The 57,671-nt window shown below is 40.7% G+C and carries 44 protein-coding genes and 1 pseudogene (1 of these 45 running past the window's edge); 26 read left to right on the top strand and 19 right to left on the bottom strand.

Features of this window, described 5'->3' with window-relative positions:
- On the top strand, window positions 1-54 hold the final stretch of the coding sequence (locus AAEY99_RS16215; RefSeq protein ID WP_351011222.1) for a NifB/NifX family molybdenum-iron cluster-binding protein. Its footprint begins 516 nt before the window's first position; 54 of the gene's 570 nt are visible here — the last part of the coding sequence; its start codon lies off the left edge, out of view; its stop codon occupies window positions 52-54.
- Between the two features lie 37 nt (window positions 55-91).
- Here the strand turns inward: AAEY99_RS16215 and AAEY99_RS16210 are convergent, their stop codons facing one another.
- Window positions 92-1,408: a sigma-54 interaction domain-containing protein gene (locus AAEY99_RS16210; protein WP_182744446.1), complete on the bottom strand. Its 1,317-nt coding sequence runs from the start codon at window positions 1,406-1,408 to the stop codon at window positions 92-94.
- 311 nt (window positions 1,409-1,719) lie between these two features.
- Here AAEY99_RS16210 and AAEY99_RS16205 point away from each other — a divergent pair, with 311 nt between their 5' ends.
- Window positions 1,720-2,364, top strand: coding sequence for a Tll0287-like domain-containing protein (locus AAEY99_RS16205; protein WP_351011219.1), 645 nt, complete (start codon window positions 1,720-1,722; stop codon window positions 2,362-2,364).
- 289 nt (window positions 2,365-2,653) lie between these two features.
- The gene (locus AAEY99_RS16200) at window positions 2,654-3,520 is read left to right on the top strand and encodes an MBL fold metallo-hydrolase (RefSeq protein ID WP_351011217.1); all 867 of its coding nucleotides are present in this window, start codon (window positions 2,654-2,656) and stop codon (window positions 3,518-3,520) included.
- Window positions 3,521-3,638: 118 nt separating this feature from the next.
- Here the strand turns inward: AAEY99_RS16200 and AAEY99_RS16195 are convergent, their stop codons facing one another.
- The 4 genes from AAEY99_RS16195 to AAEY99_RS16180 are packed head-to-tail and all read right to left on the bottom strand — an operon-like array spanning window position 3,639 to window position 6,393.
- A complete protein-coding gene (locus tag AAEY99_RS16195; protein ID WP_101088325.1) occupies window positions 3,639-4,043 on the bottom strand; it encodes a rhodanese-like domain-containing protein in 405 nt (134 codons plus the stop codon).
- A gap of 15 nt (window positions 4,044-4,058) precedes the next feature.
- Window positions 4,059-4,811, bottom strand: coding sequence for a sulfite exporter TauE/SafE family protein (locus AAEY99_RS16190; protein WP_101088324.1), 753 nt, complete (start codon window positions 4,809-4,811; stop codon window positions 4,059-4,061).
- A gap of 14 nt (window positions 4,812-4,825) precedes the next feature.
- Window positions 4,826-5,695, bottom strand: a complete 870-nt coding sequence (locus AAEY99_RS16185) for an MBL fold metallo-hydrolase (protein ID WP_351011215.1) — start codon at window positions 5,693-5,695, stop codon at window positions 4,826-4,828.
- Window positions 5,696-5,751: 56 nt separating this feature from the next.
- Window positions 5,752-6,393: a peroxiredoxin gene (locus tag AAEY99_RS16180; RefSeq protein ID WP_351011214.1), complete on the bottom strand. Its 642-nt coding sequence runs from the start codon at window positions 6,391-6,393 to the stop codon at window positions 5,752-5,754.
- A 508-nt stretch (window positions 6,394-6,901) separates the two neighbouring features.
- Here AAEY99_RS16180 and AAEY99_RS16175 point away from each other — a divergent pair.
- Window positions 6,902-7,822 carry a LysR family transcriptional regulator gene (locus tag AAEY99_RS16175; RefSeq protein WP_162023082.1) on the top strand — a complete coding sequence of 307 codons (921 nt, stop codon included), beginning with the start codon at window positions 6,902-6,904 and terminating at the stop codon, window positions 7,820-7,822.
- A 171-nt stretch (window positions 7,823-7,993) separates the two neighbouring features.
- Here the strand turns inward: AAEY99_RS16175 and AAEY99_RS16170 are convergent, their stop codons facing one another.
- The 4 genes from AAEY99_RS16170 to AAEY99_RS16155 all read right to left on the bottom strand — a co-directional run bounded on the left by AAEY99_RS16170 (window position 7,994) and on the right by AAEY99_RS16155 (window position 12,553).
- Complete coding sequence (locus AAEY99_RS16170; RefSeq protein WP_351011212.1) at window positions 7,994-8,968, bottom strand: YjjW family glycine radical enzyme activase; 975 nt, start codon at window positions 8,966-8,968, stop codon at window positions 7,994-7,996.
- Window positions 8,961-10,529, bottom strand: a complete 1,569-nt coding sequence (locus AAEY99_RS16165) for a YjjI family glycine radical enzyme (protein WP_351011210.1) — start codon at window positions 10,527-10,529, stop codon at window positions 8,961-8,963. Before AAEY99_RS16165 ends, AAEY99_RS16170 begins: the two co-directional genes overlap by 8 nt.
- 297 nt (window positions 10,530-10,826) lie before the next feature.
- Entirely contained in the window at window positions 10,827-11,750 is a 924-nt protein-coding gene (locus AAEY99_RS16160; RefSeq protein ID WP_351011209.1) for a sensor domain-containing diguanylate cyclase, read from the bottom strand.
- Entirely contained in the window at window positions 11,747-12,553 is an 807-nt protein-coding gene (locus AAEY99_RS16155; RefSeq protein WP_351011207.1) for an alpha/beta fold hydrolase, read from the bottom strand. Before AAEY99_RS16155 ends, AAEY99_RS16160 begins: the two co-directional genes overlap by 4 nt.
- Before the next feature lie 492 nt (window positions 12,554-13,045).
- Between AAEY99_RS16155 and AAEY99_RS16150 the strand changes: the two genes are divergently transcribed.
- The 3 genes from AAEY99_RS16150 (at window position 13,046) to torR (ending at window position 16,442) form a co-directional block, all read left to right on the top strand.
- Window positions 13,046-14,470, top strand: coding sequence for a LysM peptidoglycan-binding domain-containing protein (locus AAEY99_RS16150; protein WP_351011205.1), 1,425 nt, complete (start codon window positions 13,046-13,048; stop codon window positions 14,468-14,470).
- A gap of 315 nt (window positions 14,471-14,785) precedes the next feature.
- Window positions 14,786-15,535 (top strand): TorF family putative porin, encoded by a 750-nt coding sequence (locus AAEY99_RS16145; RefSeq protein WP_162023087.1) that lies wholly within the window; start codon window positions 14,786-14,788, stop codon window positions 15,533-15,535.
- A 181-nt stretch (window positions 15,536-15,716) separates the two neighbouring features.
- Window positions 15,717-16,442, top strand: coding sequence for a two-component system response regulator TorR (gene torR, locus AAEY99_RS16140; RefSeq protein ID WP_162024337.1), 726 nt, complete (start codon window positions 15,717-15,719; stop codon window positions 16,440-16,442).
- Here torR and torT read toward each other — a convergent pair.
- A complete protein-coding gene (gene torT, locus AAEY99_RS16135) occupies window positions 16,432-17,505 on the bottom strand; it encodes a TMAO reductase system periplasmic protein TorT (RefSeq protein ID WP_335692356.1) in 1,074 nt (357 codons plus the stop codon). The genes torR and torT overlap by 11 nt on opposite strands.
- A gap of 68 nt (window positions 17,506-17,573) precedes the next feature.
- Between torT and torS the strand changes: the two genes are divergently transcribed.
- The gene (torS, locus tag AAEY99_RS16130) at window positions 17,574-20,624 is read left to right on the top strand and encodes a TMAO reductase system sensor histidine kinase/response regulator TorS (protein ID WP_502959505.1); all 3,051 of its coding nucleotides are present in this window, start codon (window positions 17,574-17,576) and stop codon (window positions 20,622-20,624) included.
- Window positions 20,625-20,764: 140 nt separating this feature from the next.
- On the opposite strand, the gene torD is transcribed toward torS, so the two are convergent.
- From torD to AAEY99_RS16110, 4 genes are all read right to left on the bottom strand, one after another.
- Window positions 20,765-21,406: a molecular chaperone TorD gene (gene torD / locus AAEY99_RS16125; protein WP_502959402.1), complete on the bottom strand. Its 642-nt coding sequence runs from the start codon at window positions 21,404-21,406 to the stop codon at window positions 20,765-20,767.
- Between the two features lie 100 nt (window positions 21,407-21,506).
- Window positions 21,507-23,999, bottom strand: coding sequence for a trimethylamine-N-oxide reductase TorA (gene torA, locus AAEY99_RS16120; RefSeq protein WP_351011202.1), 2,493 nt, complete (start codon window positions 23,997-23,999; stop codon window positions 21,507-21,509).
- A 12-nt stretch (window positions 24,000-24,011) separates the two neighbouring features.
- On the bottom strand, window positions 24,012-25,190 hold the full coding sequence (torC, locus tag AAEY99_RS16115) for a pentaheme c-type cytochrome TorC (protein ID WP_335692359.1): 1,179 nt from the start codon (window positions 25,188-25,190) through the stop codon (window positions 24,012-24,014).
- Window positions 25,191-25,232: 42 nt separating this feature from the next.
- Window positions 25,233-25,403 carry a nitrate reductase gene (locus AAEY99_RS16110; RefSeq protein ID WP_101088486.1) on the bottom strand — a complete coding sequence of 57 codons (171 nt, stop codon included), beginning with the start codon at window positions 25,401-25,403 and terminating at the stop codon, window positions 25,233-25,235.
- A 506-nt stretch (window positions 25,404-25,909) separates the two neighbouring features.
- On the opposite strand from AAEY99_RS16110, the gene AAEY99_RS16105 reads away from it, so the two are divergent.
- Entirely contained in the window at window positions 25,910-26,953 is a 1,044-nt protein-coding gene (locus tag AAEY99_RS16105) for a polyamine ABC transporter substrate-binding protein (protein WP_182744436.1), read from the top strand.
- Between the two features lie 3 nt (window positions 26,954-26,956).
- On the top strand, window positions 26,957-29,362 hold the full coding sequence (locus AAEY99_RS16100; RefSeq protein WP_351011200.1) for an EAL domain-containing protein: 2,406 nt from the start codon (window positions 26,957-26,959) through the stop codon (window positions 29,360-29,362).
- 20 nt (window positions 29,363-29,382) lie between these two features.
- Here AAEY99_RS16100 and AAEY99_RS16095 read toward each other — a convergent pair whose 3' ends face one another.
- Window positions 29,383-29,970, bottom strand: coding sequence for a response regulator transcription factor (locus tag AAEY99_RS16095; protein ID WP_101088306.1), 588 nt, complete (start codon window positions 29,968-29,970; stop codon window positions 29,383-29,385).
- Window positions 29,971-30,172: 202 nt separating this feature from the next.
- Between AAEY99_RS16095 and AAEY99_RS16090 the strand changes: the two genes are divergently transcribed.
- The 6 genes from AAEY99_RS16090 to rnk all read left to right on the top strand — a co-directional run bounded on the left by AAEY99_RS16090 (window position 30,173) and on the right by rnk (window position 38,257).
- Entirely contained in the window at window positions 30,173-32,032 is a 1,860-nt protein-coding gene (locus AAEY99_RS16090) for a sensor histidine kinase (protein ID WP_351011198.1), read from the top strand.
- 253 nt (window positions 32,033-32,285) lie between these two features.
- Window positions 32,286-34,568 (top strand): thiosulfate reductase PhsA, encoded by a 2,283-nt coding sequence (phsA, locus tag AAEY99_RS16085; protein ID WP_101088304.1) that lies wholly within the window; start codon window positions 32,286-32,288, stop codon window positions 34,566-34,568.
- Between the two features lie 28 nt (window positions 34,569-34,596).
- Window positions 34,597-35,169, top strand: a complete 573-nt coding sequence (locus AAEY99_RS16080; RefSeq protein WP_102036995.1) for a 4Fe-4S dicluster domain-containing protein — start codon at window positions 34,597-34,599, stop codon at window positions 35,167-35,169.
- Window positions 35,166-36,107, top strand: a complete 942-nt coding sequence (gene nrfD / locus AAEY99_RS16075) for an NrfD/PsrC family molybdoenzyme membrane anchor subunit (protein WP_351011196.1) — start codon at window positions 35,166-35,168, stop codon at window positions 36,105-36,107. Before AAEY99_RS16080 ends, nrfD begins: the two co-directional genes overlap by 4 nt.
- Before the next feature lie 1,055 nt (window positions 36,108-37,162).
- A complete protein-coding gene (locus AAEY99_RS16070; protein ID WP_351011194.1) occupies window positions 37,163-37,423 on the top strand; it encodes a hypothetical protein in 261 nt (86 codons plus the stop codon).
- A gap of 420 nt (window positions 37,424-37,843) precedes the next feature.
- On the top strand, window positions 37,844-38,257 hold the full coding sequence (rnk, locus tag AAEY99_RS16065; RefSeq protein ID WP_192114900.1) for a nucleoside diphosphate kinase regulator: 414 nt from the start codon (window positions 37,844-37,846) through the stop codon (window positions 38,255-38,257).
- A gap of 299 nt (window positions 38,258-38,556) precedes the next feature.
- Here the strand turns inward: rnk and AAEY99_RS16060 are convergent.
- Together AAEY99_RS16060 and AAEY99_RS16055 are read right to left on the bottom strand one after the other, a co-directional pair.
- Window positions 38,557-38,973, bottom strand: a pseudogene (locus AAEY99_RS16060) (IS3 family transposase); the annotation flags it as partial.
- A complete protein-coding gene (locus tag AAEY99_RS16055) occupies window positions 38,953-39,096 on the bottom strand; it encodes a hypothetical protein (RefSeq protein WP_197708475.1) in 144 nt (47 codons plus the stop codon). The pseudogene AAEY99_RS16060 and the gene AAEY99_RS16055, both read right to left, overlap by 21 nt.
- A gap of 352 nt (window positions 39,097-39,448) precedes the next feature.
- Between AAEY99_RS16055 and AAEY99_RS16050 the strand changes: the two genes are divergently transcribed.
- From AAEY99_RS16050 to nhaA, 7 genes are all read left to right on the top strand, one after another.
- Entirely contained in the window at window positions 39,449-39,862 is a 414-nt protein-coding gene (locus AAEY99_RS16050; RefSeq protein ID WP_242445204.1) for a hypothetical protein, read from the top strand.
- A 514-nt stretch (window positions 39,863-40,376) separates the two neighbouring features.
- Complete coding sequence (putA, locus tag AAEY99_RS16045; RefSeq protein WP_351011192.1) at window positions 40,377-44,210, top strand: bifunctional proline dehydrogenase/L-glutamate gamma-semialdehyde dehydrogenase PutA; 3,834 nt, start codon at window positions 40,377-40,379, stop codon at window positions 44,208-44,210.
- 675 nt (window positions 44,211-44,885) lie between these two features.
- Window positions 44,886-45,356 (top strand): Dps family protein, encoded by a 471-nt coding sequence (locus AAEY99_RS16040; RefSeq protein WP_351011191.1) that lies wholly within the window; start codon window positions 44,886-44,888, stop codon window positions 45,354-45,356.
- Window positions 45,357-45,392: 36 nt separating this feature from the next.
- Window positions 45,393-46,559: an efflux RND transporter periplasmic adaptor subunit gene (locus tag AAEY99_RS16035; RefSeq protein ID WP_351011189.1), complete on the top strand. Its 1,167-nt coding sequence runs from the start codon at window positions 45,393-45,395 to the stop codon at window positions 46,557-46,559.
- A 2-nt stretch (window positions 46,560-46,561) separates the two neighbouring features.
- Window positions 46,562-49,633 (top strand): efflux RND transporter permease subunit, encoded by a 3,072-nt coding sequence (locus tag AAEY99_RS16030; RefSeq protein ID WP_351011187.1) that lies wholly within the window; start codon window positions 46,562-46,564, stop codon window positions 49,631-49,633.
- Between the two features lie 310 nt (window positions 49,634-49,943).
- Window positions 49,944-50,192: a DUF2171 domain-containing protein gene (locus AAEY99_RS16025; protein WP_101088294.1), complete on the top strand. Its 249-nt coding sequence runs from the start codon at window positions 49,944-49,946 to the stop codon at window positions 50,190-50,192.
- A 575-nt stretch (window positions 50,193-50,767) separates the two neighbouring features.
- Window positions 50,768-52,114 (top strand): Na+/H+ antiporter NhaA, encoded by a 1,347-nt coding sequence (gene nhaA / locus AAEY99_RS16020; protein ID WP_351011185.1) that lies wholly within the window; start codon window positions 50,768-50,770, stop codon window positions 52,112-52,114.
- Between the two features lie 237 nt (window positions 52,115-52,351).
- Here nhaA and AAEY99_RS16015 read toward each other — a convergent pair whose 3' ends face one another.
- Together AAEY99_RS16015 and AAEY99_RS16010 are read right to left on the bottom strand one after the other, a co-directional pair.
- Window positions 52,352-53,323 carry a patatin-like phospholipase family protein gene (locus tag AAEY99_RS16015; protein WP_351011184.1) on the bottom strand — a complete coding sequence of 324 codons (972 nt, stop codon included), beginning with the start codon at window positions 53,321-53,323 and terminating at the stop codon, window positions 52,352-52,354.
- 230 nt (window positions 53,324-53,553) lie between these two features.
- Window positions 53,554-53,748: a YgaP family membrane protein gene (locus tag AAEY99_RS16010; RefSeq protein ID WP_351011182.1), complete on the bottom strand. Its 195-nt coding sequence runs from the start codon at window positions 53,746-53,748 to the stop codon at window positions 53,554-53,556.
- Between the two features lie 456 nt (window positions 53,749-54,204).
- On the opposite strand from AAEY99_RS16010, the gene AAEY99_RS16005 reads away from it, so the two are divergent.
- The 3 genes from AAEY99_RS16005 to AAEY99_RS15995 all read left to right on the top strand — a co-directional run bounded on the left by AAEY99_RS16005 (window position 54,205) and on the right by AAEY99_RS15995 (window position 57,579).
- On the top strand, window positions 54,205-55,899 hold the full coding sequence (locus AAEY99_RS16005) for a thiamine pyrophosphate-dependent enzyme (protein WP_182745392.1): 1,695 nt from the start codon (window positions 54,205-54,207) through the stop codon (window positions 55,897-55,899).
- Between the two features lie 472 nt (window positions 55,900-56,371).
- On the top strand, window positions 56,372-56,641 hold the full coding sequence (locus tag AAEY99_RS16000) for a hypothetical protein (RefSeq protein WP_351011181.1): 270 nt from the start codon (window positions 56,372-56,374) through the stop codon (window positions 56,639-56,641).
- 398 nt (window positions 56,642-57,039) lie between these two features.
- Window positions 57,040-57,579: a GNAT family N-acetyltransferase gene (locus tag AAEY99_RS15995; protein ID WP_351011179.1), complete on the top strand. Its 540-nt coding sequence runs from the start codon at window positions 57,040-57,042 to the stop codon at window positions 57,577-57,579.
- Window positions 57,580-57,671: the final 92 nt, after the last annotated feature.

Below are 57,671 nucleotides of genomic sequence, written 5' to 3'. Positions count from 1 at the left end.
ACCACAACAATGAAACGTTGCTGCAATAAAAAACATTCACTAATTGCTCATTAATGATCGCTTGGGGTGTTTTATCACAGCGCTGTGGTGGCTAGTTAAGCTTTAAACCATAGCGTTGTAATTTTCGATATAAGGTACGCACACTGATATTAAGCGTTATCGCTAGTTCGGCTGGCGATCCTGCATATTGCTCACATACCTGCGAAAGATACGCACATTCCATGTCATCTAACGTCATCAGTTCGGTGTTAAGTTTTACGGCAATTGTTTCATCCTTAGATGTGTGGCTAGGTTGAACGCTTTCAGGTAAATCACTGCTGTGTATAACATCCTCATTGGCGATAAGTGCCGATTGCTCAATAATATTTTTCAATTCGCGAATATTTCCCGGAAATGCATAACGACCCAAAAGAGTTAATGCATTGCTCGAAAACTTTTTATGTTTGTAATCAGAATATTTTATAAAGTGATTCACCAGCGTCGGAATGTCATCATAACGCTCACGTAACGACGGTAAGTAAATCGGAAATCCTGCAATGCGGTAATACAGGTCGCGCCTAAATTCACCTTTTTCTACTAAATCGAGTAAATTCTTATGGCTGGCACTGACTAGCCTAAAGTCAGAACGTTTCTGTTTTAATCCGCCGACGGCACGATAACACTGGGTTTCAAGTAACCTAAGTAACTTCACTTGCATGTTCATCGGTACATCGCCAATTTCATCAAAAAACACCGTTCCACCGTGCGCTATTTCAATCAAGCCTTTTTTGCTGCTTGTCGCCCCTGTAAATGCACCTTTTTCATAGCCAAATAATTCACTTTCGAACAGATTTTCACTTAGCCCAGTGCATTCAATCACCACAAACGGTTTATCATTTCGGTTGCTGGCCTGATGTACCGCTTTAGCAACTAACTCTTTGCCTGAACCGGTTTCACCTTGTAACAGAACCGCGATATTGGATTGAGAGGCTCGATTAATCCTGTTGAGCATCTGCTTAAATGGCGCCGATTGACCGATCATGGTGCCTTTTTTTGATTCTGTCGATGCGTAATCTATGGCATCTAAAATCTCTAGATACCCCAATACCATGCCACTATTATCTTTTATAGGTTTCATTAAAATGTCGCAGTAAGACTTACCTTGCACCGTGCTGTGAATATGCACGGCACTGGCAGCCCGGTTAGTACTCTGGCATTGTAATAACGGGCATTCCTCACCGTGTTTATCGCAAGGTTGGTCACTATTATGAGAGATTTGATGGCATTTACTTTGGCCTAAAATAACGTCGTCATCATAGGTTTCGATATAGGCTTGATTAACCGCATGGATCACATAATCGGGAGTAATAAAAATCGCCGGTTTATCAATAGCGTTTATCATAGATTGTACAACGGTGGTGTTATTCATTGATTACTCTCGCTTGCGATTCATATTAATCGGCCAACCTTTATAATGACATTAATAGCACGATAAATGTCATTACGATGTCATATTTGTCACTCAACAACCTAGCATGGGCATCCTGTCAATTTCAATAATGTTTAAGCTAATGATTTTAAGCGATTAAACCTAACTAGTGTGATATGGCACAAGCTTTGTATTGATTGTGTTATATCGCTTACGACCGAACGGTGCCCTAGCAGTAGTGAACCCATGTACGAAAATTATGCCCTGAAGTTAATGGGAATGACCCGACTTGAAGACGAGGATGACAAATAATGAAATTAACATCAAAGCACAAAAAAACGGTTTTAAATGCACGTAACATCAGTGCGTTATTAGTGATTGCTAGCATGAGCAGCCTTTGCCATGCCGAATCACTAACGCAACAGCAGGTGCTTGAACAACAGGCCAATCAACGCATTGCCGATTTTAGCCAAGCGTTAAAAGGTCAGTTACAAGCCGCAATTAAACAAGGTGGCTTAATCAATGCGGTGTCGGTGTGTAAATCGGTTGCACCTGCCATTGCCGCTGAAAACTCGAAAGAGGGCTGGACACTGACTCGAACCAGTTTACGTGTGCGTAATTCAGACAATACGCCAGATGAATGGGAGTTATCGCAATTACAACAATTTGAGCTGGTGAATGCCTCAGGACAACAACCTGCAGATAAGCCAATCGTGGCGAGTGAGTTTATCGTCAATGATGGCAACACTCAGTTTCGTTATATGAAGGCCATACCAGCGCAACAATTATGTTTAGGTTGCCATGGCAGTAATATTGAACCGGAAGTGAGTGCATTGCTGAGCAAAACCTATCCAGATGATAAAGCGGTTAACTTTGCCCTTGGTGATATTCGTGGCGTATTTTCACTGAAAAAGGATATCAAAAAACCTACTCCATCGGTTACTGCTAAGCCATAGCCGAAAGCAATAGTCAAAAGCCAAAGTCGAAAAAGTAATTAACAAACTACCACGGTAATAGGGCTTTATCATTAAGCCTTATTCTTCGGATTTTAAATCAAATAATGCTTATTAATTCGCTGTTTGTTGCGACTTAATCCGCAGTTTACATTGATGGTTTAATTTAACATCATGCTGTAGTGATTAACCCTCCTCAGTCATTGAATCAATGATGTTGAGAATATTACCAATATTAATCTGAGGCTTTATCTGACAAATACCAGTGTATTGTGTTGGGAGTTAATGTGTCATGAGTAGAATTCGAATCGATCCTTTTTATCATCAAGCTAGCCATACTCTTACGTATGTGGTGACCGATATTGCTACCCGTCAATGTGCGATTATTGATCCTGTTTTAGATTTTGACATGGCGTCTGGCACCATAAGCACGAGTTTTGCTGATAGCATCATTGAGCATATCGATGAACATGGATTTGAAGTTGAATGGATTTTAGAAACCCATGCCCACAGCGACCATATTTCTGCGGCCTGTTATATCAAGAAAAAACGTGGTGGAACAACCGGAATTGGCGAGCACATCACCAAAGTTCAACATACCTTTAAGCGATTACTGAATCTTGATGATAGTTTTAAATGTAATGGCGAACAATTTGAACAATTATTTGTGGATGAAGAACTCATTAAACTGGGTCATTTAGATATTCACATTATGCATACACCGGGTCATACACCAACCTGCGTCAGTTATCTCATTGAAGATGTTGTGTTTGTAGGCGACACCTTGTCAACGCCGGAGTTAGGTACCGTTAATACTGACTTCCCCAATAGCAGCGCAATAACCTTGTACCATTCAATTCAGCGAATATTGGCATTACCTAATTGCACTCGGGTGTTTGTTGGCCATGATCCACATGCACAGAAACGTACAGATAATGGGTTAGAAACATCGGTGATTGCCCAAAAACGCTATAACAGTGTGGTAGGGGGGAATGTCACCCTAGCAGAGTTTATTAAACGGCATCAACAACGCCATATTGGCCCTGACATACAGCAACTATTATTAGCCGCGATTCAAATGAATATTCGTGCGGGTAACATGCCATTAGCTGACGGTAAGGGTAACTACTACCTTAAAATACCGCTAAATCAGCTCTAAAAATGAATACACAATCAGCCATTAGCACCGTTAACAATTAATACCGTTAGCCATTAACCGCAGCCATCAGTAAATAATAAGCCATGAGCCACATAATGTTGGCTCATGTTTGCGTAATTTATATTTTATGAGGCACCAATGGAAAGCCATCTTGTTGCCATTGCATCATGCCACCAGCAACAGACAGAGGTTTGCTAAACCCCATATCCTGTAATGATGCTGCCGCCAGTGCAGAACGGCCACCAGTTCGACAAATAAGGTATATGTCTTTATCAGCTAGTTCATTTAACGCCAATACCCACTCGCAGTGATGACTCACTAAAGGATGCTCGTGTATTTTCATCTCTAATACTCCACGTGGAAAATTCACCGCACCTTCTATATGGCCCGTCGTAAACTCATCATGCTCACGAACATCGATGATGATCACATCAGGGTTAAGCATTGCCGTCAGTAATTCTTGGGTACTCACTTCAATAATGTGGGTTTTAATCTCACTTATGTATTCCTGGGCAGTTTTCATGTGTACCTCGTGATGTTAAATAATGGATTTAGTTAAAATGAATAGCGCCATTAGCACTAAAAACACGGCAAATATTTTTTGTAAAATCGCTTTGGGTAAATATTGATTTATCCATTGGCCGGCAATACTGCCGACAAGTCCGCCTGCAATCATGATGGCAATAATCGACCCATCGAACTCAAACCCTTTACTTGAAAGTAATGAGTAATATTTAGCAAAACCGACCAGTGAGTTCATTGAAATAATCAGTAAGCTGGTACCAATCGCCAACGACATTTCAATGCCGCCAAGTAACACCAGTGCAGGTACAATTAAGAAACCACCACCTACACCCACAAAACCGGTGACAACCCCAACCGCTAATCCTTGCGACAAGATTTTAGCGATATTTAGTTTGCCAGCTTGGTAGCGGCTAGATTGATTTCGCCACATCATCACCGCGCCAATGAGCATCAAAATGACAAACACAGTAAGTTGTATGTCACTGTTAAAGAAGCTGCTGAGCCATGCGCCTAAATAGGTGCCTACCATGCCAGGTAAACCAAATAAAAACACATGAGGCCAAGAGACTTTTTTATGCTTAATAAAGCCTATGCTGCTGATTAAACTGATAGCACCCACAATGCACAATGACGAAGCGATAGCTAATTGGGGTTGCATTCCAATAAGGTAAAGCAACACCGGAACAGTAAGGATTGATCCACCAGACCCTAATACACTCAGCACTAAACCAATTAATAATGCGCCAATGATTGCTTGTATCATCATGGTTACTCTTAAGTTTAAAGCTGGTTAATCGGGATTTTTAAATACACAGTGCCGTTGTCTTCAGCGTCTGGCATTTGACCTGCGCGAATATTGATTTGAATCGATGGCAATATCAGCCTAGGCATCGGCAATGTGGCGTCTCGTTGTTGACGAAGCGTCACAAAAGCAGATTTGGTAATAGTGTTATTAACATGGATATTGTGTTGTTTCTGTTGGATGACTTGAGTTTTAAATTGATGCCCGCGCCCCTCAGTAGGGTAGTCATGACACACGTAGATATCTGTTGTATCTGGGAGAGTAAATAATGCCTGAATGGAATCGTACAAAGTATTGGCATCCCCACCTGGGAAATCACATCTAGCGGTACCCACATCAGGCATAAAAATGGTGTCACCAACAAAGGCGGCTTGATCATTCACAATGTAAGCAAGATCAGCCGGAGTGTGACCCGGTGTGTGCATAACACGAATGGTCATATTACCGACTTGTAACAGCTCATTATGTTTAAATAGATGGTCAAATTGGCTGCCGTTAGGCAAAAAGCTAGCGTCTAGGTTAAATACCTTTTTAAAAGTCTGCTGGACTTTGGTGATGTGCTCGCCAATACCCATTTGGCCACCAATTTGGTCACGTAAATAACTGGCAGCAGATAAATGATCGGCATGAGCATGGGTTTCAAGTATCCATTTGACGGTTAACGCTTGGCGTTCAATCCAATGTAAAACTCGATTAGCATTTCGTGTGCCTGTTCGACCTGATTTATAATCAAAGTCTAAAACCGGGTCAATAATCACAGCAAACGATGTGGTATTATCAGCAACAACATAAGTGAATGTTTCACTGTCTTCATCTAAAAATTCATGGACACTAAAGGTTGAAATCATCACAAGCTCCTGTTAAATAGTGCACAGGGACTAAGCGTCCCAGTGCTTGCCACGGGTTAAAGCGACTTCTTACTAAAATACCAATCTACATAATCATAACCCTGGGATAATCGTGCTTTAGCGTCAGCAGTTGTTGCTGGTGGTGGCACAATAACGTCATCGCCAGGTTGCCAGTTTTCTGGGGTAGCAACGCCATTGGCATCACTGGTTTGCAGTGCTTTTACTAATCGAACAAATTCATCGATAGAACGACCATTACTCATTGGGTAATACACCATGGCACGCAACACACCTTCAGGATCGATAATAAAGGTTGCTCGAACGGCAGCTGTGTCACTCGCACCGGGTTGGATCATGCCGTAGGCTTTAGCCACTTCCATTGATAAGTCGGAAATAATCGGGAAGGTTATTTCAACGCCAAAGTTTTCTTCAATGTTACGTACCCAAGCGATATGGGAATGAACACTGTCGATGGATAAACCGAGTAACTCAGTATTAAGCTTGCCAAATTCTTCTGCACGTTGAGCAAACCCAATAAACTCAGTCGTACACACAGGGGTAAAATCCGCAGGATGGGAGAACAACACTAGCCACTTACCTTTATAGTCAGTAAGTGAGCGCATGCCATGTGTTGTCTTGGTATTAAAGGCCGGAGCGGGTCGGTTTAATTGCGGAAAAGAAACAATAGAATCAGTCATGTTATTACTCCAAAAAAATGGTTAAGTTAATGCAACTCTAATCTGTAAAGTAGATTGCAAACATACTTAGTAATAGCAATTGCTAGGCCAATATCGGTTAGATGATAATAAATAACGTAAATAAAAATAAGTATCTGATTTTATTAATTAAAAATTTAGATGTGATTAGTTGTTAGATAATTTTTATATTAGCCACACAATAAGTTGTGTTTAACTCGTGTCATAAATGGCACAAAAGACAAAAATGACCACGTTAATTGTCGCAATATCACAACCGATCAAGCGATACTGGTGTTAGCAGTAAGGTTTCTGAAGTGAGTAATTAACAAGTCTGTGCATAAAGCCGCATTATATGGATTAGAAATAGAGCTGATAGCGGAATAAACATTTATTTAACCGATAGCAATGTGAAGCGGGTCTTGATTATGCTTGTGAAGCCTATACCGTAATATCATTTAGGTTTATATTTTCGTAAACAAATACATGACTTATAAAGAGTAATTCGTAAATGGAATTGGCCAAGCTTTCACGTATCAGTATGAAACACTTGATCACTTTGCATGTGATGCTTGATACCCTCAGTGTCACAGCCTGTGCTGAACGGTTATGTCTAAGCCCATCGTCGGTGAGTAAAACCTTAAGTCAGCTAAGAGAAAGTTTGCATGATGAATTATTCTATCGTCATGGCAATTCACTCATCGCCACTGCATTAGCACGACGACTAGGCCCAAGTGTGAAGCAGATGATTAATGATATGAATCAGATCATGAACCAGGATGTGTTCAAGCCACAACATTATCAAGGTAGCTTTTCACTGGCGATGCGCGAAAGTACATTTGAGTTGTTAGCCGCCACATTAACGGCTCATATTCTCAACCTGGCGCCTAATATCCATATCGATATTTACAATAAAGACAACATCGGCTTTGACGGCTTAGTAAAGGGCTCGTTGGATTTTATTCTATTGCCACATGACTTAAGCCAACCAACCAATGTCGATGAAGACTTAGTCTGGGAAACCTTAATCAACGATGAAATGGTCTGCCTAATGAGTGCTAGCCATCCACTGGCGTCACAGCAGACTATTAGCCTTGATGACTACTTAAATTTCAGCCACATCGGCATAACAGATACTGATTTGAGCACACCATTTTTTGATATTTTACTGGCACAACAATCTAAAAAACGGGCGATACCGATTTCGGTACCTGACTTTGGCAGCGCAGCGTTAATGTGCCATCACAGTGAACTGCTATTTACCTGTTCGCGCCACTGGGCCTCAATAGCCAAGCAAGCCCAAGGATTACTGATTAAACCGTTACCGATCGATTATGGCAAAGTTGCTTATAGCCTTGTGTGGCATAGGCAAAGTATGAACGATCCTGCTCATCGTTGGCTGTATGAACAAATATTGCTGTGCAGTCGTTAAGCGCACCAATACGATTTTAAGTATTGATTAAATGGTACTTTATCAATGAATTGATTTGGTATTAAGTTGCAGCAAAGCCGTCCTAGCCATATGTTCAACCTCAGTTGCATATAGACGTTACTTAAAGAAGTTACCTATGGACGGTAAATATAGCGATTGGATATATAGAGATTAAATATACAGCGACGGCAAGACGATATTGGTTACTCCTCGCTGAGTAAGTTGATTTGCTAAACGTTCTATATCCGCTTGAGTACATTGTGGCCATGTAGAGCCTATGCCTTTAACACCATGATGATGAAACGCATTTAACTTCACCCGAGTCTCTGTGGGGAGGTTGGATAAATACCCGCCTAGGGCGTCAACATCATGCTCATAATCCGTGATGCCGGGAATGTGTAACAGTCTTACTTCATACAATTTATTGTGCTGAGTCAGTAACTCGATTGACGTAAATACCGAATGGTTATCACGCCCAGTGATGTAATGATGGGTATCTTGTTGCCATGCTTTTAAATCAACCATTGCGCCATCTAAAAATGGCAGTAGCTTATGCCAACCTGTTGAGCTCAAACTGCCATTGGTGTCGAGCATACAACTGAGATGGGATAAATGTTCTGAGGACTTTATCGCACTAAAAAGCTCAATAATAAAAGGCAATTGTAAGCTCGCTTCGCCGCCACTGAGTGTAATTCCATTGATAAAATGACGTTGTCCGTAGATAACCTCTAGCATTTGCTCAACGGTGTAATGAGACGTTTTAGGCGTCGATTGTCTAGGGCATACCGCAAGGCAAGTATCGCATTGGCTGCATTTGGTGCTGTCCCAGACAATATGGGGCTTACTTGGAGAACTGCATGGCGAAATACATGGATAATGATTAACTGGTATTGGATCTCCATGTAACGACATTTCTTGTGACCGCATTTGGGGTAACGGCATTGCTTGTGAATGAATAAGACTCAACGCCTGTTTAGGGCAGCTATCAATGCAGTCACCACAAGCATCGCACAAATTGATGGTGTGAGGATTATGACAATTTTTGCATTGATAGTTGCAGCTTTGCAAAAATATCACCAAACGACTGCCAGGCCCGTCGACACAGGAAAATGGCAATATTTGACTGACAACGGCATGTTTACTCATGAATAAAAGGAGCTTGTTCGTGAGCAATTACCCGAGCTTGGCGTTGAAATATCCCCGTATTGATTGCGGCTTCAGCAGCTAACCCTGTGGTGTTGGTGCGTGAACCGCATTGCTTAAAAGTTTCAATGTCCGAGCGTTTAACCATATAACCAGTAACACGGACTAAATCGTTATTAGCAACATTGGCACTAAACTCTCTAAAACCTGAGCTAAGGGCACCTTTACAGAGTTGGAACATCGCTTGAGGATTCGCTTTAACGGTTTCATCTATGGTTAAAATATCGCTTATCCCAGCAGTATAATATTGATGATGTTTAGCTAGTGCTTGAATATGACTAATAGGGTCTGGTTCTGAGCCATAGGGAATACGCACGCCAGGGGTGACATTTTTATCCAAACTAATGCCACTTTGAGAATGCAATAACGCGCGACCGTTATAACCGTAAGTGACCGGGGTCGACTTTACTATGTTGTCTAAAGCTGCAGATATTCTGAGTCCAAGTTCATTAGCATCAAGGTTATGGCCGTAGCCTGTATTGGGTTTACTTGCGACGTTGGTAGTTGAAACCTCAGCAGCACTAGGTAATAAGGCTTGTAAAATATTGACCGCTTCAGCCATACCATAAATACCGAACATAGGTGCAAAACGAGATTCATCGATCAACTGTTCCTTAACTAAAAAACTGTCAAAGAAATGAGATTGTTGGTGTAAAAATGCCGAACGCGCTTCAATAAGCTCGAATGCTAGTTGGCTGTAATATGGCAGAGTTTGGGCAAAAAAATCATCAATACTGTTAGCGTTTAGAGCGACTTCTTTGAGGTTAACCCGCACCAAGGTATTGGCGCCGCCAGCTAACGGTAATGCGTTATAACAACTGACAATCCCAAAACCACGAGTATCGAAGGCGTCGGCATGTAGCGGATAGTTGGCAATGTGAGGTTTACCGCATTGACAAATATTGCTGGTGGCCTGAAATAATAAATCATCTGGCGTTACGGCAGGGTCATACATGAAGGTTAGGTTGGGGGCAATTTGTTGTAATTCTGCATCTATACGCAAAATGGTTCGGCAAATAATGTTATCAGTTGGGCCAATATTCACATGCATAAATGCATCGGGTAACGTGCGGTCGAGTAATATCCAAAACCGCTTGAGTTTGAGATAGATAGCTTCAGCATCAAGCCCTTTGGTAAAAGGCATTAATAACGCATCTAATTGGCCTAAGTAAACCGGGATATTGGTCACCGATGGCACATGAAAATAAAGAATGGTTAATGCATTTAAGGCGTCATCAAAGTCTTCGGCGGGCGACAGCTCCAAATACTCAGATCCTTGCTGCAGGTATTTGGCATAATCTGGCAACACATAACGCGGTTTAAATGGCGCATGACCTTCAAACATATCGCAGATAATACCTTGTTTCATTGCATTATTTACCTGCTCAGACACCGCCACATAAGGCAGACTGTTTTCAGCTTCTAATGCTAAATAGTTGGATTTTTGCTTTGGAGAAAGGTGAGGGTGGGTGACAATTTTCTCAATGTTATCTTGTAATGTCATGATGAAACTCACTTTTTATAGATGAATGCTTGATAACAACTAATCTACTCAAAGGCAGGATGTTTAAACAGTGAAAATAGCCGACGTTGGCATTGATAAAATCGAAATCCGATGATGAAGATCACATCCCAAATGACAGAACATGTGGACTAGTGAGTGATTAACCTTATAAACAAAGAGTGGCAGAAAAATCGCAATACGTTGCTGGGCGTTGGGCGGTTAAACCAGAAATGATGTGAAATATGGCTAACGCTTTTTAAGTAGGGTGTTACTGGCTTTGTAGCAAAACTAACAGGCTTAATCCAAATGATAAACTTCAGTTCTATTTCTTCCAAGTGCTTTGGCTTTATACATAGCCTTATCCGCTTGAGTAAATAAATCTGTAAACAGTGTTTTATCATCACAAATACTGACCCCAATACTGACGGTTAGCACGCCGTCACCCACTTTAATTTGCGTGATGCTATCTTGGAGCCGGTTACAAAATAATAAAGTATCACTTTTGTTGGAGTCTGGTAGCAAGATCAAAAATTCTTCGCCGCCAAAGCGAGAGACAAGATCGGTTTGTCGACAAAAGCCCTTCAAAATATGCCCGAGTTCTTTCAGTACTCGATCGCCTTCTAAATGACCAAAACTGTCATTAATAATTTTAAAATGATCGACATCTAACACTAATAAACCAACAGATTGTTCCGATCTAGCAGCCTGTTCAAGCGCTAACGTACAGCGATATTTCATTTCTCTTCTATTTAATAGCTGCGTTAACTCGTCAGTTGAAGCAAGCAATTTTAATTTTTCAGCTTGCTCCTCAAGTTTTTTTCTTGTTTTTATTAACTCATCATAAAGTTGGTCTCTCTTGGAGGCATTGAAAAAACTCCAATAAATACAGCCGTCATCGCTTAAACGAGCATTCACTGTTATCGGAATTCGTAGCCCGTCAGCATTAAAAATAATCAACTGCATTTCTTCACAAATTTGTTCGTGTAAAAGTGTTGGAATTAAATAACTTTGAAAAAATATGCGGGAAGATTGGGTAAAGATAATATCCGCATTTTTGCCTATAAGTTGCTCTGGATTCCACAATAGTTCGTCGGTAAAGTATGAGTTTACATAAATAATAATGTTGGCTGCATTGGTGACTAACGCACCACACTGGAAACTATCTGGGGAGTGCTCAAATGTTTTATTACTTTCGATTTTACTATTTTTTGTCGTGATCATTTTGCGAATTTCATTATCGATTTTAAAATTTCTTCAGGATGAGTCATGTGCAAGCAATGACCATGGGCAGCGATAATGTTAAGTTCGCTATGGGGTATTTCGCTCGCAATAAACTCACCAACAGATGTTGCTGCTAGGGCATCATTTTCACTTTGTAAAATTAAACACGGTTGTTTAATCTCTTTTAGTAGATAACGATAATCAGATAAAAAAGTCGCTTCAGCAAAGTTCTTCGCAATAACCGGGTCGGTAGAACAAAAGCTGCCTGATAATTCACCAATTAGCTCATCAGAATTGGTTGTTCCCATTACTAACGGAGCTAAATAATTAGCCCAGCCAATATAATTTTTGTCCATTAGATTTAACAACTCGAGTAAGTCTTCTTTATCGAAACCGCCAAAATATTCAGGAGGAAAATTTAAAAAACAGGGTGAAGGACATACCATTACCAGCTTAGAAAATAGCTCAGGTTTTTGAATTGCAGCAATTGCACCAATAATACTGCTCACGGAATGCCCTATAAAAATGGCGTCAGTTAAGTGCAAAGCGTCACATACTTCGATGATGTCTTCTGCATATCCTTCAAGTTGACCATAACGTTTTCTACTGTATTGAGAGATATCAGAAGCACCTGAACCAACATAATCAAATAGGACAATAGTAAAATGCTTCATCAGTTCAGGGGTTACAAAACGCCACATATTTTGATCGCAACCAAACCCATGTGCGAGAACTAAGGTTTTGCTACCATTACCGATTAATTTAACATTATTTCTAACAAGAACAGCATTTGAATGAGACATGATTTTTCCATTTTTACCAGGTGACCAATGATGACTACCTGCTGGATTTATTGGCTAAACAGTAAAAGTTTAACGGGTAAAAGTAAAATACCAACACTATGAAAATCAAAATGAACTTTTTAATCGCCTGATCATAGTTTTTTAGGTAAACATAAATTATTAACCAGCTCGTTATGAATCACAACCAAGAGAACATAATATCTTATGTAGGCAAACCTGATTGAATCCCATTAGTTACAATAATGTTAACGTCACGATTGAAGTATACACAATGAACACTGCTATAACTATATATCCCTAAAAGGGCGTAACGTTAGCTAGTGTCGTCTGATAACGGTTTAATAAAAGCAGTTAGCACCGTGAGTTGATTAAACAGACGTTTTTAAACAGATGGATAGAACAATAAAACTAAATTACAATGTACGACTTTTGCTTTAAAAACTCACGCTATAACAAGAAAATAACGGCGTACTATCTGAGGAACACCTTTAATTGAGAGCATCAATCTTCCTTATTGCGGCAGGTTTTATCCTGTTGAGTGGTTGCCAAACTGTTGTTGTAGAAGATGCCAAAGCAGAAAAAAGTCTTGGTGGTGTGAATAAACCAACATCATTAAAAGTTCCTAAGTTGTTAGCTCGGCGCAATTATCAAGACAGCGGTGATGTATGGGAACGCATTCGATATTCAATGGATATGCCCATTCCAGATCAACAATTAGTTAACCAATATCGTGATTGGTATATTAATAATCCACAGCATCTCGAGCAGATTTCACAGCGCGCCAAGCCGTTTTTATATTTAATCGTCCAAGAGTTTGAACATCGAGATTTACCTATCGAACTGGCCTTACTCCCTATAGTAGAAAGTTCGTTTAATCCTTTTGCTTATTCCAGTGCCGACGCATCAGGCCTGTGGCAATTTACCTCACCCATGGCCAGCCATTTTGGACTAGAGATGAATTGGTGGTATGACGGCAGAAAAGATGTGCCTGCTGCAACCACCGCTGCATTAGATATGCTCGAATACTTGTATAAAAAAACCGACAACTGGTTATATGCACTAGCCGCATACAATGCTGGTGAAGGTCGTTTACGTGAGGCTATTAGATATAATGAAGCAAGAGGGCTGAGCACCGACTTTTGGTCTTTACCATTACCTAAGGAAACTCGGCAATACGTACCACAATTGCTGGCAATAGCAGATGTGATTAAACATTCTGAAAGCTACGGCATCAGTCTTAAATCCATTCCTAATAAACCACTAGTTGAAGTAATTGATGTCGGAAGCCAAATTGACATCGCAGTTGCTGCCGATCTAGCCAATATATCCATTGCTCGGTTACAAAAATTGAATCCAGGGTTTAATCGCTGGGCAACATCACCCGATGGACCGCATCAGTTGATAGTGCCAGTGAGTAAAGTCAGTGAGTTTAAACAAGCTCTTGCGGATACTGATATTAGCGCTAGAGTAAAATGGTTTAAATATCAGATTAGAGCTGGCGATAATATTAGTGTCATTGCAAAACGTCACCTTACAACGGTGTCAGAAATAAAAGCGATGAATGACATTAATGGCGATAAGATCGTTGCGGGTCAATTTTTGTATATGCCACAAGCTGCATCGGGCATGACACCCTTAGTCGAACTGGCTACAACACAAAACGCCCAAGTCTCTACACCAAAGCAAGCTGCACCAAGCAAACCGCCAAGGATTATTACAACATCTAATCAGTCAACAGTTCAAAGCGATCACACGGTAAAATATGGCGACACACTGTGGAGTATTGCCAAAGTGTATAAGGTCAGTGTGGACCAAATTATCGCTTGGAACAAAATGACAGACAAAGACAAATTAACGGTAGGTAAAACCCTGCAGTTTTATCATCAACCCTTCAAACAACAGCAGAGCCAGTTGTAAGCCTGTTGTTTAAAAACTCATAAGCACAATAGCTCAAATGTTGTAAAAGTTGAGCGTTACATAAATCTGAGTATTTACCGATTTAACCTAGTGAAGCACATCGAAATCCAGCTGTGCATATAGACACTTTTGATTATAAAAATCGATCATTCATGTTTAATAGAGCGATACACAATGCTTGAGGTCATGTTAAATCTTAGTGTTCATATTTTTTCATATTTGTTTCCGATCAGTTCATATCCAGCTCAATAGCTATTCACAAGTTTTGAATATAGTCACTCTATCAATAAGAACATATATTTTAGGGTGATGAATATGAACATTAGAAAAACTCAATTAGCTCAGTCAATTTTATTAGGCAGTCTACTTTTATCGGCGACCTCTTTTGCCAACGCTGCAGACGATGATGTCTTCGGTGGAGCCATAAGTGGTAAATTAACCTTTGCTTCAGATTATGTTTTCCGTGGCGAATCAGAAACAATGGATGCAGAAGTACCAGTGGTACAAGGTACCCTAGGTTGGGGCAATGATCTGGGTTGGTATGCTGGTGTATTTGCATCCAATATCAAATTTGCAGACCCCAATTTAGAAATTGTTACTGCACCTTATATTGGTAAAGCAGGCGAGTTTGGCAATAGTGGTATCAGTTACGACGTCATGGTTTTTTCTTACCTGTATCCAGGTGCCTCATATTCAAATTATACCGAACTGTGGATTAAAGTCGGTAAGCAATTTGGTCATGCAAATGTGCAGTTAGAAGTGACTCCAACAATCGATGATTGGTTTGGTGTAGAGGGCTGGCAAGGTGTTAACTATGCCGTTCATCCGAGCTATCAGTTTGACAATGGTTTATACGTATCAGCAAGTATCGGCTACCAAGATTTAGATGGTCATGGTGCAGAAGGTTGGGGGCACTGGAATTTGGGTGTGAGTAAAGCCTATGCCGGAATCAATTTTGATGTTCGTTATCATGGCAGTACCATGGATAGCGATCATAAGGTCTATGGCACTCAAACAAAAATCTTTGATGACCGAGTGGTTGTTGGCGTCAGCAAAAGTTTCTAAATTGATAATATAATCTTTTTTATTATTGGACCTGATTCTACGCATTCCCATTGTGTGACTCAGGTCCTTTTTTATAAACTATTTTGCTAGCTGTCACTCATTCCTGACAAATCTTTATAGGAAAATATGAAAAGTTATGAATAATAACGGCCATTATTAGCAACACTATCTGGATAGGATGATGGCACATACTGGTTTAACAAATACGGTACTCGTCGTTGACGATGAAGCCGTGATCCGCGCTCGATTAAAAGGTTATTTTGAGCGTGAAGGTTATCGTGTACTTGAAGCTGGAGACGGCGAACAGATGTGGCAACAGTTTACAAATCAACATATCGATTTGGTGATGTTAGATATTAACTTACCCGGTACCGACGGTTTGAGCTTGGCGCGTGAACTAAGAAGTCGTTCGGACGTTGGCATTATATTAGTCACTGGTCGTGATGAAACCATTGATAAAATCGTTGGCCTTGAGATGGGTGCTGATGATTATGTGACTAAGCCATTTGAATTAAGAGAACTATTGGTAAGAGTTAAAAATTTGTTGTGGCGAATTTCATTAGTTAAAAAAGCACAACAAGAAGTTGTAGAACAATTTGAACAGTGTGACGATATCATTGCCTTCGATAAATATATTCTTGAGTTAAACAGCCGAAAACTGAGTCGTGGTGACGAGGTGATAAAGCTGACTAAAGCAGAGTTCGAATTACTTACCGCCTTTGCATTGCATCCACAGCAAGTACTATCACGTGAGCGGCTAATGCAGCAAACAAGCCACCGTAATGAAGATGTAAATGATAGAACCATTGATGTCATTATTCGCCGTTTGCGAAATAAACTACAGGCAGACCTGTTTGTAACGGTTCATGGAGAAGGCTATTTGTTTGCGACAAAGGTTAAAGATTAGTTTTTGTCGTCACGCGATAAATGGGGTAAAAGTCTGCAGGGGCTAAGCTGTTGTTAAACATATTGAGTTGCACAGCTCCTTGTTCTAACGCCTGTATTTGTGGGCCAATATCCCCAAATGAGTGTGTCCCCTCCAGTAGTTTTACCGCAATATCTATTGCCAATTTACCTTGTAACACCACTTGATCATCACTACTGAAAGCCACTTTATTGCGATAAAGTCCGCGCAAGGTCGCTGGCGATAAATAGCTGCTCACAAGTTTTACTTGGCCAGTTAATCGTTTATGTTGCAATGTTCCTATTGCTGCTTCAATAGCAACGGCACTGCCTAGAATATAACTAGGAACATGATCATTAAGTAGATTATGAAGTTGGTCACGATAAAGGTCACGATTATTATCGGTATGACGAATTGACGAAACCACAATAGGACTATCGGCAATAGCATCTTGAATACCGAGCTCAACCCAATCGCTGCCGCCAACACTTTCTGGGCCGGTGAGTAGAGCGAGTGTTACTGGAGACGATGGCGGTAAATTTTTTACAGCTTTGGCGATAAAGCGGCCAGCTTTCCAGCCCATTTGATACCAATTGACGCCTACACGAGTTGTTATAATGGGGTTATCGAGTCTATTCACTAACGCTATGATGGGTTTATTAATTAGCCCCGGATATTGATCAAGTAAATTGGGGGCCACAGCACCGAGTAAGATGGCATCGAACGGTTGATTAAGGCAGTATTCAAGTTGTTTTAGTTGTTGCTCTTTTCTGTAATAGCTACCAGCTTCAAATAATTCTAAATTAATGCCTAATTGGCTGGCTTTTGACACCAAACCATAATCAATGCCGATCCAATAAGCGTCTTTAAGGTGAGGTACTAAGGCACAGATTCGCCAAGCCTTTTTGGCCGAGGTCAGTTGATTATATTGTATTGATTTTACTGTTTGAATTTTGGCATTAAAGGGCGTGCGCTGCTGTAATGTCCAGCTAGAATCGGATGTTGCTTCAGCAAGTAATGGTATTGTCCCTAAGCAAGCTATGAGCAAATAAATAAGTCGGCGCATTATATTGTCTCGATTAAGGTTTCTAAACAGAACACTAAAAAATTTTCGTAATTATAACATTTTAAGGAATGACTGTGAGCACTTTATCACTATCAGGCAAGAGCTTAGTGGGTCGCCTTATGTTGGCATTTTGTCTGCTCGGATTGTTATTGTTAATGTTAGTTAGCCTTGGCAGCATTTCGCTTTATTGGGTAAAGCTTGCTGACCAATATTTATATGAAGAGGCGTTACCTGCATCTGAGGCTGCAAGGCAATTGATGCAGTCTTCTAATGGCTTGCTCGACAATGCCCAAGCGCTTGAACGAGTGGAAGAAGAGGCTCAACGCGCTTTCCTTGGGCGTAAGTTATCACTGGAAAGCACTAATTTGCTTTCTGCTATTGAACGACTCAATTCGTTAAATCTACAAAATCATGGTGTTAATAAAGATCAGCATTTAGCTTTATTAGCTGGCGAAATTATCCATGACTTATCGGTATTCGGCCGCCAAGTGGGTAAACGTTTAGTGTTGGCGGCGCAATTGATTAATAAAGGAGCCGCACTGGCGGAAGCGGCCAGTAACAGTGGTGTTTTACTTGAAGCAGAACAAGCCGTGGTCGATTCAACCATTTTGGCCAAGTTGAGTTTAGCTTACCCTCAAGTGGTTGGCGCTGAACAAAGTGCCAAACTTTTGGACTCCATCATAGAGCAAGACTTGGATGTCCGTGAACGTTTAAATCGAGCTTTGGGATTGATCCATCACATTGAGTTAGTAGGGCAGTTATTACAGTCTCCAGACCAACAACTCGGATTAAATAACGTACTCAACAGTATGGCTCGAGTACTGTCTCCAACGACTTATACCATTAATTCTACTCGCGATAACTCACAAAGCGGCAACGAAATACCGAGCCCTTACACAGGTTCAGGAACGAATGGGCAAATTGATTTAATGCCTCTAGAATTACTTAAAGGCTTAATTCGAGATCCGGTTAGGGCAACAGAGCTTGAGCACCAATTGATAATGTTAAGGGAGGTGAATGTTGGCTTAAGTTTGCAGCAGCAATATGCGCAATTGCTAACAAAACAAAATGCGCAACTGTTAACGCTGACGGATAAATTAGGCCAACTGAATAAGTCAGTCGATAGTGCAATGAAAGCACAACAGCTACAGGCAGAACATGCCCGAAGTAATTTTTTACAGCAATTACTGTGGGCTAAGTCAGGGCTGTGGGCGACAGGTATTTTGATGTTAATCATTATGCTGTTGGTGGTTTATCGGGTTATTTATAAAGGCATCGCTTTACGCCTAAGTGAAGCAACTGCTGCATTATCTAAATTAAGTCAGGGCAATACCGAAGTAGTACTTGATCCTCACGGAGACGATGAACTCACCGCGATGGCTTCTGCCATTGAAGCTTTTAAACAAAAAACCGCGCACAATCAAGCACTGCAATCTGAATTACAACAAACGGCATCAGAATTATTTGCCCATAAAGCCTCACTTGAAAGTACCGTGCAGGCACGTACACTCGAACTGGCTGAAACCAACCGTCAACTAGACGCTGAAGCAAAAGGGCATTCGACGGCTAGAGTGATGGCAGAACAAGCTAACAAGGCAAAATCGCTATTTTTAGCGACCATGAGCCATGAAATCCGTACTCCGCTAAATGGTCTTTTAGGCACCCTGACTTTACTGAGTCACTCGCCATTACCTCCAGCACAAAAACAAATGTTGGCATTATCGCAATACAGCGGCACCTTACTGCAAAATGTACTTAATGATATTTTGGACTTTTCCCGTTTGGAGCAAGGTAAATTAACTAACGAACCACGGGCTGTTGCGCTTAATGAGCTGCTCGATGAAGTGATGGCAATCATGTTAGCTGGTGCGGGATTGTCAGGTATCTCGTTATATTTAGTTCGCGGTAATTTACCTAAATGGATAACGGTAGATGGCCCCAAATTGCGCCAAGTGTTGTTTAATTTGCTCGGCAATGCCATTAAATTCACTCCAGCAGGAGAGGTTACATTACGGGTAAATGTGGTCGAGAAACAATTAACCTTTGAAGTGGCAGATACTGGCGTTGGTATCAGTGAAAAGGCCATGGATCAATTGTTTATCGCCTATGGTGTACAGCCTAATCAAGGCAGAACCAGAGGCACAGGACTTGGGCTCGCTATTTGTAAAGAATTAGTCTCGTTAATGAATGAGGCTAACACTGCCAATGATTCTATTCGGGTGAGTAGTAAAGTGGGTGAGGGTTCCAGCTTTGGTTTTAGTTTACCATTACACATTTGTGAACAAACGTATGAGGTTATCAGTGCAGAGTTACCTAAAGTTGATTCTAAATGTGTACTCGTTATCGAAGACAACAAAGTGAATTCCATGGTGGCCCAAGGGTTTTTAGCACATCTTGGACATCATTCCGTACTGGCTGATAGTTGTGCGCAAGCAAGAGCGTTGTTTAACGTCGATAGTGCGTTGAAGTTTGACGGCATTATGCTTGATATTCAATTAGGCGATGGCTCTGGTATTGAGTTATTACTTGAGTTGAAGCGTATTGCTAACGCAGCCCAAAAAGACATCAGCATAGCCGCATTTACGGCACAAATTCAACATGATGACATAAACGAGTATCAAACAGCAGGCTTCGATGACGTATTAGCCAAACCGCTTAATATGAAGTTTTTAGCCAATTGGATTGGTGATGCGAGTGACAAGTCAGCAATCAACAGCGACAACACGAATAAGTTAATCAAGATGGATAAACACAAAGGCTTTACACAAACGACCATAGATCAAAAATTTTCAGTTTGTAATGAAGACAATCAGCCTTTAGTCGATGAAAAGCAAATTAATGAAGACTTACAATATCTTGGTACAGAAGCTGTTAAAGAGATGTTAGCGTTATTTAAAGTCAGTAGTACACAACACATCAATGCTCTGGCAGCTTTACCTACAGATAGGCCAAAAGTGTTACACGCACTTAAAGGCAGTAGTGCCAGCATTGGCTTTATTCAGTTGAGTCAGTTGTGCAAACAATTAGAAAAAGATGGCATTAGTGATGATTCATATTTGTTGCTTAAGCAAGTATTGCAAGCATCCATTAACGCACTTGAGTTGAAGCTTTCTGTCTAAGCTTTTGTAAATTAGGGATATAAAATATAGTTGAGTGTGTATAATCCTCACTCTATTTATCCTAAGCTCAAACATTACATATAAAAACACCGAGCTTACTCGGTGTTTTTATATGGGGGGTTAATGATATAGATATCCTGTTACTGAGCACCTTTTAGTCCTTCACAATCGCTTTCAACCCAAGCCAGAGTGAGGTGAGCAATGGCTGAATAAAACTGACCAGTATCCACAGAGGTAAGTCTATCTACAAAACGGGATAACCAAGCGTGGAGATATTGCCTAATAAAGCTGAGCTGAGTGTTATCGTCACAAGCACACGCTTGGTGAGCGACATAAGCCAAAATAACGGCAATATGGTCAGACGGTTCAGGAAATTCACTTTGAACCGTTAATTGGCTTTGTTTTAGATATGTTTGCATTTGCTGATGCTGTTCACCAAATAAGAGTACATCGTCCTTGGCAACTGCATTATCGTTAAGATATACACTGGCATAAGGGCTGGCGCTATGCTTTGTACCTACTAAAAATAGGCCACAATAATCGGCAGCAAGCTCTAATAAAGCATGATCAGTATTGACGCTGTTAAGGGTTGAATTAAGCACTGAGTTTATGGTTTCAATGTCTTGACTCAATAACGGGTCACTGGCCAATTGAGCAAAGAATGCCTGAGCCTGACTTGCAGTGAGCTCTTGTAATAGCTGTTGATCTAGCTCTTTTGCAAACAGTGATGAGAGCAGCTTATACACCATCGAACGACCCTGGTTCATTGGCGTGTTATACAATATCTTGTCATTCATCTATGTTATCTCCTGAGCCTATTATGGCCGTTAACTTAAGCGCCAAGAATTAAATCGCTTGGCGCACAGTGATAATACTTACACGTTATAGCTGCGTTTCTATTGGGCCACTAAAAGAACTGACGTCAGGTAACTTACCTTGATACTTCTCGAAATCGACCAAGCAAGTGTATGCGGAGCAAGCCTGGGCAAGCTTTGATGTACCAATATCTTGCGTTAACGTATTAGGGTCACCATAGCTGCACAACGCCCCAATTTCACTACCGCCTTGTTTAGACCCATCTTTACCGACTGGGCCATACCAAGCCCCTTCATGAATTCGGATAACCCCACTAGGGAAGCTGTCGGATACCACTGCACCCGCTAACAGTTGACCTCGTTCGTTAAACACACGAACAACATCGCCATCTTTAATGCCGCGCTGTTTTGCATCGGTAGGATTCAAGTACACGGGTTCACGATCTTGTACCGTATAGGTTTCCCGATATTGCTGCGACTCACACATTTGTGAATGTAAGCGTTTATCTGGGTGGCAAGATTGCATCCACATTGGGTATTTATCTGAACCAGGACCACCATGGCTGCGCTCTGACTTTTCTATCCAAGTAGGATGGCCAGGACAGTCATCGTAATTGAATTGGGCGATTTTACGGCTGAAAATTTCAATCAAGCCCGATGGTGTACCCAATGGATTCATTTCAGGATCATCCCTAAAGTCGGCATGGCGAGTCCATGGTTGGCCTTCACCAAAATGTACATAACCTTGTTTCCAGAACGTGTCGAAATTTGGCATATCGAACTTACCGGCATTATCGGCTTTACAGTCGTTATAAAGTTTCTTAATCCAGTCAAATTCAGACATGCCACGGGTATATTCTGTCTCTTTACCCATTATTTTGGCAAAGCGGGTAAAGATATCAAAATCAGACAAGCTATCAAATAATGGTTCAACCATTTTTTGCATCGCTAAAACACCACGGTTAGCGTAGCTGCCATAAACGTCAATGTCATTACGTTCAAATGTAGTACAAGCGGGTAAAACGATGTCAGAGAAACGGCACGTTGCTGTCCAGTTAATGTCGACAGTGACCACACATTCAAGCTTTTGAAATGCTTGCTTCATCTTATTTCTATCTTGGTGATGACTCCATGGATTATTACCTGAAAATACCATCATCTTAATATCAGGATAAGTGACCTTAGCCCCGTTGGCATCGATGGTTTTACCCGGTTCTAAAATGGCATCAATCCAACGTGCAATCGGAATGGTGCTACTCGCGCCTTTAAAATCATTACTGTCGAATAATGGCTTTTGGCCTTCATCAAGATTACGAGGAAACGCGCCCGGTGCAGCTGCGCCCGATGAAGGAACGCCAATACTTGAGTAATGATGGCCATAGCTGATACCACCACCAGGTAAACCAATTTGGCCAATCATAGTGGCAAGTACAGCTGCCATCCAATAAGGTTGTTCACCGTGTTGTTGACGTTGAATACACCAACCCATCATGATTTGAGTACGACCTTTGGTCATCACTTTAGCTAAATCACGTATAATTTCAGGGCTAACACCAGTAATTTTACTGGCCCACTCTGGTGTTTTAGCTACGCTATCTGACTCGCCTAAAATATAAGGCACGAATCTGTCGAAACCTAGGCTGTAGCCCTCAATAAATTTTTCATCGTGTAACTTACTGGTGATCATTTCATGGGCAATACCCAGCATTAACGCAACGTCAGTTTGTGGGTTGACGTAAAGTTGCTCACAGCCTAAGTATTTTTGGGTTTTAGTGACTACAGGGTCGATACTGATCACTCGGATCTTACCTTGTTTTACTTTTTCTTTAAGCTCCGCTAGATAAGCGAACGATTCATGGGTTTCGGCATTCCAACCCACTTGCAGGTTTTTATAGGGATCATTTGACCACAAAATGATGGTTTTAGATTGCTCAAGGATTAACGGCCATGAAGTACCTTGGGCATAAACTTCAGTTGAACCTAAAATATAAGGCAAAATAGTCTGGCCAGCACCCGTTGAGTAGTCACCAATTTTTTTGACAAAATTACCGTGCATACCAACAGCGCGTTGCATGTGACTGGTACTTGAATGCAGTTGTCCAGTGGCGCGCCAGCCAGTTTGACCCGCGTGCAGTCCTGATGGGCCATATTGAGTTTGCACCTCATCAAGTGAATCTTTAAACAGGGTCAATGCTTTGTCCCAAGTGACACGGACAAAGCGAAAATCACCGCGTTGACTGGTGTCGCTTTTATGACCTTTCAATAAAAAGTCTAGGCGTACCATAGGGTAGCGAACCCGTGATGGGTTGTAGACTAAGCCTTTAACGCCATTGATCATATCGGTAGGGTATTTGTCCAACTCAAATGGAATCACCTGGTCAATCACGCCATTCTTACGTTTCATTTTAAATGCACCAAAGTGCGAACCGGTAGTTAACCAGTCGTCACCTGCTTTAGTGCTTGCAGCTGCAAGGGCATTGAATGGCGCCAACACTGATGTACTGCTTAGTCCAACATAAGAAGTCGCCACTAAGCCTTTAAGAAAATGTCTTCTGTTCATGATGATGTCCTATTAATGCGCCGACTTATTGAAAGTAGATGAATGCTCTTGTAAGTACTTTTGTACAAGCGCTTGAGTGTCTTGGTCCATGTTGACGAATGCAATCATGCCTTTAAACATTCCAGGCCAACTGTTAGCGTCAAAGTGTGCTTCTGCTGGTTGGGTATGACACACGCTACAACTGCTGGTATAAGTGGTGCGGGCATAATCCCAAAGTGGCTGTAAATCGTTAATTAGGTAGTCAGCATCTGTCCAAATTTTGGCTTCAACACGCTGCCATGTTAATCCGGTCATAGGGTCTTCTTTCTGTTCAAAAACATTCATTACGCCTTCTTCTAACGCAGCATCTTTTGATAACTGAGCTGACAGAATGTTAAGACCAAAATCGAAATAGATAACACGACCAGCACCAATTTTTTTACGCCAACCATTAATACCAACTAGTACACGACTGCCATTGATTTCAAGTACCGTCACTTTAGTGGCAATGTTTAACGTGCCAGCTTCAACATCTGTTTTTTGATTAAAATAAAGGGGTTTAGTCAAGGCGGTAAAATACTGAGCACCAACCACAAGACCGGTTTCGCCAGATCCGACTTGTGCAATGAGTTCTGGTGCACGGGAAGTGCCCATGTCAGGAAGTTTGTGAGCAATACCTTTATGGCAATCAACACAGCTCTGGTCTATCTCTGCTGCACGCTTCATTTGTTTTTGCGCCAACTTTGACATGTCATCCCATTTCATCGAGTCATAGTTATGGCAGTTTTTACACGCTAAAGAGTTATCACGGTCGAAGCGTTTCCACTCACGGCTAGCCATCTCTAGACGTTTTGATTCAAATTTTTCCTCAGTATTAACGGTTTGCATCAACCAGCCCCACATATCATGTGATGCTTCAATCTTGCGACCAATTTTACGACTCCAGTTATGCGGCACGTGACAATCAGGGCAAGTGGCCCGAACGCCAGAGTGATTAGACCAATGCACAGTTTGCTGTAGCTCTTGGTAGGGCTTGCTTTCCATACTGTGACAGCTAATACAGAACTCTTCAGTGTTGGTCATTTCCAGTGCGGTATTGAAACCACCCCAGAATATAATCCCCATTAAAAAAGCTGATAGGCTAATTGTGCCTAAAGTAAGATATTTGGCAGGCTGATTTAGCGTCCGCCAGGTATTAATAAACCATTTCATAACAGCATCCTTTATAAGATTGACTCATAATTTGTTTGAGGATTAGTGCGCAACAACGCCACCAAATGCTTGGATCATCCAAATGACAAAACCGTACGCACTAATGCTGGTTACGGTGATAATGGGAAAAAATAAAAAAATGATAAATCCAAGAGCTTTCAGCTCCTTAGACTTAACATTACTTTTGGGGTCTACTACGTTTTTTGTTGTCATAGCTTGCTCACTTAAAAAATTATCTTTGCTGATGACAGCTATATTAGATAATAATTGTTAATGGCACTCAGACCGTGGATGAATGAACGTAGACAATATATGAAAGATTATGAACAGACTGAGTGAGGGGTAATTTGCGGTGAGGATTAACAGTAAACTGCTTTATAAAACAAGTTCAGAGTGTTATCAATCGAGGGGCACATATCGTTGTTTAAGTAGCGTTGATTCATAAATCGATTATTATTTACTCAACTTTATGTTTATGAATACTATGTATCATTACCATTTTCTCAAGGATTAACAGAGCAATTCTGATACATTTTCGCTACAATATGAAAGTTAATGTTTTTGTAATCATCAATATATGATCATGGTCTTATATTGTTAAATGTGCAGTATTAATTTAATCGGTATTAAGTAAGATGATGCTGTTAGCATTTAATACCCTCTCTATGCAATAAACAGCTGAACTTAAACACTTAGATAAACGGACTAAAGAGAAATAAATGAGTCTATCAAGTATTAGTAAACTACTCATAACATCAATATTTATGATTTTCTCTAGTGCAGTATGCGCTGAGAATATTAATATTTATACTTGGGAAGATTATTTTTCTGATGATGTTCTCGCTGAATTTGAACAAAAAACGGGTCACAAAGTAACCTTGACCTATTATGACAGCGAACCAGATCGAGATGCATTGCTACTCAGTGAGAAAGCTAAAAATTTTAATATTGTGTTGATTGATAGTTTAATGCTGGGCATTAATTCAAAAAAACAACCTATGTATCGGTTTTCCGAAAAATCTCTGCCAACCATAGTGAACCATAATCCTAAATGGCGTCAGGCATGTGGCGATGTTGGTGTGCCTTACGCGAAAGGAACTATTGGCATTGCCTATCGGGAAAGTGTCAGCAAAACACCTATTACTTCCTGGACTCAGCTTTTTAAACCACCCGTAGAGCACCAAAATAGGGTATTAATGATAAAAGATAATCTTGATACCGCCGCCATTGCTTTGATTGCCAATAATTTACCTCCGTTTTCTGAAAATAAAGACGACTTAAAAGTTGCGTTCGACACATTAAAGCAACAAGAGCCTTATTTATTAGGATATCAATATCTATTAACGCACACAGCCATTCATCAAGAAAAAAGCCAAGCCAGTTTGGCTATGGTTTATGGTGGCGATATTGCAACAATAACTAAAAATAGTGGTCAAGATGATTGGAAGTATGTTGTTCCAGATGAAGGTACACTGTTTTGGGTTGATTGCTTAGCTATCCCGTTTGAAAAAAATGCGACACAAGCAACCTTATCGTTTTTGAATTATATTAATGATCCACAAGTAGCGATTAGGGTGGTAGAAGAAATTTTATTTTCTACGACCAATGATGCTGCTGTTGCGTTAGGAAGTGAAAGCTACTTATCGAATCCTGATTTGTTTATTTCTCCAGAGATCCAAGCGCGGAGTAGTTTTTATCAGCCTATTAGTAATGAATCAATGTTATTGCGTCAGCGGATGAATAACTTGCTAAAAGATAAATAACTCATGAAGCTAAGAAAACGGATTAATTTGATTTTACTGCCCGCTATCGCGGTAGTATTTTTTACATTTTCTTTTTTCTTTTATCAATCAGCTAAAAATAATATTGTTGATGCTGCTCTGAGTGCTTTCTCATATCAATTTGAGCGCATAGCAAGCCGTGGTGCTGCAGAGGTTATTGCGGTTGAGAGCATGATTAATTCTCAACTGCAAAGTAAAGAAGCGGCTGATTTATTTCACAATGCTAAAGCAGATGAAATTGATATTAGAGTAAGTGCGCAGTTTTTAGACCGGTTGATTAAATCGAGTGACAGTAAGATTATTCAAGACATTGCTATTTTTAACTTACGTGAAAAGCCTATCAGTTACATCAATTTTGAAGATCCTTTTGTGGATGCTTCAGTGACAGATTCAACTCATTTTTTGATAAACAAAATCAATGACGCTATAGCAAAAAAAAATCGTCAACGGATATATGCTCACTACTACCAAATTACCGCCACAGAGACTGAGCATGATGAGATCCAGTTATTTCGTATTTTTTCTCCTTATCTTTTAGTGTCACAACCTTTATATAATTACACCAACGATTTAGTCGTCATTCAAACTAGGTTAAAACCGAATTATCTTAAAAGTATTTTTAATCAAGAGATTAGTCAGTATCAGGAATACCTTTCGGTTAAAATGTTTACACTTCCTTTAACAGAGAAAGCGCTTAATAATGATATTGTTGTGCAACAGATTGAAGGCGTAGATTCATATCATTTTACGGTAAAAGTATTTGATGGAATTGTGAACATCAGTCTAAAAAAAGCATTTTTTAACTCATCATTAATGAATTTAAAAATCAAAATTGGATTAGGCGCCCTGGCATTATCTTTATTTTGTTACTTTATTCTACATTTGTTGATCTATAAACAAATCATTCGCCCAATCACTGAATTGGCAGAAGGTGTTAATGGCGTTAAGAAAGGTAATAGTGATTCACTTATTCTGTTAAATACTAACGATGAAGTTGCAGAACTCAATAATAGTTATCTTGCATTAATTGAACGTATTCAGCAGTTAGCCAACAATGATGAGTTAACCAGCCTTGCTAATAGAGCATACTTCAACCGAGAACTAGATCATAAACTCGACTCGTCTGAGGCTGAGACTAGCACGTTAGGTTTGTTGTTTATCGATTTAGATAATTTTAAATACGTTAATGATAATTTTGGCCACGAGGCCGGCGATCGTGTTTTGGTCAACTTTGCTAACAGGTTGACAAACTCATTAAGAAAAACTAGCCGTGCATTAAAACAACAACAATATCAATGTATCGCGCGTTTAGGTGGTGACGAGTTTGTGGTATTGCTTGAAGGACTGCCTAATGTGGAAGAGCTAGAAGCGATAGCTCAACGCATTGTAGGGCTGTTTGATTTGGGATTTGAGGTTGACGGTAAAACTTATGATGTCCATGCCAGTATTGGCATAGCATTCCAGTTTGGTAACAAACTTAAAGCGGATACATTTTTACAGCAAGCGGATAGTGCCATGTATGCTGCAAAAAAAGCGGGGAAAAATAGTTATTGTACTTATGACGACTCGTTAGATAATCAATTAAAAGAGCAGAAATATATTGATTCTGAGGTATCAAAAGCGTTACGTGAAAATTCCTTGTATCTGGTTTATTTACCATACTACGATACTGAAACACTTGAAGTGAAAGGTTTTGAGGTGTTGCTAAGGGCCCCAGAGTTAGAGAAGAAAGGCATTGGCCCTGATAAGTTTATTTCGATAGCAGAGCAAAGTGATCTGATTACAAAAATTGATTTATGGGTCATCAATGAAGCATTGAGTAAGCTAGCAAATCTGCGAAGTATGCAAGGGTTTGACGGTACACTTGCTATCAATATTTCATCTCGAGAGCTGTTTAATGATGGTTTCGTAGCCGAAGTTTCGTCTTTAATGGATCAATATGAAACACCGCCTTATAAAATTATATTCGAAATAGCAGAAGCTCCGCTGCTTACGAAAGATAAAAAAGTATTAGTTAATCTCACTAGGCTAAAAGCATTGGGGATAAAAATTGCCATTGATAACTTTGGGATAAATTATTCAGCCTTTAGCCATTTAAATCATTTTAGATTGGACTCATTAAAAATAGATCGCTCATTCCTACTGCAAATGAGAGATGTTCAAATGGGCAATAAACCGCTGATTGATATTATTTACGACCTTGCCAATATCCATGGGTTAGATGTTGTCATAGAAGGGGTGCAAAGCGAACAAGAATTAAATCATGTCAAAAATTTAGGCTGCAATACTGTCCAAGGTTTTTATTTGTCAAAACCATTAGATTGGAGCCAAGCTCAAGCCTTAGTGAATAAAACAAATGTAAGTTATTTAACCACGAATAAAAGTCGCTAACTATTTTTTGTGATTAAAAACTAGGCTAATAAAGGGCTGAATTTTGCCAGCTCGGCAGCATTATGTACGGCTAGTTTCTTAATGATTTTAGAACGATGTACCTCAATCGTGCGCAGAGAAAGGTATAATTTGTCGGCCATTTGTTTGTTGGTTTTGCCTTCTATTAATAGATGTAATACTTGGATTTCACGTTCTGTTAAGGTGTTATATCGTTGTTTTAGCAGAATAGATTCAAACATTTTATGGCTACACGTAAAGGCTTTTTCTATAGCAACAACCAGTTCTTTCCCGTTAACGGGTTTTTGAAAAAAATCACAAGCACCTTGTCTAAATGCATTTACCGCCATCGGCAGATCACCGTGACCCGTTAAAAAGATGATACCTAGTGGACTGTTAGCGGCAATTAATTTTTGTTGTAGTTCTTGGCCAGTAATTTCTGGCATTTTGCTGTCCACGATAAGACAACCTGGTTGGGTAGTATCAATGGTGTTAATAAACGAAATGGCACTATTGAAAACCTGTAAGTTGTATTCATATTGCAATAGCATAAATTGCATAGAATCAAGAATTGCTAGGTCATCATCCACCATATAAATATCTTTAATCATATGTAGTATCGATTTATTAAATGTTAATACAGTGTAATCATTGTTGGTTGTGGATCAAGTTGTTCGGTTGCTTTTGTGCTGTGCGTATCTGTTTTGTTAATTAAGTTGCACTACACTGAGTTTGTTGCATAAAAACGGATTACTTTGTTTATTAACTAAGTACCGATTAACTAAATGTTGTCAGATGGCTAAAAGGTTACGGATGCGAATTGAAACTTTGCTGATTGGAGCACTTTCATTAATTCTTGCTGGATATTTAACTCAAGCAAGTGCGCAGCCTGTCACACCAGATGCGGTCATTGAAAAACCCATTACGACTCAAGCTCATGCTGAAGTACATTACCGAGTTGCAGTGCTTGCCAATTATGGTGTGGCTAAAAGTATTGAACGCTGGCAGCCATTAATGGACTATTTAAGCCAAAATGTTGCCAATGCCAGCTTTGAGGTTGTGCCGTTAGACTTCAACAACATGAATAAAAAGCTAATCAGCGGCGACATACAGTTTGTTGTCACCAATCCTGGCCACTACTTTAATATGAGTGGCGACTATCCCATTTCCTGGTTAGCCACCATGAAGAGCAATCAACATAATGGCAGCACTTTTGCGATAGGTGCGACTATTATCGTCCGTAAAGACAGTCATTTGCTCAGCGTAGACGATCTTGCTGGCCATTCAGTGGTGGCCAGTGATCCTAATGCATTAGGAGGGTACCAAGCCGCGATAGGGCTTATCCATTCGATGGATTATTCGACCAGTAACTTCTTTTCCAAAGTGACGTTTCTCGGTTTTCCGCTTGAACCGCTTATTTATCAAGTCCGCGATGGCACAGCAGATATAGCCATTACTCCATTTTGTACTTTAGAACAAATGGTAGCTGAGGGTTATATCAAGGCTAGCGATTATCGGGTAATAAATGATGTCACTCCTGCCGATTATGAATGTGCCGTCAGCACCCCTTTATACCCTAATTGGTCGTTTGCATCGTCGGATGCGGTGCCGTTAATGGTGAGAACGGGGATAACCCGAGCATTACTGTCTATAAGTATGGATGACCCAGCGTCAATTATAGGACAGAACCGAGGATGGGCTGCCCCCATTAGCCAGTTTCAAGTGGTTAAATTGTTTAATGACCTAAACTTAAATGCGGATGATAGCCCTGTGCATCTTCAAGTGTGGCAATGGATAAAGCTCAATCAAAAATGGGGCTTTAGTTTATTGGGTCTATTTGTTATCGCGACCATTTACCATCTTTGGCTGGAATATAAATTTAGACAAAAGAGCGAGTTCTTAATCAATACAGAGCGCCAATTGAAAAATAAAGCATTGCAGCTTGAGCGCATGCAAAGCGCAGCAATATTAGGTGAAATAGGAGCAGGTTTAGCTCACGAGCTCAACCAACCCATTGCGGCCATCACGCAATATAGTGAAGGCGGGATGATTGAGCAGGCAAAAAATATTGGTACAAACTCAGTACAATACCAATTACTTGAAAAAATACACCAGCAGTCAATGCGTGCCGGAGAAATTGTTCATAGGATCAGAGAATTGTTGCAACGAAAAGGTACTGCAAGTACTGAGTTTGATGCACAAGAACAATTAATGGTTTGCCTAGACTTACTCGAACATGAATTCGAAAAAGAAAAAATCAACATCAAAACTCAATTGACTACCACTGAAATTAAGCTGCAAGGCGATAAAGTTGGTTTTTGTCAGGTGTTGATTAATGTGTTGAAAAACGCCATTGATGCGGTGTCTGAAAAAGAATTCTCGCTTCATAGCCGCAAACGAATACTGATAGATTTACACATTGTTGATCAAAGTTTACAGCTGAAAATTTATGATAATGGTATTGGGTTAACCTGTGCCAACGATGATTTTAAAACAAGTTTCTTTTCTACCAAAGCCAATGGATTAGGGCTAGGGTTGGCCATTTGCAGTGATGTTATTGCTCTTTTTGGTGGCCAGATTAACTTATCAAAATGTAAAGATGACCCGAGCTCACCTTGGCGATATGGATGTCGGGTTCTCATTGTTATCCCATTAAATGCTATGCCCGATTAATCAATCAAATACCCCTGGTAACTTTTATTCCAACCTGTCTTTTTCGGTTTATCTCATTTTATTGAGATGTTAAACCGTGACATCAATCAAATCATGCCCCTCAATGTGGTTTACCACAATACCCTTAGTTTACTTATGGAATAACAATGGTGTTAGCGATGATGCTGACTACAGTTTGGGTTTGGTTAGTACCATTAATAATAAGTAAACAGAGAAAAACTTCGTGCTTCGTTGAAGATGAAGGGGGGCAATCATGATTGAGTTAAATCGACGTCATTTTTTAAAGGGAGCGGGTGCCAGTGGCGCCACATGTGCTTTAGCAAGCATGCTTCCTGGTTCGCTAGCTGCATTAGAAAAATCACCATTAAAAGGTGTTGCTTCTGAAGTGGCCAGTATTTGTGAAATGTGTTCAACGCGGTGTCCTATTAAGGCGCGCATTGTAGATGGCAAAAACGTATTTATTACGGGCAATAAAGAAGCTAAATCATTTGGTGGCAAAGTCTGCGCTCGAGGTGGAGCTGGCCATAGCTTACTTTACGATCCACAGCGTATCGTTAATCCACTAAAGCGTGTGGGTGAACGCGGCGCAGGTGAATGGGCAGAGATTTCATGGGCTGATGCTTATAAAGAAATTGCCGCTAAAATGAACCAAATAAAACAACAATATGGTGCCGAAACCATAGCGTTCTCATCAAAGTCTGGTTCACTTTCAGATCATATATTTCATCTTGCTGAGGCTTTTGGATCGCCCAATACATTTACTCATGCCTCAACGTGCCCGGGCAGTTATGTAGTTGCTGCTAAGGCAATATTTGGCACCAAAATGAAGCGTGATTTGAGCAATGCCAAATACATCATCAACTTTGGGCATAACTTGTATGAAGGCATCAACATGTCTGAAACAAGAGGCTTGATGCAAGCTCAAATGGATAGAGGAGCCAAGTTAGTTGTATTTGAACCTAGATTCTCGATTGTGGCAGATAAGGCTGATGAGTGGCATGCAATACGTCCGGGTACCGACGTCGCGGTCGCGTTAGCGTTATGTCATGTGTTGATTAATGACAATTTATATGACCATGACTTCATTGAAAAATATGTTGTTGGTTTTGATGAGTTCGCCGCTGAAGTACAAAAATATACCCCAGAATGGGCAGAAACTATTTCAGACGTGTCTGCCAGTGCCATTCGACGTATTGCACATGAATACGCAAGCCACGCTCCACACGCCGTTGTTGATTTTGGCCATCGCGCTACATTTACCCCTGAAGAGTTCGATATGCGCCGTGCGTTATATGCAGCCAACATATTGATTGGCAACATCGAACGAAAAGGGGGCATTTACATGGGCCAGAAAGCACCTGGCTATAATAAACTTGCCGGTGAAAATGTGGCCCCAGCGCTAGCCAAACCGGGTGTTAAAGGCATGCCTAAGCCAACGGCAATCCGCATTGACCAGGTTGAAAAGCAGTATGCAATGATGTGGTCAAATGGTGGCATTTATCAAACCATTTTAGATGCAACATTAGACGCCAAACCCTATCAATTAAAAGCATGGGTAATGAGTCGTACTAACCCAATGCAAACCCTTACAGACCGAGCCAAAGTAGAACAATCGCTTAAAAAGCTAGATTTAGTGGTGTCATGTGACCTGTATATCAGTGAAACCGCAGCATACGCAGATTATATTTTGCCAGAATCGACTTATCTTGAACGCGATGAAGAGATACAAGATAAATCAGGTAAAAATCCGGCTTATTATGTTCGTCAACGTGTGGTTGAAACCATTGGTAATACTCGCCCAAGCTGGCAAATATTTAAAGAATTAGGCCAAGCTTTGGGGCTTGAACAATTTTACCCTTGGGACAATATAGAAACGTTGCAATTAATGCAGTTGAATCGCGATCACAGCTTGTTGGAACACATCAAAAAAATGGGTTACGTCAGCTACGGTAAGCCATTGATGTTGCGTGAACCAGAAATGGTTACCGAATTCGTTAAGGCTTATCCCAATGCCAAAAGTGTTGATGCAGACGGTACTTATGCCAGCTCAATGAGCTTTAAAACACCCAGCGGCAAGATTGAATTAACCTCACCAAAAATAGAAGGCATGGCTCCAGGTCGAGGTGTGATTAAGCATCGCGATGTACAACTAAAGCAAGCCGATGAGTTGTACTTTATACAAGGGAAGGTCGCGGTACACACCAATGGCGCCACCCATAATATTCCAATGCTAGCCAATCTTATGTCGAAAAATGCGATTTGGATCCATCCAATAACGGCTGGGCGACTCGATATCCATAGCGGTGATGCGATTAGATTAACCAGCAGTGTGGGCAGTGAAGAAGGAACCGCTTTGGTCACCCCGGGGATTCGTCAAGATACTGTGTTTGCATACATGGGCTTTGGCTCCAAAAACAAAGAACTGGTGCGAGCAACAGGAAAAGGTATCCATTGCGGCAACCTACTTCCTAATGTCATCGCTCCCATCTGTGGCATGAATTTACACACCACAGGTGTCAAGTTGGTAAAAATTTAGCCGGTAACTAATTGATTTGGAGTCTCCTATGAGCAAACGATATGTCATGGTGCATGATGAAAACAAATGCATCGGCTGCCAAGCTTGCAATATAGCTTGTCGTAGTGAAAACGAAGTCCCTGAAGGGGTAACACGCCTGCAAGTTAGGGTGGAAGGTCCTTTTGGTGAAGCACCAAACTTACATTTTAAATATCACCGCGTGTCCTGTCAGCAATGCGAAGACGCACCTTGTGTCAGTGTTTGCCCTACAGGTGCCGCTTACATAGACGAAAATGGCTTAGTGTCTATTCATAACGATAAGTGCGTTGGCTGTATGTATTGTGTTGCGGCATGTCCATACAAAGTGCGCTTTATGAATCCCATAACCAAGGCAGCAGACAAATGTAATTTCTGTAAAGACACGCGCCTAGCCAGAGGTGAACAACCCGCTTGTGTTACAGCATGCCCAACAGATGCATTGTATTTTGGCGATGCTAACGACAGTAAAAGTGAGGTTGCTCAATTACTGAATACAAAAATAACCTATCAAGACAAAACGCATTTAGGTACCAAACCACGAGTGTACCGTGTTCCGACTAAACGAGGAGGGATAGAGTCATGAACAATATATGGGGCGATATGGCGCAATATGATCCAGTGACATGGAACTGGGTTATCGCCGTTTATTTATTTATGGCCGGTTTATCGGCAGGTAGCGTACTCATTGGTATTGGTATGCGTTGGTACAGTAAAGGGGGCAATATTGAAACTTCGATATTAAAAGCCTCTGCCATTATCGGGCCAGTAGCCATAAGCTTAGGTTTGGCCTGTTTAGTGTTTGATTTAACTAAACCATTTCATTTCTGGCTCATCTTAGTCAATTATAACTTTACATCTGTAATGGCGATTGGTGTGTTGGCCTTACTAGCTTATTCACCGTTAGGTATTGCTTATGCATTGATTGTATTGCGAGATGATTTACCAAAGTGGAAGTTAGGATTTTTAGCCCCAATAGGGCATATGCTATTGCCAATGCGTAAAGTAATTGAAATCCTACTGTTTGTACTTGCTATAGGAGTTGGTGCGTATACTGGCTTTTTAATCTCGGCCATGAATGCCTACCCAATGCTCAATACTGCAGTATTACCTGCATTGTTCTTAGCGTCTGGTTTATCAGCGGGAGCTGCGGGTAACTTAATCGTTGCGTTAACCTGTTTTAATAGCAGCCCCCATGATAACGATGTGGCAAAAATGCACAGCCTAGATTTACCAGTAATCGTGTCTGAAATGATGTTTTTAGTGATGCTGTTTAGTACTCTTTATTTCACAGGAGGCGCAGCTGCTGAAGCATTAGCATCAGTAAGTACCGACATTTGGGCTAGCGTGTTTTGGATAGGCGTAGTCGGAATCGGGTTTATCGTTCCCATTCTGTCTATGTTTTTACCTGCCAATGCTCGTCACACTAAAGCCATCATGATATCAGTTGCCTGCTGCAGTTTGACGGGTGTTTTAGCATTACGACACTTCATCATCTATGCTGGACAAAGTTATATAAGTTAACCAAGAAATAAGTAGATAAGTCATCTTTTGCCCTCCAGTAGACTTAGGTTGATTGGAGGGTAAAAACTACGCAATAGGCTGCAGTATTAGGTTGTAACAACAGTCAATATTGGTCAATTAACTTAAGACACAACACTAAAGTCGACCGTATTCACAATTAAATCCATAAATTAGAAACGATAATCGTAGAATATTCAACTTTACCGCTAACGTATACTTGAAGTTATTATTTAAGCTGCTATATTGGCTTTATGAAAACATCAATATTCACATTTTATTCAATTATTTTTTTAGGGAGCTTCGCCCTAAAATTCCCCGATTAAGCGGGCGTATCATTGCGCCCATCTGTTTTTACAGAATATACAATTAAAATTAACATTTAAAAAACAGCTTGCATTTATATGTTGAGGCTTAGATTTCGTTAAACTATTTTTAATCAATAGGAGTAACCCAATCTTTGCTTTATCTATATGTAAATAATTATTTGTTTTTAAAATTCTGCAATTAATTTAATTTTAATACTATAAAAATAAACCCAAAAAGTTCTAAACGGAGGGCGGTGGATTATTTATTTCAAAAATGAGTTTATTGCATTAAATAAACGTTATTAATTTTTTATTTATAAGGTAATGATATGTCTAAGCATGAAATGAAAAAACCATTGTTGTCGCTAAAAGAAAAGCGTAAGTTAAAAAAAGAATCAAATGTTACAGAGGTAGCCAAGATTAGAAAGAAAAAAGGCTAGTAAACTGGATACGAAATACTTTACCTCCTTTAATTAACTGAACACTTTGTACATAAATGTCAGTAATAACTGCTTTTTGTGGGGGCTAGGAACAATAACGTAGAATGTTTTTATAAATAGGCTGAAGATGATTTTTATGTTCAGCCTATTTTATTTTTTTAACATACAGAATCTTTTTACATTAACGTTATAGACAATTTGGTTTTAATAACTATCTGTTATTGTTTGTTAATTTACTTTGTGGTAGTGATTTTTAAAATGGATAATGATGTTAACTTTCTCTATAAAAAGATAGTGAAGGAGTCTAGAAATGACAGCAAATAATGGTGAGATTAAGTCACATCAAGTTGGAGTCGGTGGCACTAGAGCACGAATAGCTAAGCGACCCAAAAAAGTGGCTATAAGGATACCTGAAAATTACATTGGTATTGTTAAACAGCTAGTTAACTATTTGGATGAATTTACAATAATTAACGGGCAAAAAGTTCAGGTAAAATCAGAGAAATTGTTACTCAATTCTATACAAGATAAGGCTCAAGAGATCATGTTTAATGCATTAATATCTAAATAGGCTTGATCATAAGTATTCATTAAACTTTGAATATAATAAATATATCAGATTAAGAAATTAATGTTCGCTGTAATACTCCCGTCCTTTAAGGCACTGTACAGCTTATTAGTTTTTTGTTGATTTTATGTGTTTTCGTCTTATAAATACACCTTTAGCGTAATATATTTATTGGTTGTAAATATAGTCGTGGATATTCACTTTGTAGTGGCTTGTATGTCACCTGTTTTTAGGCGCAGATACTCAGATATTAAGTTATTTTTAATAAACTAGGGATAATATTTGCAATCGCGTGTGTGATTTTTAAAATTAATATCACTACATTAATAATGTTATTTTACCTCATTAAACCTTCTATTATTCAAAGTTTGATCGTTAGGTAAAATACTTAAAGCATGAATTATTAGAATTTTTGAGGAAAAAATGAATAACAGACCTGAAATAACGATCTCATCACTTGATGCGCAGAGACTATTTAAACTCATCGAGTCCTTACCTACAAAGAAAATGGTAGGTATAAGTGAGCTTGAAGAGGAACTCGCTCGAGCAACAATCGTGGATCCAACAGAAATACCCACTACAATTGTCACCATGAACTCAACGGTTAAATTTACTGTCGAGTCGTCTCGAGATGAGTTTTTAATGACGCTTGTTTATCCCAAAGATCTTGATTTGAATGGCGATAAAATCTCTATTCTGGCGCCAGTTGGGAGCGCGTTACTTGGGTTGGCTCAGGGAGATCAAATTGAATGGCCAAAGCCTGGTGGTGGGTTAATAAAAATAACCATTAATGAAATTTTTTATCAACCAGAAAGGGCTGGTGAATACCATCGTTGATACATCATTTATTCAATAGCTTGAAAATAAATTACACCAGATCAATGAAGACACTCTATATAAAAGAATGTAGTAAATCCTCGTTACATCTGGTTTAAGGCTATTAAACAATAAATAACTAACTAACTTCGCTAGCGGTTTGATTCAACGATAATTATAGATGGCACCTAGAATCAACATACTAGTACTGCGTCTTAGAATACTGGTGTACAGGTTTATCTAAGCGGTTTTTTTCATGACAGTTGTCGCTTAAATGGTTAAACAGCTTCTTTTTGTTGCTCTTAATTTAACTCCACAGCCTATGGCTGACAGTTTCTGTTCTTTTTGATCATTGCTCTAGATGTTCATTTCTGTTGTCTGATAGCACACTTTTCGCTTCGCCAGTATCCCTACATCAAGACCATCATGTATCTGATTTGGTGTCACAAACTTAATCCTGCTATGGCGATGTTCCGTTGTCTTACCCATAAACAAATTCATTTACTCATGTACGCGCTTCATCTAACGATATAAAAACTTCACTAGGCCAACGCGGATGATACTTTACCGTTCTAAACAGTAGATTCTGAGTACGGATTATCATTATTCATCCTTGGACGACTTCATTTGGTCACACCCACTAAATTTTACATCCTCGCTCGCATCGTCAGGTTTTTCATGGGATCACCATTATCAGAGTGCAACACAACGTCTTTCTATAAGCATTTTTCTGCCCAGCGTTTATCTATTTCAGATACGTTCCATCTAAAAAATAGCACGATATTTTCAATGAGCCTGTTGACCTCTTTGAGGATATCGCCACGATGAGCCGATAATTCTAATTGCCCTATATTGGTCATACTTCTTCTCAGTAAGGTTTGTAAATATCTTGATTAGACAGATATTTATGTCAAGTTCAGTGCGGCAACGAACAGAGTGAAAAGTAAAATACACGTATTATGACCATCAACATCATGAGTTAAATCGTGGTTGCTAATTTTTAATTATGTAGTAAATACATAGTGTTGCATAGACTAGATGAGTTAAAAGCGATTGAAATTCAAGCCGCAGATGGTGATATTTTTTTACCATTTTTTTATTTTTATGCTAGGCAGGCGATTCACTTTCCACCCAGAGTGACCTAAAAGCTTTAATTTTGAGGATAATATGCAAATAGAAACACTTCACGATGTTATGCAATGGACTAAAAACATGCACCAAGAACTGCATTATTTTGCCGCCAATTGTGCACAAAAAAGCGATAGTGTAAGAGTTGGTTTGCTGCTTAAGTACATTTCAGAGCACGAAAAAAAAATGGCGCAGGTAATGAAAAAGTTTGAAGACAATGGTAATAGCAGTGCACTCAACACGTATAGCCGGCATTACTACGAAAAATTCACTATTTCTATTCACACTGAAGGTGAGCATCCGTTTGAGAAGATGGATACGGATGAAATAGCAATTGTCACTCTTGAATATCACAAAAATATCGTCGGACTATTTGAGTATCTGCAAAAATGCAGCTGTGCACCTTCGGTGACGGAATTTCTTGATAATATATTGTCGGTTCAAGAGGCCGAGGGGCGATTACTGGCACGTAACATGAAACAAATTGACGATTTGTAGCATAAATGTCTCACAAACAAAAAATCACATAGCGTCATACTGAGTGATTTAGTACTAGCAACTTTTCAGAATGCACTCCTGTGGCAAGCAGAGCCTTTTTAATGACTAACTTTAGGCGTTATTTTAGCTACCAAAATAACGTTAAAGTTGGTAACAAAGGCCAATTCATATCAAGCCATATATAGATAATGCAACCTTTCAACAAATCTAGGCCGAATTTATGGGTTGTATTACCTCAACGTAGGTATCACTCCACTTAAACTCAGCGATAATGGCAAAACCAAACGATAGTTTATCAACGGCATATAGCCTGATAAGTTTTTGAAAGTATGAGTTAATGTTAAGAGTTGGAACCACTGTTAACCGTGTTTTATAGAAAGTACGCTAACGCACAGAGTCTAAAACTAAAGAGCAGTATAATTTACTCGTTAGTTATCAAATCTTAGGTATCTCTTAGATATCAAATGTCTCCAGTCATTGCAAAATACAATTTATTCATGCTGAGGTGAAGCACATGCTTTTTAATAATTCGAACATTACGGACTCTCCTATTCGTCAGAAAATTCGCGAGTTCTATCGTATTGATGAAAGTGTTGCGGTAGAGCATATTTTACCGTTAGCAGACGTTAACGATGAAGCTGCCAGCAGAGCGTGGGAAAAGGCACGTAAAATATCATTAAAAATACGTAGAGACGAATCAGGTAACGGTGCTGTAGATGCCTTACTCGCAGAATACACATTATCCAGTGAAGAAGGTGTGGTGTTGATGTGTTTGGCTGAGGCCTTATTACGTGTACCAGATAAGCACACTCAAGATGCCCTCATTAGCGACAAAATTTCTCAAGGTGAGTGGCGAAGTCATTTGGGCAGCAGTGATTCACTGTTTGTTAATGCCTCATCGTGGGGGTTATTAGTTACCGGCACTATGGTTGATTATGCTGATGAACGCGAAAAAGATAGTTTTGATTTATTGAAAAAGATTATTGGTCGTTTAGGTGAGCCTGTCATTCGTAAAGCAATGAACTATGCCATGCAAATTATGGGTGAGCAGTTTGTTATGGGCGAAACGATTCAAGCTGCAACAGAGCATGCTACCAAACAAGATCGGCAAGGCTTCGTATATTCTTACGATATGCTAGGTGAGGGTGCGCGCACCATGGGTGATGCTGATAAATATTTTAAAGCTTATCAAGTTGCCATAGATGCTATTGGCGCGGTTTCACTCGCGTCAGGTAAGAACGATCCTCGTAGAGTTCCTGGTATCTCAGTTAAGCTTTCTGCTATTCATCCTCGTTACGAATTTGCGCAAAGACAACGGGTAATGACTGAAGCTGTTCCCAAACTTAAAGCGCTTTGTTTGCAAGCTAAAAAATACAATATTGGTTTAACGGTTGATGCGGAAGAATCTGAGCGATTAGATTTGTCCCTTGATGTTATTGAGGCGGTATTTAGTGATGACGAATTAGCGGGTTGGAATGGCTTTTCGATGGCTCTGCAAGCTTATCAAAAACGGGCTATTTTTATCATTGATTGGTTACATGAGCTAACCATTCGTGTTGACCGAAAAATGATGGTGCGTTTAGTTAAAGGTGCTTATTGGGATACTCAGATTAAAAACACTCAAAAAGGTGGCTATGAGCATTTTCCGGTATTCACTCGCAAGGCTTCCACTGATGTTTCTTACCTCGCCTGTGCAAAAAAATTATTAGAATATAGAGATACTCTCTATCCACAGTTTGCGACACATAATGCTTACACAGTGACGACTATTCTTGAACTGGCGGGCAATGACAAAGCAAGTTTTGAATTTCAATGTCTATATGGCATGGGTGGTTCTTTATATGATCAAGTTGTTGCCAGTGAAAATGTTCAATGTCGGGTCTATGCACCGGTTGGTCCTCATAAAGAGCTACTAGCCTATTTAGTCCGTCGTTTGTTAGAAAATGGCGCTAATTCTTCTTTTGTTAATGCCATTATTGATGAGTCTCAACCGGTCGAATCTTTACTTGAAGACCCGGTTAAAAAAATGCATCGCTTAACAGACAAATATAACGGCCAGATTATCAAACCTATTGCCTTGTACCATGATGAAAATGGTGTTGGTCGAGATAATTCCAAGGGCTTAGATTTAACCGACATAAATATGGTAACCCCGCTAAAAACATCACTAGATAATTGGGTTGAAAATAACCAGTTTTCTGAAAGTGACACGCCAGAGGGGGCTGTAGCCATTAGAAACCCAGCAAAGCAAAGTGAAATCATTGGTTTCCAGCGACATCATAGCAAAGATGACATGCTCGCGATGATCGATACGGCTCAAACTGCATTTGCCTCATGGTCACAAAAGCCTGTATCTGAACGCGCAGCCTTATTATGCAGTATCGCCGATATTCTTGAACATCATAGGGACGAGCTCATTGCCTTATGCATCAAAGAAGCGGGAAAAACGACTCAAGATGGTATTGATGAAGTCAGAGAGGCTGTTGATTTTTGTCGATATTATGCACAACAAGCGATAGTACTTGCAGAAGATGATCGTTTAGAAGCTCGTGGTGTGGTGTTATGTATCAGCCCTTGGAACTTCCCGTTAGCGATATTTATAGGGCAAGTGACAGCTGCCATTTCTACGGGTAATACGGTGTTGGCCAAACCAGCCGAGCAAACAAGTTTAATTGCATTGCGCGCTATTGAACTAATGACGTCTGCTGGATTACCTCATGGCGTTGTACAAGCGGTTATTGCCAAGGGCAGTGAAGTGGGCAGTATTATTATTCCTAATGCACATATTCAAACGGTTATTTTTACGGGTTCGATTAAAACAGCGACTATTATTTCGCAAACGTTGGCTGATAGAGACGGCGCAAAAGTCCCTTTTATTGCTGAAACAGGCGGTCAAAACTGTATGATAGTTGACTCCACAGCTTTGCCTGAGCAAGTGGTTGATGATGTTATTTCTTCAGGATTTCAGTCTGCAGGTCAGCGTTGTTCTGCGCTCAGGGTATTATTTTTGCAAGAAGATATTGCCGATACTGTTATTACAATGCTTAAAGGCGCATTAGCAGAATTGCATGTGGGTAATCCAGAAAAACTCAGCACTGATGTAGGTCCCGTCATTGATCAAAAAGCGCTAGATTCACTCAATGCTCACAGTGACTATATGAAAACTCATGGTCAATTATTGTACCAATGCGCGATATCTAATGAGACAAATGAAATAGCAGAAAACGAACATTTCTTTTTTGCGCCGCGACTTTATGAAATAGACAATATTAGTGTGCTCAAGCATGAAGTATTTGGTCCCTGTGTCCATATTATTCGTTTTAAAGGCGATGAAATAGAAAAAGTCATTGATGATATTAATGGCACCGGTTTCGGTTTAACGATGGGTATTCATACGCGGATTGAACAGCGAGCTTTTCATTTGGCGACACTATCGCGTGCAGGTAATGTATATGTAAATCGCAATATGATTGGCGCTATTGTGGGGGTGCAACCTTTTGGGGGGCGTGGTCTTTCAGGTACAGGGCCAAAAGCGGGTGGGCCATATTATTTAACACGTCTAGTGAAAGAGAAAGCCACTCCCGATGCCGATAAATTTAACTTATTACCATCGCAAGTTGATGCTTTAGTGAGCGATTCGAGATCGAAAGCAGAAGCAGAATTAATGATGGATAGGGCGGATATAGCAGAAAAAACCTGGCGCTTGACCGAGTTAGATCAGCGTATTTCTTTTGTGAGTCAAATGTTAGCCGAAATGGCTGATATCGATATTGTTGATGATTTAGCCGATGACTTAAATAGTACTTTGACAGCGGCTAATTCACAATTAGTGTGTGTTGAAAAGCATCTGCAAAAGCCAACAACGCTTCCAGGTCCGACAGGTGAGTCTAATATACTCTATTTGGAAAATCGCGGTAATATCATCTGCTTTGCTGATGAAAATGTGACTTTTCACTTTTGGATACTCTCAATTGTAACGGCTTTGACAACCGGAAATACCGTTATCTCGGTCGTTTCTGATTTATTTTATGATCAAGCGTTAGCCATTAGAGATAAGTTTGTTACAACAGGCGCAGATGAGAATGTGTTTCAAATTACCCGCTTATGTCATTTAACCACTTTGTTGGCGCATCCTGCGTTATCAGGAGTCGTTGTTGATAGTCACTGCGGCCGAAAAAATTATATCAGTGACAGATTAGCCGAACGTCAAGGGGCAATTTTACCAATGATCAGTTCAGAATATTTTGATAATCTCATTCAACGTTTATTAACAGAAAAAGCCGTTAGCATTGATACTACCGCATCTGGTGGTAACACGTCGCTGATGACTTTAGATGAAGAGAACTAACTATTTTTGAATGTTATGTTTAAACAAAAATTCAAAATATTTATAAATCATCAACTGAAAAGTTGATGATTTATTCCCCTAATGTTTCGGTTTATTTGTCATAACTGATAAAAGTGCTAATGAGTGACAACAGATAATACTTTCGGTGCGAAGCTAACTTGATGGAGTTTATATTGTTTTTTACATTTCATTTTGGCAAAAAATTAAGCCTGATTAAATGAGTGAACGACCAAGCCAACAGGATTAAGCGACCACCCAGCTAAGGTCTATTCGCAGTAGGTTACGGTGATGAATCTATTCTTATTGCGATTAATAAATCTTTATTCAATATCTCCATTCCTCATGTTAATCCACTAGCCATTATTGTTGGTTCGATATCGCACAGAGCTTAAGTCCGTAATGGAGTAAAGTGTTGCTTGGTGTTACGGGAAAATACTTTTCTTACTCTGCTTTTATTTCAGTAAAGAATATTAATACTCGACCATGTCATTTCGTCTTGGTTTAAGGAACGACGTTGAGCTTTATTACTGGGACAACGATCAATCACCTACGCTATACAATATAAAAATTAATACATGTAAGGAATAAGTGCTAGCTGGATTTTAAATTTTTTAATTCAGCATGCAGAAAAATCAGTATGAATATATCCATTAATAAACTAAAAGGAAATTTAATATGAGCAACATTAATATTGGCATTGATAAAAAAGATAGAAACGAAATCGCTGAAGGGTTAAAGAAGTTATTAGCCGATACTTATACGCTTTATTTACAGACGCATAACTTTCACTGGAATGTGACTGGGGTGAGGTTTAGGGAGCTGCACTTGATGTTTGAAGAGCAGTATATGGAATTGGCCATTGCTGTAGACGATATAGCCGAACGTGTTCGAACTCTCGATGTTGCTGCGCCAGGCACTTATAAAGAATTTTCCAAGTTAAGTTCAATCCATGAGGTAGATGGTGTTCCCAATGCAACGGAAATGATGGAAGTATTACTCGTTGGTCACGAAAAAATTATACAGACTGCTCGCGATGTTTTAAAAGTGGCCCATCAATCAGACGACGAATCAACGGTATCTCTTGTATCTGATCGAATGCGAATACATGAAAAAACATCGTGGATGTTGAGAGCTTCAAATAAGTAGATTGAGCGTTTCAAACTACCAAGTTTTTGAAATTAAATGGTCAGATTATTAACGTTATTTACTTATTATATATTAACTAAAAAGGATACAGATTGGATGGGCACTTTCTCACGCTTCGCAATTGCTATCGTTCTGCTCCTTGTCGTCATCGGCAGCATCTTCGGCTACAAGTTCTATCAAATTAACCAAATGCAGGCCAAATTCTCTCAGCCACGCCCCGCAACCGTCGTTGAAACTACAGAGGTCTCTAGAGTATCTTGGCAACCGAGTATCCAATCAATCGGTGGCATCAGAGCTATCAACGGCGTCATGATAGCCAATGAATTGCCCGGTGTAGTGACAAAAGTTTTGTTCAAATCGGGTCAATCCGTCAAAAAAGGCGATATCCTGATCCGCCTAAACAGCGATATAGAGCAAGCCGCTCTTACAACACGTCTAGCTGAGGCACAGCTTGCTTCGAAAGCATTTCAACATAACTCAGACTTGATTTCCAAACGGGCTGTGTCACAGTTCGCCTTAGATGAAACAAAGGCTGCGCTAGATGTAGCCAGAGCACGAGTAAAAGAAGCCGAGGCCCAGTTTGGTAAAAAAATACTCACGGCTCCCTTCGACGGCATAGTAGGGCTACGTCTAGCGGATATAGGTGAATATTTATCTGTGGGTACACCTGTCGTTGAAATCAATATGCTTAATCCAATTCTGGTCGAATATACTCTGTCTGAACAGGAACTGGCCAGCGTTGATATTGGTGATCTCGTTGAAGTCACTGTGGCGGCAACTGGCTCAGAGGTATTCAAAGGAACAATTACCGCAATTAATAGCTCTATCACGCCAGAGACACGCACCGTTAAGCTGCGCGCCCAACTTCTAAACCCCCAACAAAGCCTCAAACCGGGTATGTTCGCTACCATTAAAACCATGGCAGAGGGTGAAAGGCAGGTCATTGCAATTCCAAACATCGCATTGTCATTCAACACCTACGGCGATTTCGCCTATGCATTAACTAAAAATGAAAAAGGCCAGCTGGTCACTGAGCAGCGGACATTGGAAACAGGCGTTACACGGGATGGCATGACTGAAATTAACAAAGGGTTAGAACCCGGTGAACGTATCATTGCCTCTGGTTTGCTGCGCTTGAGGGCTGGTCAGCGAGTGAAAATAAAGCAAAATGACAAGATTGCAGACAGTACAGGAGTTAAATAAACATGCGTTTTACAGACATTTTTATACAACGGCCAGTGCTGTCCATTGTTGTTAGTCTACTAATATTACTGGTTGGGATTCGCTCTATTATGGAGATGGAGATCCGCGAATACCCTGTATTGGAAAACACTAAAGTCACCGTTACTACTGCATATCCAGGCGCCAGCAGTGAATTGATCCAGGGATTCATTACCCAACCTTTACAGCAGGCTATTGCCGAAGCAAAGGGCATAGACTTTCTGAGCTCATCGAGCATACAAGGTTTTTCAACCATCGAAGCACAGATGGAACTGAACTACGATGCTAATGACGCACTCGCGGAGATTCAATCTAAAGTTGCCAGTCAACGTAACGAGTTGCCTGACGAGGCTCAGGACCCTGTTATCAACTCAACGACGGGAGAAGGTCGTGCGCTCATGTACATCGCTTTCTTTAGCGATACCATGAAAGTCCCACAGATCTCAGATTATCTTGCCCGAGAAGTACAGCCAAAACTACAAGCCCTATCCGGTGTAGCCAAGGCCGAACTGCTGGGGCGTCGCTTTGCGCTGAGAGTCTGGCTCGATCCTCAAAGACTTGCAGCGGTTAATCTCACCTCGACAGATATTGCTCAAACCCTGCGTCAGAACAACTATATTTCTGCAGTTGGGCAAACCAAAGATGAATTCATCAAGATCAATCTCACTACGAATACTGACGTTGCAAACACCAAACAGTTCGAGAATCTGATAATTAAATCGACCGAAGATAGTATCGTTCGTCTCAAGGACATCGCCAGGGTAGAGCTCGGATCACAAACCTACGAGAACATAGCACTGTATAAGGGTAAACCTTCAACCTACGTAGCCATTAATCTATCTCCGGGTTCTAATCCACTGTCTGTGGCAGAACGTGTTAAAGAACTCCTGCCGGATATAAAGTCTCAGCTGCCCTCGGGTCTGCAGGTCGAACTCCCCTACGATGCATCAGCATTTATTGATGATTCAATTAATGAGGTGATCAAGACGCTTATCGAGGCAGTGGGTATCGTTCTTGTCATCGTGTTTCTATGCCTAGGATCTCTGCGAGCGGCAATCATTCCCTCAATAGCAGTACCGCTCTCGCTCATCGGTGGAGCCTTCATCATGCTGGTGCTGGGTTTCTCGCTCAATTTACTGACGCTGCTCTCACTTGTGCTGGCTATAGGCTTGGTCGTCGACGATGCTATTATCATAGTCGAGAACATACACCGGCATATCGTTGATGGTAAATCAAAGAAGGAAGCGGCGTTGATCGGTGCTCGAGAAATGGCCAATCCAGTTATCGCTATGACGATAACCTTGGTTGCAGTCTACGCGCCTATTGGTTTCATGGGTGGGCTGGTTGGTTCGCTTTTTACCGAGTTTGCTTTCACGCTTGCTGGTGCCGTCGTCATTTCAGGCATCATTGCCTTGACGTTATCGCCTATGCTAGCCAGTAAGGTTCTCAAACCACATGGACAGTCGACCCGCTTCGAGAGTGCAATTGAAAGTTTGTTCGACCGACTCGCCAATACTTATCAGCGCTCGCTGGCTATCATGGTCAAGGCCGTCTCACCTGTAATTATGTTTGCGGTAGTCGTACTAGTGTCGATCTTTTTTATGATGATGCTAAGCCAGAAAGAGCTTGCACCGACTGAGGACCGTGGCATCATTTTGTTTCAGGGTAAAGGACCGCAGACAGCCACACTCGAATACCTGCAGAAGTATGGCACAGAAATGCAGACAGCCTTCGAGCAGGTACCAGGCTACGACGAGACGTTCATGCTGGTTGGTATGACGAGTCCCAATGCGGTGTTTGGCGGTTTCAAAATGAAGCCTTGGAGCGAACGGGATATATCGCAGTTTGATATCATGCCTCAACTGCAGGCTTCTGTGGCAGGGATTACTGGTTTGAAAACAGCTTTATTCCCAATTCCATCGTTGCCTGGTTCGAGTGGCGGTCTACCCTTTCAGTTTGTGTTAACTTCGGGCAGTGATTTTACTCAACTCGATCAAATAGCAGATGAATTCGTAGGGGCTGCCATGCAGAGTGGCAACTTCACATTCGTGCAGAAATCGATCGACATCGATAAGCCCGTCACCCGAGTAAAGGTCGACCGTGAACGCGTAGCCGATCTCGGTTTGTCGATGCAGGAAATTGGTCAGGCGCTTGGCGGTATGCTTGGCGGCGGGTTTATTAGTCGTTTCAACATGGAGGGGCGCTCGTATGAGGTTATTCCCCAGGTTGAGCGCTACGCGCGCCAAACAGCAACGGCGCTCAACGATTATTTCATCCGCGCCGACTCTGGCGATTTAGTTCCGCTCGGCTCGGTCGTTAGCTTCGAGCATGATGTAGAACCCTCATCCAGAACACAATTCAATCAGCTGAATTCGGTCACGATCGAAGGCATTCCAGCGCCATCAGTGTCGATGGGAGATGCCATCAGTTTCATGAAAACCAAGGCGGTCGATATCCTACCTCGGGGTTTCAGCTATGATTTTAAGGGCGAGTCTAGACAGTTCGAAAATTCTGGCAGTGCGTTAATCGTGACTATCTTTTTATCGCTACTCGTTATCTATCTGGTGCTTGCTGCGCAATTTGAGAGCTGGCGTGATCCTCTTATCATTTTAATATCGGTGCCGATGTCAATTGCAGGGGCAATGGCCTTCATTATGCTTGGTTTTGCATCGATGAATATCTACACACAGGTTGGTCTGATAACATTGATTGGCGTGGTCGCGAAGAACGGTATTCTTATCGTGGAATTTGCCAATACACTTCAGGAAAGGGGACGCAACAAGCGCGACGCGGTAATCGAAGCCGCAGCGATTCGACTTCGCCCTATTATCATGACTTCGCTGGCGCTTATCGTCGCCATGATCCCGCTGTTAATTGCAGCGGGCCCAGGAGCAGAGTCGCGCTTTGCGATTGGTATAACCATTGCTACAGGACTCGGTATCGGTACTTTGTTAACTATGTATGTGTTGCCTGCTTTCTATATCGTCCTGGCAAAGAAGATTGATACTTCAGATCTTGAGGGGCAGGGTAATGCCGCTGATCAAACTCCGACTTAAACAACGAACATGTGATTGTCGTACTCATATTTTCGTAGCGTTCAGTTTTGATTGATTGGCGCAGTCACCCAAGATTTGGCTAATCTTATTGATTGAAAACATTGTAAAAGAGGACTTGAAAATGCAGTCTGTTCGTTGCCGAACAGACTGCATTTAGTTTTATGGGTATGATTTTACTGTGCGATTGGGAACATTAAGTAACCAATAACTTCAGTTAAAGTCCAAGACAATTTCGCTTTCTGAAGCTTGTCAGATGACTGATTGCTCATTTATAAATAGAAGGGCTTGTACTGAGCTCTGAGGGGAAACTATGATTCAAACCAACCAAATTAAACCTGACATGCCTGTTGTCTGCTCCGAAGATGGTCAATTTGCTACTGTAGATCATATGGAGGGCACTGATACCCTCAAGCTTAAAAAAGACAAGGGCGGTCAACACCATTACATTCCATTAAGCTGGGTAACCTCAACTGAGGGCGATAAAGTGAAAGTTGATCGTCCAGGAGACCAGGCTATGCAGGAATGGTCTCAAACTCCGCCAACAGGTACAGGACACTAAAGTCTTGTTGTAGTGCTAAACAAAGGTGGCATTGTACTCATGCCACCTTAAGACTTGAGCGGGAACCACGGTTTTTATCTCCCGCCTTTACTTTTCCCCAACAATTCACGTGAAAATGATAGACATCAAAAACAGTGTTCAAGTTTTAGCTTTCGCGCCGTTCAAAATGGCAGGAGACTTGCGTAATGAGTTTCGCATTCAGCAACTAACATGATAATGGCTGATCTCCGCGACAACATGCCCCGTCATGGCCAATAAGCATGGCGAAAACAGCAACACGGTTTAATGTGGTCTATTTTGCTGCTCAATATACTGCTTAACAACATTGATAGGCGCAGCCCCCTACGTTTACAGCAATGTAGCTAAGGCTCCATAACGCATTTTCATGAATGCAGGCTCTATGAGTTCAGGGTAATGCAGTTTTTTTCCGTAAAGCGTTTTTGTTCATTAAAGTAGTTATAAAACAATCGAACAAACGTAATTTATAGTATTTGTTCGAACTCCTAAAGCCTAAAAATATTTTCTACTCAGAAGATAAACATACTTCTTAGGCGAGATGATGACAGGTGATTAATATGGCAAACGAATCTAAAAATATATTGCAGCGTGGTTTGGAATATATGCACGAACCATTTTCGGGTTTTATTCGAGCGCAGACTACCTCCAGTCTGTTTCTTCTGTTATCGACAATCTTGGCCCTATGGTGGGCAAATTCAGCCTATTCTTCTACCTACTTAGATCTTGTGCACACCCCGATTGGAATATTTTTGGGTGATGTTGAGTTACGATCTTCACTTAAACACATTATTAATGATGGTTTAATGGTGATATTTTTCTTATTGATTGGACTTGAAATCAAACGCGAGGTGCTAGCCGGAGACCTCGCTAAACCGGAAAATCGGCGCATGTTGATTATTTGTGCCATAGGCGGAATGATTTTACCGGCTACGATCTATACTTTGTTCAATTGGGGACTTGATTCACAGATCGGTTGGGGTATCCCAATGGCAACCGACACCGCGTTTGCGCTAGGTGTACTTACCATAGTGCGAAAATACATACCTGCCAGTCTTTTGGCTTTCATAGTTGGGCTCGCCATCGTTGATGATGTTGGGGCGATACTCGTTATTGCACTATTTTATACCCAGGAAATATCCGTAATATATCTGTTTAGCGCATGTTCACTTATTACTTTTTTGGCAGTGGCTAACTATGCGGGCGTAAGACAGCCAATTTTCTATATTATCATCGGTATTGCAACCTGGTGGATGATGCTCATGTCTGGTGTTCATGCCACTGTTGCTGGCGTTGCAATAGCATTGACGGTGCCAGCACGGCCGAAGTTGGCGTCGGCACAGTCGCTTGATAAGGCTAAAACAACAATTAGCTCTCTTCAGCAAGAAATAGAAGAAGTGGACGTTCTTGGTAGTCAGGAGGACCATAAACAGGTACTGGAAGTGCGCGATTTAGCAGAACATGCTGGCACTCCCCTGCGTCGTTGGGAAGATGTACTGCATCTACCTGTAGCACTCTTCATCTTACCGCTGTTTGCGTTGACTAATGCTGGCGTAGTGTTTAGTTTTAGTTCGTTTATCGACAGCCTCCAATACCCAGTTGGATTAGGGATTATTTTTGGCCTTGTAGTCGGTAAATTTATTGGCATTTCCGGCGCGTGCTGGTTGGGCCTGCACTACAAAATAGGTAAATTACCCAAGGGAGTTAATATTCAACACATTATTGGTGCTTCACTGATAGCCGGGATAGGCTTCACCATGTCCACATTTATTGCGACACTGGGGTTTGACGGGCAACCTGAACATCTCCATAACGCAAAAACATCCATCTTGGTCGCATCGGTTATGTCTGCATTTTTGGGTGCGTTATATCTTAGATTCATTGGTTCAAACAAACGAAAAAAATGACTCAATGAGACATCATAAGTCGGTTAACATGAATGTTACCGATATTGCAGCATCGTTTACGTTAATAGAAGAGTATTATGTGGTACTTGAGCGGGTTAATACTTTTAGTTTAATGCATCGGGGTTATGGCATTAAAAAATGTTTTTTATTGCATAGTAATATTCATTCTACTGGTTTACAAAACAGGTATAAATTAATTTTATTATGCTTAGATCATGCTTAGATTATGTAAAGTGTTTACAGCACAAAACGTTTTTGAGTCTTCAAAAAAGCATTACCCGCAGTGATACCGGCAAGATAATCATGTTGTAAATCCATATCAGTACTCCCTAACAATTTACTTTGAAGATTGTCTTCCGCAAAAATTTGAATAATTTCGACATCTTCAGGAGGGTTAGTGATAAAGGCGAGTTCTTTTTGATAAGCTTGCTCATGCTGTACCAAATAATCAATCATTTTTGGGCAATACCCAGACACGTAAATCCATGACTTAAGTTTACGTACCCAAGCAGCCTGAGTATGACAGTCGGCATTCACCGTTCGAATAACCACAATTTTTTTAGCACCACGGCGATAGGATTCTCGTACAGGTAAAGGCTCAGCAAGTCCACCGTCAAGGTAGATGTCTGTTTTATGGTCATCAACGTTTGCTTTGGCCTTATTTGTTGAGCTAAAGGCCTGCCTAGGTGTGAGTTTGACCCCTTGTTTATACAAAAAAGGAAATGCACTCGAGGCTTTAAGTAATTGGCGCCAGTGACTTGTATGACCGTTTGGGCTTAAGAAATAGCCTTGTCTATCGCGTGAATTCGTTGCGCTGAACAATAATTCTCGTTGACCCAATGATTTAGTTGCTGTCGTAAAGTCTAATGCAAAATTACCTTGAATGGTTTTATCAAAGTACCAATCCAAATCAATAGCATTGCCACCTGCTAATCCACGGCCTAGTTTGTAAAAATTATTACGACGTGTTAATTCACCAATTAATCTCTTGGCATAACCTTTCTGACGAGATAAAAAGCTTGTAATATTTTGTGAGCCTGCAGACGCCCCTATAAACAAATCGAAAGGATCAAAATCATTCTCTAACCACGCATCTAATACACCGGCTGTGAATATTCCTCGTTGCCCACCACCTTCTGCAATAAGTGCCATTTTAACACATGACTCTTCACAAGGATTAATTGGGGGGGGTGATGCAATGACTTTCATAGCAGGCCTTTTTATAAAAAATGCTGAATAAAATAACGTCGTAGAACTTGCGATTAGATATCTGTTGGCAGTAACAATGAGCTCGGGTGTTTAAGCAGTACAGTTCCGAGATCGCTAACTTAACCGCGCGAACAGAAGAGTCGTACCATGAACGCGAGTCCTGTTAGGATTTTGACATGGTGTTTAACTATAGTGTTTCACGATAGCAGGGCATTCGCTGTGGATCAGATTCAGCGCTTACTCACCGAACAGGAGTTTATGCCTAGGAGCGAATATAGAGGACACAAGCCTACCGCTCCGGTAAGCAGCGGCACAACGCCAATATAGCCCCATATGCCAATTGTTTCGGTGGCAGCAAGTCCAATAAGAACTAGCCCGGCGGTAACGCGGAGCGAGCGATCGAGCATACCTTCATTCGTCTTCATCGTATTTCTCCTTTGTCGAGTCACTGGGCCACTCTGCTAAGTTACAGATAAGATCGAATATCGTTCCAGCCTTACGCGAATCGATTAGATGTCTCTAAGCATAAATCGTAACTGTTCCCGGCGTCTGTTCGCCAGCGCACGCGAGATAATTTTCAAGAATGGTTAAATCGAGCGACATGGCGAATAGGCTAAATTATTTTCTGCTAGGGTTTATCATTTGAGATAACGTTACTTTAAAACACGGTCAATTGTATTTAACTTGTCAACATTCGTGAGAAAGCAAAAGCCAGAGGGTACGGTGACGCACAGAGTCAAAGTTCGTAGCACAGTATGATGTGTTATTGGATCTTAAATAAACAGTTAACCATTAATAAAATGCTATTAAATTCAGTAACCTATTAATTTGCTTAATTAAGTGTATTTCGTGAAGCTTATTTTAAACGGAGAGAGATATTTATGGCTGCAATAAAAAAACGCAAAGTTGTCGATCATATCGTAGAGACGATTTATCAATATGGTGTCCGTCATGTCTTTGGCATTCCAGGGGATGCTATTAATGATTTGATGGACGCCATACGCCGCCATGGAGAAATCGAATTTATACAAGTTCGCCATGAAGAAAGCGGGGCATTCGCCGCATCAGCCCAAGCAAAATTAACCGGTAAACTTGCCGTTTGTGTTGGTACTGCTGGAGGTGGGGCTATACATTTGCTCAATGGTCTGTATGACGCTAAGCTCGACCATGCCCCCGTTCTTGCAATAACTGGACAGTTACCACGCAGTGAAATCGGTAATCACTCGCATCAAGAAATTAATTCATCAGCTCTGTTTTCTGATGTGGCTGTGTTTAATCAAACCTTATTTGCCTCAGATCGTGTTCCCGAGATTATTCAGCAAGCGTGTAATAGCGCGCTGATTGAAAAAGGGGTTGCTCATATTGCTCTGCCTGCTGATGTTGCCACTGAGCAAGTTGAAGCTGACATTACGGGTCATCCAATAGCGGGCGCTGAAACGGGACCAACTAAACCTTTAGCATCAGCATTAAACAGTGCAATTAGCTTAATTGAGCAAGCTGAAAAAATTGTTGTTCTAGCGGGTGTTGGGGCTATACCAGCACGTCAACAGTTACTTACTTTGTTGAAAAAATGCAACTCCCCACTTATCAGAACACTAAAAGCCAAAGTACTACTTCCGGATGAGCATGAATATTCCTTAGGAGGGCTTGGCCTACTTGGTACGCGGCCATCAGTTGATGCGATGAATAATTGTGATTTACTTGTGATGCTAGGGACTGATTTTCCCTACAAAGAATATTATCCAGGAAAAGCCAAAGTTATTCAGGTGGATAAAGAAATTCGACATATTGGTCGACGTTGCCCTGTGGATGTATCGATAGTCGGAGATGTAAGTGAAGTACTAGACCAATTAATCGTTGATTTACCTCAAAAAGAAAACGACAACTTTCTTACTGAATGTCGGCGTCAGAAAAGGAGTTGGTCAGAAGAGCAAAGCGAAGCAGAAAACTCGCAAGATATGCCAATAAAACCCCAGTGCCTGGCTCGAACCGTCGGCGAGCTTGCGAATAAAGATGCCATTTTTCTTTGTGATACGGGTACAGTGACCGCATGGGTCGCACGACATCTACCCGTTACTGAACAACAATTATTTACCCTCTCAGGCAACTTGGCCACAATGGCATTTAGCATGGCTGGTGCGATAGGCGCGCAATTAAAATTTCCTGAGCGGCAGGTGGTAGTCCTTATTGGTGACGGTGGTTTTAGCATGTTAATGCAAGAGTTTATTACTGCAGTCAATCTAACATTACCCATAAAGGTTATTATTTTTAACAACGCCAAACTAGGGTTAATTCAACTAGAGCAAGAAAGCAGCGGTTACCCTAATTATAAAACAGCATTAAAAAATCCAGACTTTTCAGAGTTTGCTCGCTTATGCGGTGGTGAAGGTTGGAGTGTAGATCGCCCTGAGCTGCTAGTAAAAGCGTTGGGAGAAGCATTTGCTAGCAAAAATGCCTGTCTGATCGATGTCCATATCGATCCTAATGAACTCGTCATGCCGCCAAAGCTCGAATTGGCTCAAGCGGTAAATTATTCGATTGCTAAAGCTAAGGAGTTTTTAAATTCAAATGACTGATTTAAAAATATGTGGGAACGATTCCGAAATACTATTACCTCAGTTTATGAGTTGTGCAGGCTAGTAGAACTATTGTGCAGGCTAGTAGAAATATATCATCCTCAAGGTGAATATGCCGAAATAGGTCAGTCTTGAAATGGTTAAGAAATGTTGGCTAGACCGTTAGTCGTTAGGGATACATTTTCTCATATTTTGAGGCTACATTTAGTTGATAACACTAAAACGTTTATGTCCACAAATGGGTTAAGGGCTTAACCCATTTGTGCTCATTTAAGTGTTAGTCGATGATATTGTCAGCTCAAAAAAATTCGTTTCAGCGTACAACATCCAATCAGATTATCAACACAGATAAATCTTACTTTACCTTAACGTTACGTTATTGCCTGCAACACTCGAATAATTCGGAGTTTACTCTATGGCTTGCACCATGCTTGCGGCATAATGGCGTTAAATATTTAACAGAGTCGTTATAATGGATAAGCAGCAAGACAGTTACATGACCGAAGAAACACTCATTGAAGTAGTCGAAAATCAAATCGCCGACGGTGAACCCAGAAAGGTAAAAGAAACCTTGATGCGTTTAGTCATGACAGGTACACCGCGTGACGAAGCTATTCAAATGATGGCTTGCGCGTTGGCTATCGAAGTTTCCGATGTCATGAAAAATGGTTCCTCTTTTAACGAAATACGATATGGCCAGCATTTGAATGCACTACCGAATATGGATTGGATGGAAGATTAATAGCAGCTCATAAATTCGTGTTTTGTTAATCCCGATAAGTGACATTATCGGGGGCTAATTGAAAAGTCTAAAGAAAGATGTTGGATTTGCATCTTCGATGAGTAGTGTTGGAGCCTGTTTAGATCTCCTAATCACAACGAACAATAGACTTAAACGGTTTAAAGCTGTTGGTTTTGTTCGTGCATCAAAAGTACAGCCAACTGTTTTAATACGCTTAGTGCGATATTAGCTTACTGCGTCATTCGTTTTATCACTACAACGATCCTCACACTGGGGGCGGCTATTTAACAAGGAGTGGCAAGCTTAGTCTTTATTATGCTGATGTTGCTCTCTATTTATATAAAAGTAAGTTCACAGGTCAATGTTAACTAATTTACGAAGATTCAAATGGGTTATTAATGCTTAGATTCGAACACTGTAATGCCAAAACGTGTACTAATGAATTACTCGCCTTGGGTCAGGCCGACATGAAAATGTGGTACATTTTTGAGTGGTTAGATAAGCACGAGGAATTACAAAACGGGACTCAAGCAGAAATAATTAAACTTTATGTAAATGATGAATTGGTAGGGTACAGTCTTTTTGAAAACTTTGAAGCCCGTGCAGACAAAGTCACTTGTCATCAAGGTGTGAACTATAAAGAATTGGGTATTATTCATTTTGTAACAGTCATAGAGCATCGTAATAAAGGTTATGCTACGTTGTTGGCTAATGCGTTGCTTAAAAATATTATTGAACCTATGTTGGCACGTTATAAAGATTTTCATGTTTACGTCATTGCGACGGGTCGAGCGGTCCCATTAATGGAACGGACTGATATCCCTTCAAAATACCTAATCAAGCAATTCTATTCTGATATATCGTTTGAAGAGAAAGTTGTAAATTACCTAAGCAAACAAGAACAAAATGTATTGAATGCAGTTACTTATAAAATTTAAAATAAACAGCTAACAAATAAGGATAGGCCGCGCGAAGCCGCGTCCTTATCCCAAGTGTTGAACAAGCCCGAACACCTGAGAGTGACTCTTTA

The organism is Shewanella sp. S1-58-MNA-CIBAN-0166 (assembly GCF_040310085.1).
Taxonomy (GTDB): domain Bacteria; phylum Pseudomonadota; class Gammaproteobacteria; order Enterobacterales; family Shewanellaceae; genus Shewanella.
The sequence above is the reverse complement of the archived record's forward strand: the minus strand, read 5'-3'. Positions and strand labels throughout refer to the sequence as shown.

Bases quoted from the DNA above. Each gene is read 5' to 3' on its own strand.
- AAEY99_RS16210 (WP_182744446.1), bottom strand. From the start codon at position 1,408: ATGAATAACACCACCGTTGTACAATCTATGATAAACGCTATTGATAAA.
- AAEY99_RS16205 (WP_351011219.1), top strand. From the start codon at position 1,720: ATGAAATTAACATCAAAGCACAAAAAAACGGTTTTAAATGCACGTAAC.
- AAEY99_RS16200 (WP_351011217.1), top strand. From the start codon at position 2,654: ATGAGTAGAATTCGAATCGATCCTTTTTATCATCAAGCTAGCCATACT.
- AAEY99_RS16195 (WP_101088325.1), bottom strand. From the start codon at position 4,043: ATGAAAACTGCCCAGGAATACATAAGTGAGATTAAAACCCACATTATT.
- AAEY99_RS16190 (WP_101088324.1), bottom strand. From the start codon at position 4,811: ATGATGATACAAGCAATCATTGGCGCATTATTAATTGGTTTAGTGCTG.
- AAEY99_RS16185 (WP_351011215.1), bottom strand. From the start codon at position 5,695: ATGATTTCAACCTTTAGTGTCCATGAATTTTTAGATGAAGACAGTGAA.
- AAEY99_RS16180 (WP_351011214.1), bottom strand. From the start codon at position 6,393: ATGACTGATTCTATTGTTTCTTTTCCGCAATTAAACCGACCCGCTCCG.
- AAEY99_RS16175 (WP_162023082.1), top strand. From the start codon at position 6,902: ATGGAATTGGCCAAGCTTTCACGTATCAGTATGAAACACTTGATCACT.
- AAEY99_RS16170 (WP_351011212.1), bottom strand. From the start codon at position 8,968: ATGAGTAAACATGCCGTTGTCAGTCAAATATTGCCATTTTCCTGTGTC.
- AAEY99_RS16165 (WP_351011210.1), bottom strand. From the start codon at position 10,529: ATGACATTACAAGATAACATTGAGAAAATTGTCACCCACCCTCACCTT.
- AAEY99_RS16160 (WP_351011209.1), bottom strand. From the start codon at position 11,750: ATGATCACGACAAAAAATAGTAAAATCGAAAGTAATAAAACATTTGAG.
- AAEY99_RS16155 (WP_351011207.1), bottom strand. From the start codon at position 12,553: ATGTCTCATTCAAATGCTGTTCTTGTTAGAAATAATGTTAAATTAATC.
- AAEY99_RS16145 (WP_162023087.1), top strand. From the start codon at position 14,786: ATGAACATTAGAAAAACTCAATTAGCTCAGTCAATTTTATTAGGCAGT.
- torR (WP_162024337.1), top strand. From the start codon at position 15,717: ATGGCACATACTGGTTTAACAAATACGGTACTCGTCGTTGACGATGAA.
- torT (WP_335692356.1), bottom strand. From the start codon at position 17,505: ATGCGCCGACTTATTTATTTGCTCATAGCTTGCTTAGGGACAATACCA.
- torS (WP_502959505.1), top strand. From the start codon at position 17,574: ATGACTGTGAGCACTTTATCACTATCAGGCAAGAGCTTAGTGGGTCGC.
- torA (WP_351011202.1), bottom strand. From the start codon at position 23,999: ATGAACAGAAGACATTTTCTTAAAGGCTTAGTGGCGACTTCTTATGTT.
- torC (WP_335692359.1), bottom strand. From the start codon at position 25,190: ATGAAATGGTTTATTAATACCTGGCGGACGCTAAATCAGCCTGCCAAA.
- AAEY99_RS16110 (WP_101088486.1), bottom strand. From the start codon at position 25,403: ATGACAACAAAAAACGTAGTAGACCCCAAAAGTAATGTTAAGTCTAAG.
- AAEY99_RS16105 (WP_182744436.1), top strand. From the start codon at position 25,910: ATGAGTCTATCAAGTATTAGTAAACTACTCATAACATCAATATTTATG.
- AAEY99_RS16100 (WP_351011200.1), top strand. From the start codon at position 26,957: ATGAAGCTAAGAAAACGGATTAATTTGATTTTACTGCCCGCTATCGCG.
- AAEY99_RS16095 (WP_101088306.1), bottom strand. From the start codon at position 29,970: ATGATTAAAGATATTTATATGGTGGATGATGACCTAGCAATTCTTGAT.
- AAEY99_RS16090 (WP_351011198.1), top strand. From the start codon at position 30,173: ATGCGAATTGAAACTTTGCTGATTGGAGCACTTTCATTAATTCTTGCT.
- phsA (WP_101088304.1), top strand. From the start codon at position 32,286: ATGATTGAGTTAAATCGACGTCATTTTTTAAAGGGAGCGGGTGCCAGT.
- AAEY99_RS16080 (WP_102036995.1), top strand. From the start codon at position 34,597: ATGAGCAAACGATATGTCATGGTGCATGATGAAAACAAATGCATCGGC.
- nrfD (WP_351011196.1), top strand. From the start codon at position 35,166: ATGAACAATATATGGGGCGATATGGCGCAATATGATCCAGTGACATGG.
- AAEY99_RS16070 (WP_351011194.1), top strand. From the start codon at position 37,163: ATGACAGCAAATAATGGTGAGATTAAGTCACATCAAGTTGGAGTCGGT.
- rnk (WP_192114900.1), top strand. From the start codon at position 37,844: ATGAATAACAGACCTGAAATAACGATCTCATCACTTGATGCGCAGAGA.
- AAEY99_RS16055 (WP_197708475.1), bottom strand. From the start codon at position 39,096: ATGACCAATATAGGGCAATTAGAATTATCGGCTCATCGTGGCGATATC.
- AAEY99_RS16050 (WP_242445204.1), top strand. From the start codon at position 39,449: ATGCACCAAGAACTGCATTATTTTGCCGCCAATTGTGCACAAAAAAGC.
- putA (WP_351011192.1), top strand. From the start codon at position 40,377: ATGCTTTTTAATAATTCGAACATTACGGACTCTCCTATTCGTCAGAAA.
- AAEY99_RS16040 (WP_351011191.1), top strand. From the start codon at position 44,886: ATGAGCAACATTAATATTGGCATTGATAAAAAAGATAGAAACGAAATC.
- AAEY99_RS16035 (WP_351011189.1), top strand. From the start codon at position 45,393: ATGGTCAGATTATTAACGTTATTTACTTATTATATATTAACTAAAAAG.
- AAEY99_RS16030 (WP_351011187.1), top strand. From the start codon at position 46,562: ATGCGTTTTACAGACATTTTTATACAACGGCCAGTGCTGTCCATTGTT.
- AAEY99_RS16025 (WP_101088294.1), top strand. From the start codon at position 49,944: ATGATTCAAACCAACCAAATTAAACCTGACATGCCTGTTGTCTGCTCC.
- nhaA (WP_351011185.1), top strand. From the start codon at position 50,768: ATGGCAAACGAATCTAAAAATATATTGCAGCGTGGTTTGGAATATATG.
- AAEY99_RS16015 (WP_351011184.1), bottom strand. From the start codon at position 53,323: ATGAAAGTCATTGCATCACCCCCCCCAATTAATCCTTGTGAAGAGTCA.
- AAEY99_RS16010 (WP_351011182.1), bottom strand. From the start codon at position 53,748: ATGAAGACGAATGAAGGTATGCTCGATCGCTCGCTCCGCGTTACCGCC.
- AAEY99_RS16005 (WP_182745392.1), top strand. From the start codon at position 54,205: ATGGCTGCAATAAAAAAACGCAAAGTTGTCGATCATATCGTAGAGACG.
- AAEY99_RS16000 (WP_351011181.1), top strand. From the start codon at position 56,372: ATGGATAAGCAGCAAGACAGTTACATGACCGAAGAAACACTCATTGAA.
- AAEY99_RS15995 (WP_351011179.1), top strand. From the start codon at position 57,040: ATGCTTAGATTCGAACACTGTAATGCCAAAACGTGTACTAATGAATTA.